The 55099-nt window shown below is 74.3% G+C and carries 56 protein-coding genes, 2 pseudogenes and 1 riboswitch (2 of these 59 running past the window's edge); of the genes and pseudogenes, 21 read left to right on the forward strand and 37 right to left on the reverse strand.

From position 1 onward, the window contains the following. The 4 genes in view from D7M15_RS01020 to ribD are tightly spaced (each overlapping or abutting the next) and all read right to left on the reverse strand, a layout consistent with a single transcriptional unit that may run on beyond the window. Positions 1 to 52, reverse strand: partial view of a bifunctional 3,4-dihydroxy-2-butanone-4-phosphate synthase/GTP cyclohydrolase II gene (locus tag D7M15_RS01020; RefSeq protein WP_121515742.1) — the beginning only. Its footprint begins 1274 nt before the window's first position; only the first 52 of its 1326 coding nucleotides appear in the window; its start codon is at positions 50 to 52; the stop codon falls past the left edge of the window. Continuing rightward, positions 49 to 711, reverse strand: a complete 663-nt coding sequence (locus D7M15_RS01025) for a nicotinamide mononucleotide transporter family protein (RefSeq protein WP_121515743.1) — start codon at positions 709 to 711, stop codon at positions 49 to 51. The genes D7M15_RS01020 and D7M15_RS01025 overlap by 4 nt, the downstream gene beginning before the upstream one ends. Beyond that, positions 708 to 1367, reverse strand: a complete 660-nt coding sequence (locus D7M15_RS01030) for a riboflavin synthase (RefSeq protein ID WP_121515744.1) — start codon at positions 1365 to 1367, stop codon at positions 708 to 710. The genes D7M15_RS01025 and D7M15_RS01030 overlap by 4 nt, the downstream gene beginning before the upstream one ends. After that, the gene (gene ribD, locus D7M15_RS01035; RefSeq protein ID WP_121520075.1) at positions 1367 to 2512 is read right to left on the reverse strand and encodes a bifunctional diaminohydroxyphosphoribosylaminopyrimidine deaminase/5-amino-6-(5-phosphoribosylamino)uracil reductase RibD; all 1146 of its coding nucleotides are present in this window, start codon (positions 2510 to 2512) and stop codon (positions 1367 to 1369) included. Before ribD ends, D7M15_RS01030 begins: the two co-directional genes overlap by 1 nt. 207 nt (positions 2513 to 2719) lie before the next feature. Further along, a riboswitch (FMN riboswitch) is annotated at positions 2720 to 2850 on the reverse strand. Positions 2851 to 2976: 126 nt separating this feature from the next. Between ribD and D7M15_RS01040 the strand changes: the two genes are divergently transcribed. Together D7M15_RS01040 and D7M15_RS28325 are read left to right on the forward strand one after the other, a co-directional pair. Next, positions 2977 to 4368, forward strand: coding sequence for an MFS transporter (locus D7M15_RS01040; protein WP_276314411.1), 1392 nt, complete (start codon positions 2977 to 2979; stop codon positions 4366 to 4368). A 162-nt stretch (positions 4369 to 4530) separates the two neighbouring features. After that, complete coding sequence (locus D7M15_RS28325) at positions 4531 to 5235, forward strand: DUF5995 family protein (protein WP_165906179.1); 705 nt, start codon at positions 4531 to 4533, stop codon at positions 5233 to 5235. A gap of 60 nt (positions 5236 to 5295) precedes the next feature. Here D7M15_RS28325 and D7M15_RS01050 read toward each other — a convergent pair whose 3' ends face one another. Beyond that, entirely contained in the window at positions 5296 to 7032 is a 1737-nt protein-coding gene (locus D7M15_RS01050; protein ID WP_121515745.1) for an NAD(P)/FAD-dependent oxidoreductase, read from the reverse strand. Between the two features lie 68 nt (positions 7033 to 7100). Then, positions 7101 to 7895, reverse strand: coding sequence for a carbon-nitrogen hydrolase family protein (locus tag D7M15_RS01055; RefSeq protein WP_121515746.1), 795 nt, complete (start codon positions 7893 to 7895; stop codon positions 7101 to 7103). 278 nt (positions 7896 to 8173) lie between these two features. Between D7M15_RS01055 and D7M15_RS29325 the strand changes: the two genes are divergently transcribed. After that, on the forward strand, positions 8174 to 8299 hold the full coding sequence (locus tag D7M15_RS29325; RefSeq protein ID WP_276314412.1) for a hypothetical protein: 126 nt from the start codon (positions 8174 to 8176) through the stop codon (positions 8297 to 8299). On the opposite strand, the gene D7M15_RS01060 is transcribed toward D7M15_RS29325, so the two are convergent. The 10 genes from D7M15_RS01060 to fmt form a co-directional block, all read right to left on the reverse strand. After that, positions 8272 to 8724: an Lrp/AsnC family transcriptional regulator gene (locus tag D7M15_RS01060; protein ID WP_121520077.1), complete on the reverse strand. Its 453-nt coding sequence runs from the start codon at positions 8722 to 8724 to the stop codon at positions 8272 to 8274. The genes D7M15_RS29325 and D7M15_RS01060 overlap by 28 nt on opposite strands. 19 nt (positions 8725 to 8743) lie before the next feature. Beyond that, positions 8744 to 10270: an amino acid permease gene (locus D7M15_RS01065; RefSeq protein ID WP_121515747.1), complete on the reverse strand. Its 1527-nt coding sequence runs from the start codon at positions 10268 to 10270 to the stop codon at positions 8744 to 8746. A gap of 273 nt (positions 10271 to 10543) precedes the next feature. After that, positions 10544 to 11980, reverse strand: coding sequence for a GuaB1 family IMP dehydrogenase-related protein (locus D7M15_RS01070; protein ID WP_121515748.1), 1437 nt, complete (start codon positions 11978 to 11980; stop codon positions 10544 to 10546). A 106-nt stretch (positions 11981 to 12086) separates the two neighbouring features. Then, complete coding sequence (locus tag D7M15_RS01075; protein ID WP_121515749.1) at positions 12087 to 13295, reverse strand: cation:proton antiporter; 1209 nt, start codon at positions 13293 to 13295, stop codon at positions 12087 to 12089. A 9-nt stretch (positions 13296 to 13304) separates the two neighbouring features. Further along, entirely contained in the window at positions 13305 to 13787 is a 483-nt protein-coding gene (locus tag D7M15_RS01080) for a TrkA C-terminal domain-containing protein (RefSeq protein WP_121515750.1), read from the reverse strand. Positions 13788 to 13918: 131 nt separating this feature from the next. Next, positions 13919 to 14920: a sugar-binding domain-containing protein gene (locus D7M15_RS01085; protein WP_206337298.1), complete on the reverse strand. Its 1002-nt coding sequence runs from the start codon at positions 14918 to 14920 to the stop codon at positions 13919 to 13921. A gap of 213 nt (positions 14921 to 15133) precedes the next feature. Then, a complete protein-coding gene (gene rpe, locus D7M15_RS01090; protein WP_121515752.1) occupies positions 15134 to 15811 on the reverse strand; it encodes a ribulose-phosphate 3-epimerase in 678 nt (225 codons plus the stop codon). A 56-nt stretch (positions 15812 to 15867) separates the two neighbouring features. Continuing rightward, positions 15868 to 16065 (reverse strand): hypothetical protein, encoded by a 198-nt coding sequence (locus tag D7M15_RS01095; RefSeq protein WP_121515753.1) that lies wholly within the window; start codon positions 16063 to 16065, stop codon positions 15868 to 15870. 205 nt (positions 16066 to 16270) lie between these two features. After that, positions 16271 to 17686, reverse strand: coding sequence for a transcription antitermination factor NusB (locus tag D7M15_RS01100; protein WP_121515754.1), 1416 nt, complete (start codon positions 17684 to 17686; stop codon positions 16271 to 16273). 121 nt (positions 17687 to 17807) lie between these two features. Next, positions 17808 to 18740 (reverse strand): methionyl-tRNA formyltransferase, encoded by a 933-nt coding sequence (gene fmt, locus D7M15_RS01105; RefSeq protein WP_121515755.1) that lies wholly within the window; start codon positions 18738 to 18740, stop codon positions 17808 to 17810. A gap of 276 nt (positions 18741 to 19016) precedes the next feature. Here fmt and D7M15_RS01110 point away from each other — a divergent pair, with 276 nt between their 5' ends. Next, complete coding sequence (locus D7M15_RS01110; protein ID WP_121515756.1) at positions 19017 to 19622, forward strand: hypothetical protein; 606 nt, start codon at positions 19017 to 19019, stop codon at positions 19620 to 19622. Between the two features lie 95 nt (positions 19623 to 19717). Here the strand turns inward: D7M15_RS01110 and D7M15_RS01115 are convergent, their stop codons facing one another. The 6 genes and pseudogenes from D7M15_RS01115 to D7M15_RS01135 form a co-directional block, all read right to left on the reverse strand. After that, the gene (locus D7M15_RS01115) at positions 19718 to 20857 is read right to left on the reverse strand and encodes an SGNH/GDSL hydrolase family protein (RefSeq protein WP_165906180.1); all 1140 of its coding nucleotides are present in this window, start codon (positions 20855 to 20857) and stop codon (positions 19718 to 19720) included. A gap of 487 nt (positions 20858 to 21344) precedes the next feature. Next, entirely contained in the window at positions 21345 to 22649 is a 1305-nt protein-coding gene (locus tag D7M15_RS01120) for an MFS transporter (RefSeq protein ID WP_121520078.1), read from the reverse strand. 65 nt (positions 22650 to 22714) lie between these two features. Further along, positions 22715 to 23266, reverse strand: a complete 552-nt coding sequence (locus tag D7M15_RS01125; protein ID WP_121515758.1) for a hypothetical protein — start codon at positions 23264 to 23266, stop codon at positions 22715 to 22717. Positions 23267 to 23391: 125 nt separating this feature from the next. Then, positions 23392 to 24650, reverse strand: a pseudogene (locus D7M15_RS01130) (hypothetical protein). 125 nt (positions 24651 to 24775) lie between these two features. Further along, the gene (locus tag D7M15_RS28330) at positions 24776 to 24934 is read right to left on the reverse strand and encodes a hypothetical protein (protein WP_165906181.1); all 159 of its coding nucleotides are present in this window, start codon (positions 24932 to 24934) and stop codon (positions 24776 to 24778) included. Positions 24935 to 25045: 111 nt separating this feature from the next. After that, a complete protein-coding gene (locus tag D7M15_RS01135) occupies positions 25046 to 26737 on the reverse strand; it encodes an NAD(P)/FAD-dependent oxidoreductase (RefSeq protein ID WP_240649548.1) in 1692 nt (563 codons plus the stop codon). Positions 26738 to 27001: 264 nt separating this feature from the next. Between D7M15_RS01135 and D7M15_RS01140 the strand changes: the two genes are divergently transcribed. Beyond that, a complete protein-coding gene (locus tag D7M15_RS01140) occupies positions 27002 to 27124 on the forward strand; it encodes an ANTAR domain-containing protein (RefSeq protein ID WP_121520080.1) in 123 nt (40 codons plus the stop codon). 342 nt (positions 27125 to 27466) lie between these two features. Here D7M15_RS01140 and D7M15_RS01145 read toward each other — a convergent pair whose 3' ends face one another. The 3 genes from D7M15_RS01145 to D7M15_RS01155 form a co-directional block, all read right to left on the reverse strand. After that, positions 27467 to 28954, reverse strand: coding sequence for a M28 family peptidase (locus D7M15_RS01145; RefSeq protein WP_127201703.1), 1488 nt, complete (start codon positions 28952 to 28954; stop codon positions 27467 to 27469). A 146-nt stretch (positions 28955 to 29100) separates the two neighbouring features. Continuing rightward, positions 29101 to 29961, reverse strand: coding sequence for an SDR family oxidoreductase (locus tag D7M15_RS01150; RefSeq protein ID WP_121515760.1), 861 nt, complete (start codon positions 29959 to 29961; stop codon positions 29101 to 29103). Positions 29962 to 30063: 102 nt separating this feature from the next. Further along, positions 30064 to 30819 (reverse strand): glucose 1-dehydrogenase, encoded by a 756-nt coding sequence (locus tag D7M15_RS01155; protein WP_121515761.1) that lies wholly within the window; start codon positions 30817 to 30819, stop codon positions 30064 to 30066. Between the two features lie 306 nt (positions 30820 to 31125). Between D7M15_RS01155 and D7M15_RS01160 the strand changes: the two genes are divergently transcribed. Beyond that, positions 31126 to 31980 carry a helix-turn-helix transcriptional regulator gene (locus D7M15_RS01160; protein ID WP_121515762.1) on the forward strand — a complete coding sequence of 285 codons (855 nt, stop codon included), beginning with the start codon at positions 31126 to 31128 and terminating at the stop codon, positions 31978 to 31980. Positions 31981 to 32020: 40 nt separating this feature from the next. Here the strand turns inward: D7M15_RS01160 and D7M15_RS01165 are convergent, their stop codons facing one another. Further along, entirely contained in the window at positions 32021 to 32611 is a 591-nt protein-coding gene (locus D7M15_RS01165; RefSeq protein WP_121515763.1) for a TetR/AcrR family transcriptional regulator, read from the reverse strand. Between the two features lie 108 nt (positions 32612 to 32719). Between D7M15_RS01165 and D7M15_RS01170 the strand changes: the two genes are divergently transcribed. Next, a complete protein-coding gene (locus D7M15_RS01170; protein ID WP_121515764.1) occupies positions 32720 to 33409 on the forward strand; it encodes a nitroreductase in 690 nt (229 codons plus the stop codon). 57 nt (positions 33410 to 33466) lie between these two features. On the opposite strand, the gene D7M15_RS01175 is transcribed toward D7M15_RS01170, so the two are convergent. The 3 genes and pseudogenes from D7M15_RS01175 to D7M15_RS01185 all read right to left on the reverse strand — a co-directional run bounded on the left by D7M15_RS01175 (position 33467) and on the right by D7M15_RS01185 (position 36044). Further along, positions 33467 to 34354, reverse strand: a complete 888-nt coding sequence (locus D7M15_RS01175; RefSeq protein WP_121515765.1) for an aminoglycoside phosphotransferase family protein — start codon at positions 34352 to 34354, stop codon at positions 33467 to 33469. A 47-nt stretch (positions 34355 to 34401) separates the two neighbouring features. Then, positions 34402 to 34862, reverse strand: a pseudogene (locus tag D7M15_RS28700) (IS630 family transposase); the annotation flags it as partial. 171 nt (positions 34863 to 35033) lie between these two features. Further along, positions 35034 to 36044, reverse strand: coding sequence for an NADP-dependent oxidoreductase (locus D7M15_RS01185; RefSeq protein ID WP_206337299.1), 1011 nt, complete (start codon positions 36042 to 36044; stop codon positions 35034 to 35036). 112 nt (positions 36045 to 36156) lie between these two features. Here D7M15_RS01185 and D7M15_RS01190 point away from each other — a divergent pair, with 112 nt between their 5' ends. Continuing rightward, a complete protein-coding gene (locus tag D7M15_RS01190) occupies positions 36157 to 36744 on the forward strand; it encodes a TetR/AcrR family transcriptional regulator (protein WP_121515766.1) in 588 nt (195 codons plus the stop codon). A 46-nt stretch (positions 36745 to 36790) separates the two neighbouring features. Here D7M15_RS01190 and D7M15_RS01195 read toward each other — a convergent pair whose 3' ends face one another. From D7M15_RS01195 to D7M15_RS01220, 6 genes are all read right to left on the reverse strand, one after another. Then, positions 36791 to 37195, reverse strand: a complete 405-nt coding sequence (locus tag D7M15_RS01195; RefSeq protein ID WP_206337300.1) for an SAV_915 family protein — start codon at positions 37193 to 37195, stop codon at positions 36791 to 36793. Positions 37196 to 37327: 132 nt separating this feature from the next. Then, the gene (gene kdpC / locus D7M15_RS01200; protein ID WP_121515767.1) at positions 37328 to 38002 is read right to left on the reverse strand and encodes a K(+)-transporting ATPase subunit C; all 675 of its coding nucleotides are present in this window, start codon (positions 38000 to 38002) and stop codon (positions 37328 to 37330) included. 5 nt (positions 38003 to 38007) lie between these two features. Further along, entirely contained in the window at positions 38008 to 40206 is a 2199-nt protein-coding gene (gene kdpB, locus D7M15_RS01205) for a potassium-transporting ATPase subunit KdpB (RefSeq protein WP_121515768.1), read from the reverse strand. After that, a complete protein-coding gene (gene kdpA, locus D7M15_RS01210) occupies positions 40206 to 41867 on the reverse strand; it encodes a potassium-transporting ATPase subunit KdpA (RefSeq protein ID WP_121520082.1) in 1662 nt (553 codons plus the stop codon). Before kdpA ends, kdpB begins: the two co-directional genes overlap by 1 nt. Positions 41868 to 41875: 8 nt before the next feature. Continuing rightward, positions 41876 to 41959 (reverse strand): K(+)-transporting ATPase subunit F, encoded by an 84-nt coding sequence (kdpF, locus tag D7M15_RS01215; protein ID WP_121515769.1) that lies wholly within the window; start codon positions 41957 to 41959, stop codon positions 41876 to 41878. Continuing rightward, positions 41956 to 42153: a hypothetical protein gene (locus D7M15_RS01220; protein ID WP_121515770.1), complete on the reverse strand. Its 198-nt coding sequence runs from the start codon at positions 42151 to 42153 to the stop codon at positions 41956 to 41958. Before D7M15_RS01220 ends, kdpF begins: the two co-directional genes overlap by 4 nt. Positions 42154 to 42464: 311 nt before the next feature. Here D7M15_RS01220 and D7M15_RS01225 point away from each other — a divergent pair, with 311 nt between their 5' ends. From D7M15_RS01225 to D7M15_RS01245, 5 genes are all read left to right on the forward strand, one after another. Beyond that, a complete protein-coding gene (locus D7M15_RS01225; protein WP_121515771.1) occupies positions 42465 to 43502 on the forward strand; it encodes an amidohydrolase family protein in 1038 nt (345 codons plus the stop codon). Then, entirely contained in the window at positions 43499 to 43849 is a 351-nt protein-coding gene (locus D7M15_RS28340) for an iron-sulfur cluster assembly protein (RefSeq protein ID WP_165906183.1), read from the forward strand. The genes D7M15_RS01225 and D7M15_RS28340 overlap by 4 nt, the downstream gene beginning before the upstream one ends. 25 nt (positions 43850 to 43874) lie before the next feature. Further along, positions 43875 to 44312, forward strand: a complete 438-nt coding sequence (locus D7M15_RS01235; protein WP_121515773.1) for a GNAT family N-acetyltransferase — start codon at positions 43875 to 43877, stop codon at positions 44310 to 44312. Between the two features lie 99 nt (positions 44313 to 44411). Further along, positions 44412 to 44945: a TetR/AcrR family transcriptional regulator gene (locus D7M15_RS01240; RefSeq protein ID WP_121515774.1), complete on the forward strand. Its 534-nt coding sequence runs from the start codon at positions 44412 to 44414 to the stop codon at positions 44943 to 44945. Between the two features lie 124 nt (positions 44946 to 45069). Beyond that, positions 45070 to 45972 carry an SDR family oxidoreductase gene (locus tag D7M15_RS01245; protein WP_121515775.1) on the forward strand — a complete coding sequence of 301 codons (903 nt, stop codon included), beginning with the start codon at positions 45070 to 45072 and terminating at the stop codon, positions 45970 to 45972. 32 nt (positions 45973 to 46004) lie between these two features. Here D7M15_RS01245 and D7M15_RS01250 read toward each other — a convergent pair whose 3' ends face one another. Then, complete coding sequence (locus D7M15_RS01250) at positions 46005 to 46973, reverse strand: NADP-dependent oxidoreductase (protein ID WP_121515776.1); 969 nt, start codon at positions 46971 to 46973, stop codon at positions 46005 to 46007. Between the two features lie 148 nt (positions 46974 to 47121). Between D7M15_RS01250 and D7M15_RS01255 the strand changes: the two genes are divergently transcribed. From D7M15_RS01255 to D7M15_RS01265, 3 genes are all read left to right on the forward strand, one after another. Next, positions 47122 to 47493: a helix-turn-helix domain-containing protein gene (locus D7M15_RS01255; protein WP_121515777.1), complete on the forward strand. Its 372-nt coding sequence runs from the start codon at positions 47122 to 47124 to the stop codon at positions 47491 to 47493. Positions 47494 to 48161: 668 nt separating this feature from the next. Beyond that, on the forward strand, positions 48162 to 48584 hold the full coding sequence (locus tag D7M15_RS01260) for an SgcJ/EcaC family oxidoreductase (RefSeq protein WP_121515778.1): 423 nt from the start codon (positions 48162 to 48164) through the stop codon (positions 48582 to 48584). Between the two features lie 74 nt (positions 48585 to 48658). Further along, positions 48659 to 50008: a sugar ABC transporter substrate-binding protein gene (locus tag D7M15_RS01265; protein WP_121515779.1), complete on the forward strand. Its 1350-nt coding sequence runs from the start codon at positions 48659 to 48661 to the stop codon at positions 50006 to 50008. 96 nt (positions 50009 to 50104) lie between these two features. On the opposite strand, the gene D7M15_RS01270 is transcribed toward D7M15_RS01265, so the two are convergent. Then, entirely contained in the window at positions 50105 to 50755 is a 651-nt protein-coding gene (locus D7M15_RS01270) for a TetR/AcrR family transcriptional regulator (RefSeq protein WP_121515780.1), read from the reverse strand. Positions 50756 to 50980: 225 nt separating this feature from the next. On the opposite strand from D7M15_RS01270, the gene D7M15_RS01275 reads away from it, so the two are divergent. The 5 genes from D7M15_RS01275 to D7M15_RS01295 all read left to right on the forward strand — a co-directional run. After that, entirely contained in the window at positions 50981 to 51613 is a 633-nt protein-coding gene (locus D7M15_RS01275) for an NAD(P)H-dependent oxidoreductase (RefSeq protein WP_121515781.1), read from the forward strand. A 228-nt stretch (positions 51614 to 51841) separates the two neighbouring features. Further along, positions 51842 to 53047, forward strand: a complete 1206-nt coding sequence (locus tag D7M15_RS01280; protein WP_121515782.1) for an alpha/beta hydrolase — start codon at positions 51842 to 51844, stop codon at positions 53045 to 53047. A gap of 80 nt (positions 53048 to 53127) precedes the next feature. After that, positions 53128 to 53934, forward strand: a complete 807-nt coding sequence (locus tag D7M15_RS01285; RefSeq protein WP_240649079.1) for an SGNH/GDSL hydrolase family protein — start codon at positions 53128 to 53130, stop codon at positions 53932 to 53934. Positions 53935 to 54130: 196 nt separating this feature from the next. Next, on the forward strand, positions 54131 to 54454 hold the full coding sequence (locus tag D7M15_RS01290; protein WP_127201704.1) for a hypothetical protein: 324 nt from the start codon (positions 54131 to 54133) through the stop codon (positions 54452 to 54454). A gap of 16 nt (positions 54455 to 54470) precedes the next feature. Beyond that, positions 54471 to 55099: the start of a hypothetical protein gene (locus tag D7M15_RS01295; protein ID WP_121515784.1), read on the forward strand. Its footprint extends 3355 nt past the window's final position; 629 of the gene's 3984 nt are visible here — the first part of the coding sequence; it begins with the start codon at positions 54471 to 54473; its stop codon lies beyond the right edge, outside the window.

Genomic DNA, 55099 nt, shown 5'->3' on the forward strand with positions numbered 1-55099 from the left:
GGCCGGGCGCGGGGGCGGGGACTGCTGCGGGCGTGCCGTGCGGTGCGGTCATGCGGCCGCTCCTTCCAGGACGGGCTGCTGCGGTGCCGGGTGCCGACGCGTCCGGAGCCACCAGGCGCGCAGGCCCCACAGGACGAGGCCGAGGTAGACGACGTAGACGAGCCCGGAGAAGGCCAGTCCGCTGCTGAACGCAAGCGGCACGCCGACGACGTCCACCAGCAGCCACGCGAACCAGAACTCGACGAGCCCGCGCGCCTGCGCGGCCATCGCCGCGAGGGTGCCGACGAAGATGTACGCGTCCGGCCACGGGTTCCAGGACAGCGACGGCACCAGCGTGAACAGGGTGCCGACGGCGAGCGTGCCCACCGCCGTGCCGGCGGCCAGCAGGCCGCGTTCGCGCGGGGTGGCGAAGCGGACGGCGACGGCGCCGTCCGCGTCCTGGCGGGCGCCGCGCCGCCACTGCTGCCAGCCCCAGACGGATACGGCGACGACGAGCAGCTGCTTGCCGACGCCGCCGGACAGCTGCGCGGAGGCGTACGCGGTGACGAGGACCAGGCCGGACAGCAGCTGCGCGGGCCAGGTCAGCAGGGAGCGGCGCCAGCCGAGCGCGAGGGCGAGCAGGCCGATGACGTTGCCGAGCATGTCGGACCAGATGACGTGCTGCCCGAACGCGGTGAACGCCTCGCCGTTGAGCCAGTCGAAGGCGCTCATCGGGCACCCTCCCCGGCGGGCGTGACGGTGGCGGTGGCGGTGGGGGCGGCGGGCGCACCGGCGGTGGCGTTCGCGCCGAGCAGCCGTTCCACGTACTTGGCGAGCACGTCGACCTCCAGGTTGACCGGGTCGCCGACCCGCTTGACGCCGAGGGTCGTCAGGTCGAGCGTCGTGGGGATCAGGCTGACGGTGAACGAGTCGTCGCCCGCCTCGACGACCGTGAGGGAGACGCCGTCGACGGTGATGGAGCCCTTCTCCACGACGTAGCGGGCGAGGCCGTCCGGCAGGGCGACCCGTACCAGCTCCCAGTGGTCGCCGGGCACCCGCTCGGTGAGGGTGCCGGTGCCGTCGACATGGCCCTGTACGAGGTGGCCGCCGAGCCTGCCGCCGAGCGCCATGGGGCGTTCGAGGTTGACGCGGTCGCCGGTGCGCAGGGCGCCGAGGCAGGAACGGTGCAGGGTCTCGGCCATGACGTCGGCGGTGAACGCGCCGTCGTCCGCCGTGACCACGGTCAGGCAGACGCCGTTGACGGCGATCGAGTCGCCGTGCCGCGCGCCCTCGGTGACGAGGGGGCCGCGCAGCCGGAAGCGGGAGGAGTCGCCACGGTTCTCCACGGCGACGACCTCGCCCAGCTCTTCGACGATTCCGGTGAACATCAGGGTCGGTTCTCCTCGCGGGCGTCGGGGACGGCGGGGTCGGGGACGGCGGCGACCGCGGGCGTGGTCGGGCCGGGGTTCGGGGCGGGGGCGTCGAGTACGGCGGTGATCCGCAGGTCGGGTCCCAGCCGGGCGGTGTCGGTCACGCTCAGCCGCAACGCCGCGCCGATCGTGGGGATTCCGGCGTCCCCGAGCGCGGCCGGTCCGGCGCCGAGCAGCACGGGCGCCAGATAGCCCACGACCCGGTCGACGGCCCCGGCCGCCAGGAACGCCCCGGCCAGCACCGGACCGCCCTCCAGCAGCACGGAACGTACGTCCCGCGCGTACAGCTCGCGCAGCAGCGCGGTCAGCGACAGCCCCGGCCCGTCGGCGTTCCGCGGCAGCCGTACGACCTCGACGGCCGCCGCCAGCCGCGTCGCGTCGGCGTCCGCCGCGACGGCGACCAGCGTCGGCGCGGCGCCGTCCAGGACGCGGGCGGTGGGCGCCGTACGGGCCTCGGTGTCCAGGACGACGCGCAGCGGCTGGTCGGCGCCCTCGACGCCGCGCACCGCGAGGTGCGGGTCGTCGGCGCGCTGGGTGCCGGAGCCGACGAGCACCGCGTCGCAGGCGGCGCGCAGCCGGTGCACGTCGGCGCGGGACTCCTCGGAGGTGATCCAGCGGCTGGTGCCGTCGGCGGCGGCGCTGCGGCCGTCGAGGGTGGCGGCGTACTTCCAGGTGACGTACGGGAGTCCGCGGCGTACGGCGGTCAGCCAGGCGGCGTTCCCGGCGGCGGCCTCGGCGGCGAGCAGCCCGACGGCGGTGTCGACCCCGGCGTCCGCGAGGACGGCGGCGCCGCCGCGCGCCTCGGGGGCGGGGTCGGGCACGGCGTACACGACGCGGGCGATCCCGGCGTCGAGGAGCGCCCGGGTGCAGGGGCCGGTGCGGCCGGTGTGGCGGCACGGCTCCAGGGTGACGACGGCGGTGCCGCCGCGGGCGTCGTCCCCGGCCTCGGCCAGCGCGTGCACCTCGGCGTGCGGGCCGCCCGCGCGCTGGTGCCAGCCCTCGCCCACGACGGCGCCGTGCCGGTCGAGGACGACGCAGCCGACGACGGGGTTGGGGCTGGTGGAGCCGAGTCCGCGGGCGGCCAGCTCGACGGCACGGCGCATGGCGGCCGTCTCGGCGGCGGACGCCGACGTGTCGGGTGCGGCTTCGGGGGCCACCGGGTCTCCTGCCTCTTCGGGCACGGACTCCGGGGCGCAGACGGACGGCTGCGGTGGACGGGCGCGCGAACGCGGACACCGCCCGAACGGGCAGGGGCCCGCCCCTCAACGGGGAAGGGCCGCCGACGGAGGCGGTGTACCGGTCTCGGCCCGCCGCGCACTGCCTCCCATCCGGACTTTCACCGTCGGTCCAGGAATCTCACCTGGTCAACCGGCCGCTGGCTGCGGACGGGTCGCGGACTGTAACCGCCGGTTCGGACTTTCACCGACCCCGGAGTGCGCTTGCGTCACTGGTACGCCCTCCAGTCTGCCACGCCCGTACGTGCCCGCGCCGCCCGGTGTGGGCTCTCTCACAGCGGGCCGCCGACGAGCCCGTACGGCGGCCCCCGTACGTACGTGCCGGGGCCCGCGTGCGTACGCCGACCCGCGCGGAGGCGTGTGCCCCCGCGCGAGCGGGCACGGTCCCGACCATGGATCAGACCGGCGGCCTGCGGGCCACTCGAAGGGCGCGGATCGCCGTCGCCGTCGTCTTCGCCGCGCACGGCGCGGCGAGCGGCACGTTCGCCACCCGCATCCCGTGGATTCGCGAGCATCTCGACCTGGGGCCGGGGGCGTTGGGGCTGGCGCTGGTGTGCATGACGGCGGGTGCCTCGGCGGCGATGCCGCTGGCGGCGCCCCTCGCGCACCGCCACGGGCCGCGCGCCGCGCTGCGCTGGCTGTCGGTGCTGTGCTGCGCGGGCCTGCTGTTGCCGCCGTTGATGCCCGCGCTGGGCTGGCTGTGCCTGGGGCTGTTCCTGTACGGCTGCGGGCTGGGCCTGATGGACGTCGCGATGAACGCGCAGGGGGTTCAGGTCGAGGAGCGGTACGGACGCTCGGTGATGTCCGGGCTGCACGGCATGTGGAGCGTGGGCACGCTCGCGGGCGGCGCCGTGGGCGCGCTCGCGGCGCACGCCGGGCTGGACGCGCGGGTCCATGTGGCGCTGGCCGCGCCGGTGCTGGCCGTGGTCGCGGTGACGGCGTGCCGTTGGACGCTGGACATCCGCGCGCCCGGCGCCGGTACGCGGGAGGGGACGGACGGCGGGAGCGGGGGCGACGAGGTGGAGCCGCCGCGCTTCGCGCTGCCGAGCCGCGGGGTGCTCGCGATCGGCGCCGTCGGCTTCTTCGCGGTCTTCGCGGAGGGCGCGTCCATGGACTGGTCGGGCATCTACCTCAGCGACGTGACCGACGCGGGCCCCGGCCTCTCGGCCGCCGCGTACACGGCGTTCGCCTGCACGATGGCCGTGGCCCGGCTCGTGGGCGACGCCGTGGTGAGCCGCTTCGGGGCGGTCCGTACGGTGCGGGCGGGCGGTGTCCTCGCGACGGCCGGCGGGCTGCTGGTCGTGGTGGCGCGGGTCCCGGTGGCGGCCGTCGCGGGCTTCGCGCTGATCGGCGTGGGCATCGCGGTGGTCGTGCCGCTGTGCTTCGCGGCGGCGGGCCGTACGGCGACCGCCGCGCCCGGCCAGGCGATCGCGGGCGTGGCGACGCTGGCGTACGCGTCGGGGCTCGCGGCTCCGGCGGCGGTCGGCTGGATCGCGGAACTCACCTCGCTGTCCGTGTCGTTCGGGCTGGTGACCGTGCTCGCGTCGGGCCTGGTGGTGTGCGCCGGGGTGCTCGGGCGGGAGCCGGGCACGGAGCCGGACGGCGGGGGCGCGCGTACGCACGCCGGTGGCACCGGCCCGGCGCGCGAGGCGCGGGACCCCGCCGGGGGCGGCGCCCCGGACCGGCTCGGCAAGGACCCGCGCAGCGGCGCGGACCTGGGCTGACACCGCACGCGCGGGCGGGGCTCCCGCGCGGCACGTACGGGCGGCGGCGCACGCCCGGCGGCGCCCGGCGCGTCACACGGCGTACGGTTCCGGGTCCCCCGTCCGGGGGCACTGCGGAGCGGTGACGCCCCCCGGGCGGGCACAGCTGGGAGCCTGCACGCCATGACGTCAGCAGAGCAACTTCCCGTACGCGGTGCGGTGGACGCGGACTGGGTGGTCCGCCGCATGCGCGGCCTCGGCGCGGCCCTTCCCCCGGACGACGGGGTGGCGGTCTTCAACCAGGTGTACCTCGACGTGGCCGAGGAGCTGCGGCAGCGTCTGGAACGGGGCCACTTCGAGGACCGGGCGGCGGCCGTCGCGGGCGAGTTGGGCGTGCGGTTCGCGGAGCGGTACCTGGCGGCGGTCGACGCCGCGGCGGCGGGACGGCGGGCGCCCGCGTGCTGGCGTCCGCTGTTCCAGCTGCGGCACCATCCCGCCGTACGGCCCGCGCAGTTCGCGCTGGCCGGGATCAACGCGCACGTCGGGCACGACCTTCCGCTGGCGCTGTTGGACGTGTGCGCCGAGCGCGGTGTCGAACCGGTGCTGCTGGAGGGCGCGTTCGAGCAGCTCGGTGAGCTGCTGGCGGAGCTGGAGGAGCGGATCAGGGACGAACTCCTGCCGGAACCGGACGTCCTGGACGTGGCGGACCCGCTGGCGCACCTGGCGGGGGCGTGGAGCCTGGAGCGGGCCCGGGACGGCGCGTGGGCGGCGTTCCGCGCGCTGTGGGAGCTGCGCGGCGACCCGGAGCTGGCGGGCGAGCTGGCCGAACGGCTGGGCGCGGGCGCGGGGTTGGCGGGCCGCCTCCTGCTCACCCCGCTGCGGGGGTGACCGTACGGCGCGGCGGGGCGTACGGGCGGGGGCCGCGCCCGTACGCCCCACCGGGCGCCGTCAGTCGTCCGGCAGCTCGACCGGCGCGATCCGGTCGTACACGTCGCCGGGCCCCGGGTTGCCCGGGTCGGTGGCGCCCCCGAGGTGGTGCATGACGCCCCAGACCGCGTTCAGCGCGGTCTGCACGGCGCCCTCGGCCCAGCCCGCCGTCCACGACACGTCGTCGCCCGCGAGGAACAGCCCGCGTCGCCCCTCGGGCAGCCGGTCCTGCATGAAGTGGGTGAACAGGCGCCGCTGGTAGCGGTAGTGGCCGGGCAGGTTGGCCTTGAACGCGCCCATGAAGTACGGCTCGTTCTCCCACGACACGGTGACGGGGTCACCGATGACGTGCTTGCGGATGTCGACACGTGGATAGATCTCCCGCAGCGACTTGAGCATGACCTCCAGCCGCTCGTTCGGCTTCAGCGGCAGCCACTTCAGGCTGTCGTCGCACCAGGTGTACGAGAGGCACATGACGGCGGGCCGGTCGGGACCGTTCTCCAGCAGGTACGTGCCGCGGGTCATCCGGTCGGTGAGCGTCATGCTCATGGTGTCGCGGCCGGTGGGCGTGCCGTCGTCGGCGACGGCCTCGTCCCGCCAGAACGGCCGGTCGACCGGCACGAACAGCTTGGACGACTCCATGTAGTGGGTGCGTTCGACGGCCGTCCAGTGGTCGATGGGCAGCAGCGCGTCATCGCAGTCGATCTTGCTCAGCAGCATCCAGGACTGCGCCGTGAAGACCGCCGCCCGGTAGGTGCGCACCGCCCCGCTCGCGTCGGTCACCGTGACCCGGTCGCCCGCCGTGCGGTGCAGCCGCGTGACCGCGCCGCGCGGGCGGCCCTCCGGGTGCAGGTCCGCGAGGGAGGTGCCGTGCGGCCAGTACGTGAGCTTGCCGGGCCGCCGTTCCCACAGCCGCAGCGGGAGCTGCTGGCTGCCGCCGACGATGCCGCGGTGGTCGTCGTCGGCGCCGGTGTAGACGACGCGGAGGATCTCCAGGATGGAGTGGGGGAAGTCGGTGTCCCAGCCGCCGGTGCCGAAGCCGACCTGCCCGAAGATCTCGCGGTGCCGGAAGGACGCGAAGGCCGGGGAGTCGCAGAGGAAGCCGTAGAACGTCTGGTTGTCGAGCCGTTCGACCAGACCGGACCAGATCTCGCGGACGCGCGGCACGTCGCGCGCGCGGATCGCGCGCTGCATGGCGGAGAAGTCGGCGCCCTCCTCCAGGCAGGTCTGCCAGGCGCGCATCACGTCGTGGTAGACCTCCGGCAGGTCGTCGAGGGTACGGGCGTAGTGCGAGCGGCCCTTCAGGTCGACGACCGTGGACGGGGTGTCCGGCGCCAGCGGGTTGGGGAACGGCTCGGTCTCCAGCTCCGCCAGGTCGACGTAGTGCCGGAAGGCGGTCGAGGACGGCGGGAAGCGCATCGCGCCCAGCTCCGCGGTGAGTTCCGGGTCGCAGCCCTCGAAGGATGCGGTGCGCAGGCGGCCGCCGAGCTGGTCGGCCTCGTACACGACGGGCTTGAGGCCCATCTTCATCAGCTCGTACGCGGTGACGAGCCCGGACAGCCCGCCGCCGACGACGGCGACCTCCGTGCCGTGCGCGGCGGCGGGGACGGCGCCGATCCCGGCGGGGTGCGCGAGGAAGTCGTCGTAGGCGAACGGGAAGTCGGGGCCGAACATCGTCAGCGGACGCTCCCCGTCCCCGGCGGCCCGCGCGCCGGGCCCCTCCTCCTCGTGGACTGCGGTGGGCACCATGGAAGTCATCGGCGCGGCTCTCCTTGCGGCGGTACGTGCGGGTGTGCGGGCGGGGTGCGGGTGCGGTACGGCGTGGGCTACGCGCCGTACAACTCCGGGCGCCGGTCGGCGAGATACGTGTTCTCCGCGCGGGACGCGGCCAGCAGCCCGAGGTCGACGTCGGCGACGAGCAGGTCCGCGCCGTCGCCCGCGCGGGCGGGCACGGTGCCGTCCGGCGCGGCCAGGCAGCTCAGCCCGGTGAAGGCGAACTCCCCTTCCGTACCGCACCTGTTGGCGTACGCGACGTACAGCTGGCTCTCCCACGCGCGCGTGGGCACGACGGTGCGCGCCACCCGCTCGTACGGACGCATCAGCGCGGTCGGCACCAGCAGCACCTGGGTGCCCGCGAGGGCGTGGGCGCGGACGGGTTCGGGGAACTCCACGTCGTAGCAGACGAGCAGGCCAAGGCGGACGCCGTCGAGGTCGGCCTGGACGACGAGGGTGTCGCCCGGGGTGAAGTGGGCGGTCTCCCAGCCGCCGTAGAGGTGCGTCTTGCGGTAGTCCGCGAGCGGGGCGCCGTCCGGGCCGACGAGCCGTACGGAGTTGTGGAGGCGGTCCCCGGCGCGCTCGGGGTAGCCGTAGGCGACGGCGACGCCGTGCGCGGCGGCGACGCGGGCGACGGCCTGGGCGGACGGGCCGTCGGCGGGCTCGGCACGTTCGGCCGGGCGGTCGCCCAACGCGTAGCCGGTCAGGGACAGTTCGGGGGTGACGAGCAGCCGGGCGCCCGCGGCGGCGGCGCGGCGGGCGGCGCGGTCGAGGGCGTCGAGTCCGGCGTCGACGGTGGCGGGTACGCCGACGGGTCCCTGGGACAGCGCGATACGCAGCGGCGGCATGGGACCTCGGGGCTGGGGTGCGGGTACGGGGCGGGGGTGTGCCCGTACCGGGGTGCGGCGGGACGTCTCGACGCTACGTGCGGGGCGCGGGCGGCGACAAGCGGCGTCCGTTGCGCATCCGGCGGCCTTCCGTTGCGTACGGAGCGGGGTCCGCGGCGAATCGTTGCGCGCCGGACACCCCGACATCGCGGTACCGGCGGGGGTGCCCGCTCGCTGGGCTGAGCGCCCGTACCGGGGCGGGCACGGGCGGAGGGCACGCGAGGGGGACGGACGTGGCCATGACGGACGGAACGGCGGCGGCCGAGCCGGAACGCTGGTCGGCGATCGCCTGGCAGCGGCGGCACGCGCCCGCCCTCGCCCAGCCCGGCCCGGCGCGTCAGCCGGGCGGTGAGCCCGCCGAGTAGCGGCGCAGCAGCGGGGACAGCACCAGCACGGACTTCGTGCGTTCCACGAAGGGCTCCCCCGCGATCCGTTCCAGCACCCGTTCGAAGTGCCGCATGTCGGACGCGAAGACCTGCACGATGGCGTCCGCGTCGCCGGTGACGGTGGACGCGGACGCCACCTCCGGGTAGCGCGACAGGGCGCGGCGGATGTCGGCGGGGGCGGTCTTGGAGCGGCAGTACATCTCGATGTAGCCCTCCGTCTCCCAGCCGAGCGCGGCCGGGTCCACCCGTACGGTGAACCCGGTGATCGCGCCTTCCTCCCGCAGCCGGTCCACGCGCCGCTTCACCGCGGGCGCGGACAGGCCGACCTCGGCGCCGATGTCGGCGTAGCTGCGGCGGGCGTCCAGGGCGAGGACGTGGACGATGCGTTCGTCGAGTTCGTTCAGGTGGCGCACGGCGGGCGGGTCACTTCTCTGCGGTGTCGGTGTCGGCCGCCACGGCGGTGGCGCCGGTGGCGAGTCGGGAGCGGCGGATGCCGTACGCGAAGTACAGCACAAGGCCCGCCGCCATCCAGACCCCGAAGACGACCCAGGTCACGGTGTCCAGGCTGGTCATCATCCAGAGGCAGAGCAGGAAGCCGACCGCCGGGAAGACCGGCGCGAGGGGCACCCGGAACGTACGCGGCAGCCCGGGGCTGGTGCGGCGCAGCACGATCACCGCGATGTTCACCAGGGCGAACGCGAAGAGGGTGCCGATGCTGGTGGCGTCGGCCAGCCTGCCCAGCGGTACGGCGGCCGCGAGCCCGCCGCAGAAGACGGAGACGAGCACGGTGTTGGCGCGCGGCGTGCCCGTACGCGGGTGGACCTCCGACAGCACGCGGGGCATCAGGCCGTCGCGGGACATGGCGAAGAGGATGCGCGTCTGACCATAGAGGACGGTGAGGACGACGCTGGCGATGGCGACGACCGCGCCGAACGCCAGCACCGTGGCCCACAGGTCCTGGCCGGTCACGTCGCGCATGATGCCCGCGAGCGCGGCCTCCGAGCCGTCGAACTCCCGCCACGGCAGCGCCCCGACGGCCGCCGCCGCGACCAGGCAGTACAGCGCGGTGACCAGCACCAGCGACAGCATGATGGCGCGCGGCAGGTCGCGCTGCGCGTCCCGCGCCTCCTCGCCCGCCGTGGAGGCCGCGTCGAAGCCGATGTACGAGAAGAACAGCGTCGCTCCGGCGGCGCTCACCCCCGCCATGCCGAGCGGCATGAACGGCGTGTAGTTGCCCGCCCGTACGCCGCTGAAGGCGACCGCGCAGAACAGCAGCAGCGCCGCGACCTTCACCGCGACCATGATGGTGTTGGCGCGGGCGCTCTCGCGGGCGCCGCCGAGGAGGAACGCCATCGCGAGGAGCACGACGAGCAGCGCGGGCAGGTTGAACACGCCGCCCTCCCCCGGCGGACCCGCCACCACCTCGGGGATGGTCACGCCGAGGGTGCCGTCGAGGAGTTCGTTGAGGTAGTCGCCCCAGCCGACGGCGACGGCGGCCACCGACACCCCGTACTCCAGGATCAGGCACCAGCCGCACACCCAGGCGACGACCTCGCCGAGGGTGGCGTAGGCGTACGAGTACGAGGAGCCGGCGACCGGGATGGTGCCGGCCAGTTCGGCGTACGAGAGGGCGGAGAACAGCGCCGTCAGCCCGGCGATCACGAACGACACCACGACGGCGGGACCCGCCTCCGGCACCGCCTCGCCGAGCACGACGAAGATGCCGGTGCCGAGGGTGGCGCCGACGCTGATCATCGTCAGCTGCCAGAGCCCGAGGGTGCGGCGCAGCGAGCCGCCCGCGCCCTGGCCGCCCTCCGCGACGAGCAGGTCGACGGGCTTGCGCCGGGCCAGCCGGGCGCGGAGCGGGACGGGCGCGCCGGGCCCGGGGCGCGGTCCGGTTCCGCCGGGGGTGGACGGGGGTTCGGCGGGGGCGGCGCCCTGGTCGAGCACGGCTGGCTCCTCGGGTTCGGCTGCGGTCGGACCGGTGGGCGCCCGACGACGGGCGTGCCCGCCCGTCCGGCGGTCCCGCCGTTCCACGTACGGCGTCGAACCCTACGAGGCGCCCGCGACCCGCCGTGACGCGGCACCGTCAAGCGTCCGATTCGGCCCGTCCGGCCGCCGGGAGCGCGCGCAGCCGGGTGCGATCCGCGGTGAGCCACCTGCCGAAGGCGTACTCCATGGCGATCCGCCCGGCCCGCCCGCCGTCCCCGTCGGGCCCGGCCGTCACCAGCTGTGGTGGAGCGGCTTGCCCTCCGCGTAGCCCGCCGCGCTCTGCACGCCGACGACCGCCCGTTCCGCGAACTCCGCCAGGTTCCCCGCGCCCGCGTACGTGCACGCCGAGCGCACGCCCGCGACGATCGAGTCGATGACGTCCTCCACGCCGGGCCGCGCCGGGTCGACGAACATCCGCGAGGTGGAGATCCCCTCCTCGAACAGTCCCTTGCGGGCCCGGTCGTACGCGGACTCGTCGGCGGTGCGGTTCCGTACGGCGCGGGCCGAGGCCATGCCGTACGACTCCTTGTAGAGCCGCCCGTCCGCCGCCTGCTGGAGGTCGCCGGGCGACTCGAAGGTGCCCGCGAACCAGGAGCCGACCATCACGTTCGACGCGCCCGCCGCGAGCGCCATCGCGACGTCGCGCGGGTGCCGTACGCCGCCGTCGGCCCACACGTGCCTGCCGTACTTCCGCGCCTCCGCCGCGCACTCCAGGACGGCGGAGAACTGCGGGCGGCCGACGCCCGTCATCATGCGGGTCGTGCACATGGCGCCGGGACCGACACCGACCTTCACGATGTCGGCGCCCGCCTGCACCAGGTCGCGTACCCCGGCGGCGGCCACGACGTTGCCCGCGACGACGGGGACCCGCGGGTCGAGGGCGCGTACGGCGCGGAGCGCCTCCAGCATCCGTTCCTGGTGGCCGTGCGCGGTGTCCACGACGAGCGTGTCCACCCCGGCCTCCAGCAGGGCGGCGGCGCGGCCCGCCACGTCGCCGTTGATCCCGACGGTGGCGGCGATCCGCAGCCGCCCGTCGGCGTCGGTCGCCGGGGTGTAGAGCGTGGCGCGCAGGGCGCCCTTGCGGGTGAGGATGCCGACGAGGGCGCCGTCCGCGTCCACGACGGGCGCGAGCTTGCGGTGGGCGGCGTCCAGCTGGTTGAACGCGTCGCGCGGGTCGGTGTCCTCGCGGATGAGGAGCAGGTCGCGGGACATCACCTCGGACAGCTGCGTGAACCGGTCCACGCCGGTCAGGTCGGACTCGGTGACGACACCCGCGGGCCGCCCGTCGGTGACGACGACGCCCGCGCCGTGCGCCCGCTTCGACAGCAGCGCCAGGGCGTCGGCGGCGGTCTGCCGGGGGTCGAGGGTGATGGGGGTGTCGAAGACGAGGTGCCGCCGCTTGACCCAGTCCACGACCTCGGCCACGACCTCGACCGGGATGTCCTGCGGGATGGCGACGAGCCCGCCGCGCCGGGCGACCGTCTCGGCCATCCTGCGGCCCGCGACCGCGGTCATGTTCGCGACGACGAGCGGGATGGTGGTGCCCGTGCCGTCGGGCGCGGACAGGTCCACGCCCTGCCGGGACCCCACCGCGGAACGGCTGGGGACCATGAAGACGTCGTCGTAGGTCAGGTCGTACGGGGGCCGCTGATCGTTGAGAAAACGCACGTGCCCGAGTCTCCCACGCCCGTACGCCCGTACGGGATCGGACGATCCCCCACCGCGCCGGACGCGCGCCTGTCGGATCGCACCAGGTGGCGCGCCGCGCCGCCGCTCAGCCCGCCGACGGGGCGTCCGCGCGCGGCGGCGGGGAGCCGGGCGGCGTACGCCCCCGGCGGCGGCGCACCGCCGACGCGGCGGGCTCGACCCAGCGCGCGGCCAGCGGGCCGAGGACGACGAGCAGCAGCACGTACGCGGTGGCCAGCGGCCCTATCCGCGGTTCCGTCCCGGCGGCCAGCCCGGCGATCACGATGGAGAACTCGCCGCGCGCGACGAGCGCCCCGCCCGCCCGCCAGCGGCCCTTCGAGGCGATGCCCGCGCGCCGGGCCGCGTACCAGCCGGTGGCGATCTTCGTGGCGGTGGTGACGGCCGCGAGCAGCGCGGCGAGCGGCAGGACCGGCGGGATCTCGGCGGGCACCGTGGACAGCCCGAAGAAGACGAAGAACAGCGCGGCGAACAGGTCGCGCAGCGGCGTCATCAGGTTCCGCGCGTTCTCGGCGGTCTCCCCCGATAGGGCGATGCCGACGAGGAACGCGCCGACCGCCGCCGACACCTGGAGCCGTTCCGCCACCCCGGCCACCAGCAGCGTCAGTCCGAGGACGACGAGCAGCAGCATCTCGGGGTTGTCGGTGCCGACGGCGCGGCTGACGAGGCGGCCGTGCCGCAGCGCCACGTACAGCACCAGTCCGACCGTGCCGAGCGCGACCAGCAGCGTGACGCTGCCGCCCGCGAGCCCGGCCCCGCCGAGTACGGCGGTGAGCAGCGGCAGGTACACCGCCATCGACAGGTCCTCCAGCACCAGCACGCCCAGCACGACGGGCGTCTCCCGGTTGCCGAGCCGCCCCAGGTCGGTGAGGACCTTCGCGACGACCCCGGACGACGAGATCCACGTGACCCCGGCCAGCGCCAGCGCCGCGGCCGGGCCCCAGCCGAGCAGCAGCGCGACGAGGGCGCCGGGGGTGGCGTTGAGGAGGAAGTCGACGGCGCCGGTGGGGTACTGGGCGCGGAGGCTGCCGAACAGCTCGGTGGCGGTGTACTCCAGACCGAGCAGGAGCAGCAGCAGGATCACCCCGATCTCCGCGCCGACCTCGAAGAACTCCTCGCTCGTGGAGAGCGGGAAGACGCCGCCGTTGCCGAAGGCCAGCCCGCCCGCCAGATAGAGCGGGATGGGCGACATCCCGATCCGGCCCGCGAACCGGCCGACGACGCCCAGGCCGAGGATGACCGCGCCCAACTCCATGAGCATGACGGTCATGTCGTGCACGCGGCCGCCTCAGGTTCCGGCGATGAGCTGCGTCAGGTCGTCGACGCCCTCGCGGGTGCCGACCGCCACCAGCGTGTCCCCCGCCTCCAGCCGGAAGTCGGGCGCGGGCGAGGGGAACGCGCCGGTGCGGCGCAGCACCGCGACGATCGACGCCCCCGTACGCCTGCGGGCCTGGGTGTCCCCCAGCAGACGGCAGCGGTACGGGGAGCGGGCGCTGACCGGGATGCGCTCCGTGACCAGGTCCAGGTCGATCTCGTCGCCGCTCCAGCGGGGCGCGGCGGCGGGCGCGACCAGCTCGGCGAGGGACGCCGCCTCGTCGGGGTCGAGCGCCACGGTGGCCTGGCAGGCGTCGGGGTCCTCGGGGTCGTAGAAGCCGAGGAAGCGGCGGCCGTCCTGGTGGACGACCACCGAGATGTGGCGGTGCTCGTCGGCGCGGGTGGCAATGTCGTACTGCACGCCCACGCCCGGCAGCGCGGTCCTACGGGTGGTCATGGCTCTCTCCTCGCGCACACGGCGGCCTGCGGGCAGGCCCGGATTCCCGGGCCTGGAACGCCCGCCGAACTCCGGCGGTCCGGGAACGCCCCGGCGCCGCCGGGCATTCCCGGCCGACTGCGAGGAACAGGCTAACGCCCGTCGGGGTCGCGGCGTTCGAGGGCCGGGTGCGGCCCGGCCGGGACCTCCAGCAGCTGGTCGGCGGCGGCCGTGTCGGTGACGAGGCTCGTCACCAGACCGGAGCGGAGGACCGCGTCGATCGCGGCGGCCTTGCGCTGGCCGCCCGCGATGGCGACGACCTCCGGCACCCGCCGCAGCCGCTCGGCCTCCACCGTGATGCACCGCTCCCCGAGGTCCCGGCCGATCCGGCGGCCCTCGGCGTCGAAGAGGTGCGCGGACATCTCGGCGGCGACGCCCAGCGAGGAGTAGTGGTCCCGTTCCTCGTCGCTGAGCATGTCGTGGACGGTGGAGATGCCCGGCTCCCAGGAGCCGATGGACACGGCGGCGACGGTGACCTTGTCGAAGTACTCGAAGGCGCGCGCGATGCCCGTCTGGCTGCGCAGCGCCGACGCGGTGGCGGTGTCCGGCAGCAGCATCGGCGCGTAGATGGGGTGCGCCTCTCCCCCGGCGACCTCGGCGGCGCGCCGTACGGCCTCCACGGAGCCGCGGTCGGCGGTGCCCGCGTCGTACACACCGGTGAGCTGGACGACGGTGCAGGGCGGGAGTTGGCGCAGCGCGGCGGCCATGTGGATGGTGGAACGGCCCCAGGCGAGGCCCAGCACGTCGCCGTCGGTGACGAGTTCGCCCAGGAGGTCGGCGGCGACCTCGCCCAGGTTCTCCGGGTCGGCCGCCGCGTCGTCGGCGTCGGCGGTCCCGGCCTCGGTCGGGGACTCGACGACCACGACGTGGCGCAGGCCGTAGTGGGCGCGCAGGGCGTCGGAGCGGTCGGCGTCCAGCTCGGCCGGTACGCGGATCTCGATCCGTACGAGGTCGCGCTCCAGCGCGGTCTCCAGGACGCGGGCCACCTTGAAGCGGCTGACCCCGAACTCGTCCGCGATCTGGATCTTCGACTTGCCCTCGAGGTAGAACCGGCGGGCCATCGCCGCGGCCTGCATCAGCTCGGCGGGTCCCATTCTCGTGGCTCGACCCGTCGACACCGCATTCACCTCACTGTTCAACCCCGCGGACGCTTGTGCGCCGCGGGTTCATCCTCGCAGATCCGGGGCGGCCGGACCGGTCCGATGCACAGTGGATTCAAGGGGGTTCCCCAGGTGTCGCGCCCGAAGGGGCCCGCCCGGCGCCCGTACGGTGCCCGATCGGCGGGCCGCGGGCGGTCGGCGGCGCGCTCAGCCCGCCGACGTACGGCGCGCGGCCTCCTCCGCCTGGGTGCGCAGGGCGCGTACGGCGGCGGCGGGGTCGTCCGCGCCGTACACGGCGGAGCCCGCCACGAACACGTTTGCCCCGGCCTCGGCGCACCGCTCGACGGTGTCGGCGGAGACGCCGCCGTCGACCTGGAGCCACATCTCCAGGCCGTGCTTGTCGATGAGCTGCCGGGTACGGCGGATCTTCGGGAGCATGATGTCGAGGAACGCCTGCCCGCCGAAGCCCGGTTCGACGGTCATCACCAGCAGCATGTCCAGCTCGGGCAGCAGGTCCTCGTACGGCTCGACGGGTGTGCCCGGCTTCAGCGCCATCGAGGCGCGGGCGCCCTTGGCGCGGATCTCGCGGGCGAGGCGTACGGGCGCGGCGGCGGCCTCGACGTGGAAGGTGACGGAACCGGCCCCGGCCTCCACGTACTGCGGGGCCCAGCGGTCCGGGTCCTCGATCATCAGATGGCAGTCCAGCGGGGTGCCGGTGGCGCGGGACAGCGCCTCGACGACCGGGGTGCCCAGGGTCAGGTTGGGCACGAAGTGGTTGTCCATGACGTCGACGTGCAGCCAGTCGGCGCCGTCCACGGCGCGGGCCTCGTCGGCGAGCCGGGCGAAGTCGGCGGCCAGAATGCTGGGGCTGATCTGGGCGGGCATGGTCCCAGTATGTCGCCCGCGCCACGACGACGACGCCCGGGGTGGGGAGTGGACGGTCACCGGTTCCCCGGGTCGCGGCCCGGGGGGATCTCGACGGCGATCTGTCGGAGTTTCGCCGTCATCGACACCGTGCCGAAGAGGCGGTCCCCGTCGAGGGCGCCCTCGCGTTCCGCCTCCGCGAGGAACGCCTTCAGGTCGCCCACCGTGAGCGCGTTCCCGCGTACCGCCTTGCGTTCGACACGCCACAACGACATCGGCTTCCTCCAAGTGCGGCCCGGGCGGCGGCGGTTGCGGGCCGTCACGGGCGCGCCGGGCGGTGCCGCTCCCGCGCGGGGCGGGGAGGCGGCGGGACGGGTCGAGTACACCCCGGGGCGGGTTGTTCAGCAGCCCGCGCCGCCGCGGCGAACAACGCGCCCCGTACGGGGGGCCGTTGACGCCGTACGGGTCGGGCGGCGGAAGTCACGCCGTACGGCGCAGCAGCGCCAGGTACATCGCGTCGGTGCCGTGCAGGTGCGGCCACAACTGCACGTCGGGGCCGTCACCGAGGGCCGCGACGCCCTCGAACAGGGGCCGCGCGTCGAGGAGTTCGGTACCCGGGTGGCGCCGCCGCACGTCGTCCACGACGGCGCGGGTCTCGGCCAGGTGCGGGGAGCAGGTCGCGTAGCCGACGACGCCGCCGACCCGTACCGCCTCCAACGCCCGTTCCAGCAGCCCGCGTTGGAGCGGCGCGAACCGTTCCAGGTCCTCGGGGCGGCGGCGCCAGCGCGCCTCCGGGCGGCGCCGCAGCGCGCCCAGGCCGGTGCACGGCACGTCGGCCAGCACCCGGTCGAAGGTGCCGGGGCGCCAGGCGGGGCGGGTGCCGTCGGCGGCGACGACCTGGTACGGGCCGGGGTTGCCCGCCAGGGCGCGGTCCACCAGCCGGGCGCGGTGCGGCTGCTTCTCGGCGGCGGTCAGGGCGGCGCCGCGACCGGCGGCGACGGCGCCGAGCAGCGCCGCCTTCCCGCCGGGCCCGGCGCAGACGTCGAGCCAGCGGCGGTCTGGGCCGCCGTCCAGCGGCGCGGCCGCGAGGGCCAGCGCGACCAGTTGGCTGCCCTCGTCCTGCACCCCCGCGCGGCCTTCCCGTACGGCCTCCACCGCGCCGGGCTCGCCGCCCTCGGTGAGGCGTACGGCGTACGGGGACCAGCGGCCGGGTACGCCGCCCGCGGCGAGGAGTTCGGCGGGTTCGGACCGGCCGGGGCGGGCGACGAGGGTGACCTCGGGGCGCTCGTTGTCGGCGGTCAGCAGCTCCTCCATGCCCGCGCGCCCGCCGCCGAGCGCGTCCCACAGCGCGGAGACGATCCAGCGCGGGTGCCCGTGGCGTACGGCGAGGTGCTCCTCGGCGTCCTCGTCGTACGGCGGCGCGACCCGGTCCAGCCAGCCGTCGAGGTCGAGGCCGTCGGCGGTGATGCGGCGCAGCACGGCGTTGACGAACTTGGCGCGCCCGTCCCCGAGCACCACCCGGGCCAGCTCGACGCTGGCGCTCACGGCGGCGTGCGTGGGGATGCGGGTGCCGAGCAACTGGTGCGCGCCGAGCGCCAGTACGTCCAGCACGGGCGGGTCGACCTCGCGCAGCGGCCGGTCCACGCAGGCGGCGATGATCGCGTCGTACGTGCCCTGCCAGCGCAGCGTGCCGTAGACCAGCTCGGTGGCGAGGGCGGCGTCGCGGGAGTCGAAGTCGCCCTGCTCGCGGGCCTTGGCGAGGAGGGGCGGCAGCACGAGGTTGGCGTACGCGTCGCGCTCGTCGACGGCCCGCAGCGCCTCGAACGCGAGGATGCGCACGGGGTCCTTGCGGGGGCGGCGGTAGGGCTTGGCGGGGCGGCGCGGCCGAGTGCTCACGGGGAAGGTGCTCCGGTCTGCGGTGTCGTGCGGTCGTGGGGCGCGGGTGATGCCGGTGGCGCGGGGGTACGGCGTACGGGCGGGGCGGTCTGCGGGCGTGCGGGGCCGGGGCCCCGCCAGGTCACTCCCCGAGCCGCTCGCCGTCCTCGATCCGCGCGCCGCGCGCCCAGTCGGCCGCCTTCATCGGCTTCTTGCCCTGCGGCTGCACCCACAGCAGCTCGACGGCGTGCGAACCGGTGCCCGCGTGCACGGAGTTCTTCCCCGTACGCAGCTCACCGGGCGCCTGCCCCGTACGGTCCGGGGCGAGCGCCACCGTGCGCACCTTGAGGCGTTCGCCGCGGAAGACCGTCCAGGCGCCGGGCGCGGGCGAGCAGCCCCGGACGACCCGGTCGACGCGGAGCGCCGGTTCGGTCCAGACGAGGGCCGCGTCCTCCACCGTGATCTTCGGGGCGCGGCTGACGCCCTCGGCGGGCTGCGGCACGGCCTCCAGGCTGCCGTCCTCGATGCCGTCCATGGTCGCGGCGAGCAGCCCGGCACCCGCGAAGGCGAGCCGGGTCAGCAGGTCGCCGCTGGTGTCGGTGGGGCGTACGCGTTCGGTGAGGACGCCGTAGACCGGTCCGGAGTCCATGCCCTCCTCGATCAGGAAGGTGGTGGCGCCGGTCATCTCGTCGCCCGCGAGCAGCGCGTGCTGCACGGGGGCCGCGCCGCGCCAGGCGGGCAGCAGCGAGAAGTGCAGGTTGACCCAGCCGCGCGCGGGGACGTCCAGGGCCGTACGGGGCAGCAGCGCGCCGTAGGCGACGACCGGGCAGCAGTCGGGGGCGATCTCGCGGAGCCGCGCGAGGAAGTCGGGGTCGCGCGGCCTGTCCGGGCGCAGCACCTCGATGCCCGCCTCCTCCGCGCGCTGCGCCACCGGGCTGGCCACCAGGTGCCTGCCGCGTCCGGCGGGGGCGTCGGGCCGGGTGACGACGGCCGCGACCTCGTGCCGGTCCGAGGCGAGCAGGGCGTCCAGGGACGGTACGGCGACCTCGGGGGTCCCGGCGAAGACGAGCCTCATCGGTGGGCGGTTACCTCTCGTAGGGCGGCGGCGGACGGCCGCTCAGTCTACGTTCCGTCCGCGCGTCGGCCGCCCGAAGGGGGCGTACGCACCTCCGCCCCTCGGCCGCGCACGCCCCGCGCGGGTGGTGCGCGCCCCTCGGGCGTGACCCGAGTGGGCGTTCCGCCGTTGGTCAAGAGGGATTGACCGAACGGGACACGACGGGCCGCCCAGCGGCCCACCTCGCGCCCCGGTCCTCGACCTTGTCCATTCCATGCCGGTTCGAGAGGCTCGCTCATGGCCGACCACGCAACCAACGACGCCCAGGCGAGGGCCAGCCTGCATCTGCTGGTGCGGGACATCGAACGCGTCCGCAGGCAGGTGGACGCCCTGCGCACGCTCACCTCGCAGCTCGGCAACGTGTACCGGCCGCGGCGCACCGGCCCCTCGGCCGGTTTCGTCGTGTACGGGCGGGCGCCCGCGCCGACCGTACGGCTGGCGCAGGAGCTGCGGGACAGCGTGGAGACGCTGGTCACCGCCGCGGTGGACTTCGACCGGTCGCTGGGCTTCTCGTGGGACGCGGTGGGCTCCGCCCTCGGCGTCACCAAGCAGGCGGTGCACCGCCGTTACGGCACGCGGCGCGGCGCCACCGCGCACGGCGGCCAGTCGGCGCCGGGCCAGAACGCCGCCGGGCCGCACCCGTCCGGGCCGCTCGCCACCGGCCCGCACGCCGCGGCGCCGCGCGCCTCCACCCCCGGCGCCGGTGGCGAGCAGGCCGTACGCCACGACGAGACCGTGCCCGCGCCGACCGTCCCGGCGGCCCGCTCCGGCCCGGGGCGGCCGACCGCCACGGGCGCGCAGGAACCACGGTCCGGGGTCTTCCCGGGCCCTCGCAACGGCTGACCCCTCCGCAGCCGTCGCCGTCCGCCCGGCGTCCGCCGTCCCCGTCACGGGACCGACCGGACGCCGGGCGGAGGTGCGTCCGGGCCGGGCGGGGGTCACTCGCGGGTGGTCGGCGGCGCGAGGTCAGCCGCGCGCGCGGCGAGCGGCCTGCCGGGTCCCTTGCGGATCTGCCGCTCGACGAGCTCGCCGAGCGCCCGGTGGCCGCCCTCCGTGGGGTGGAAGCTGCGCGTCTCGGCGGAGAGCGCGCGGAGGTCGAGCTTCAGGCCGTTGACGTACGGGTCCGCGGTGCCGGTCTCGTGCCCGTCGAAGGCGTCGTACGCCTCCACGTACTCGACGCTCCCCCGCTTGCCCGCCTCCACCAGTCCGCGGTCGGCGGCGCGGGCGCTGCGCGCGATGATGTCGTCCAGCTCGCGGGTCCGCTCGTTCAGCCAGCGCTGGTCGTCCTTGCCGATGGTCGCCTCACCCCGTTGGGGCTCCGCCGCGAACATCCGCGGGTAGCCCACGACGAGCACGCGGGCGGACGGGGCGCGGGAGGTGAGGTCGGTGAGGACACGGGGCAGGGTCCGGGTCAGGGTGTCCAGCCGTTCCGCGACCTGATCGTCCTGACCACGGCAGTCGCCGAGCAACACCTCCGCGAGGCAGCGGGTGAGGACCTTGGTGAACCCGGCGTCGTTCCCGCCGATGCTGATCGTCACGAGGCTGGTGTCCGCGTCGACCCGGTCGGTCTGGGGCTCCCGCCCGTACCGGCCGTCGAGGACCTCGGCGGTCGTCGCGCCGCTGCACGCCCAGAAGGCGGAGCCGCGCGCGAAGCGGAACGTCCGTACGACGTCGTGGTAGTAGGCGGCGGAGTGGCGCAGGCACACGCCGTCGGTGCGCTTCGCCTCGGCGCCCGCCTTGCCGTCGTCCCCGTCGCCGTCGGCCTGGCTCTTGTCGCGCTCGCCGCCCTCGCCCTCGTCGGCCTCGCTCTTGTCGTCGGAGCCGGTCTGTACGCCGACACCCGCGGAGTACGAGTCGCCCAGCGCGACGTACCCGCCTCTGGTGGCGGCCTCCTGGGGGCTGACCGTACGGTCGTCCGGCCGCTCCGGGCTGCCGCTCCCGCCGGAGTCCTTTGCGCACCCGGTCAGCTCGCAGCGCCAGGACGGCACCGCGAACACCCCCGCGACCAGCAGGACCAGGACGGCCAGTACGGCACCCACGGTGACCTGACGCCGCGTCACCTGTCCGTCGCCGCTCAACGGCGCTCCCCTCGAGTCACGCACCCGCCCCGCCCACCAGTTGATCACACCGGCGGAGACACCGGTACCACCCACGGGAGGCTCGGCCGCCGAGCGGAAGCACGCCGCGCGCGGAGGGGGCGCGCGGGCGGCGGCCGTTGACCTTTCGGAGCGGCCGGGGGTGTGCTGAGCACGGTGCTGGGCGTCGTCCTGACCGAGCGCGTCCCCGACCGGCTGCGGGGCAGGGTGACCGGGACGCAGAACGCCGTGCTGACGGCCGCGCCGTCGGCCGGGGTGCCGGGCGCGGGCGAGCTGGTGGAGTACGCGTCACCGGCGGCGGACGGAGTCGTCGTGACGGGCGTGTGGTGCACGGCCGTCGTGTCCGCCCCCCTCGCACCGGCGCTACGGGACCTGGGGCCCGTACGGGAGGAGTGCGGAGCGCGACCGGTGCCCACCGGCACCGGCTGCGCGGGCGCGCGGACAGCGGACGTCCGCGCCGCCCCCTGGACTACGGCTGCCCGGAGGCGCGGCGCAGGACGACGGTCGGGATCACGCCGACGGCCAGCACCCCGCTCGCCACGGCGAGCAGCGGATACCCGGCGCTCGCCGTCGTCAGGCCGGAGACCATGCCGCCGGTGGCGCCTGCGAGGGCCATGCCCACGTCCACCTGCCCTTGGACGGCGGCGGCCCTCCCCGGTGGCGCCGCCTCGGTGACCATGGCCGAACCACTCACGAGGGCGAGGTTCCAGCCGACCCCGAGCAGCGTGAGCGCGACGGCCGGACCGATCGTGTTCTGCGGTGGCAGCAGTCCGGCCAGCACCCCGGCCACCAGCAGGACCGCTCCGGAGGCCGCCGCGACAGGAGCCGCCCCCAGCCGGTCGACGAGAGATCCGCTCAGCCGCGAGGGCAGGAACATCGCCCCGACGTGCAGCGCGATCACCGTCCCGGCCGCCTGGGCGCTGTGACCGTGCGCGGTCATGTGTACGGGCGTCATGGTCATCACGGCGATCATCACCAGCTGCGCGGAGATCGTCACGGTGGCGCCGGTCATCACCCCGGAGGGCCACCGGTGGGTCGTCCGCCCCGGCACCGACGTGCCCGCTTCCGGCGCGGCGGGTTCGTCCGGAGCCGCCTTCCGTACGCCCCCCGTGCCCGTACGCCCCGGGGGACGTACGGCGGCGGACTTCCCGGCCGGGGCGCCCTCGCCCGGCGGCGCCGGGAGCGGGGCGTCGGCGTGGGCGCGGGCCACCGTCATCGGGTCGGGCCGGAGCCACAGCAGCAGGACCAGGCAGGCCGCCGTGCAGGCGGCAGCGGCGAGCAGGAACGGTCCGGTCAGCCGGGGCAGACCGCAGGCGGTCGCCACCGCGCCGGTGGGTCCGACCATGTTGGGCCCGGCCACGGCACCCAGCGTGGTGGCCAACAGCACCGTGCCGGTGGCTCGGCCGCGACGTTCCGGTGGGGCCAGGTCCGCCCCCGCGTACCGGGCGAGCAGTCCGGTGACGGAGCCGGCTCCGTAGACGAACAGGGAGGCGAGCAGCAGCACGGTCCAGGAGGCTGCGGCCCCGGCCACCACTCCGACGCTGCCGAGTGCGGCGGCTCCATGGCCCAGGACGAGCCCCGGTCTGCGTCCCCGGTGCTGGGAGAGCCGTCCGATCGCCATCGCCCCCACCGCGGCGCCGCCGGTGTAGAGCGTGGCGGGCAGCCCCGCCAGACTCGTCGAACCGAGCAGGTCCTCGGCGAGGAGCGCGCCGACCGTGATGCCGGCCGCCATGCCCGCGCCGCCGAGCGCCTGCGAGACGAGCAGCACGGTCATCAGACGACGCTCCGCCGCGGCGGGCGCCACGGCGTGGAGCCGGCTGGGGGCCTGGTCCGCCGCGGTCACGTCGCGGTCGCGCCGCCGAGGTCGGAGATCTCCGCCAGGGAGAGACCGAGCTGGGCGTGCAGGAAGGCGACGACGGTCCAGTGCGGCAGCGCGTCCTCGTCGAACGGGCCGAACGCCCCGACGTACAGCGGCACCCAGCGCAGGGCCTCCTCCGCCGCCGTTTCCCGGCCCGGTTCCTGCTGGTAGTCGCCGTACGCGACGCTGCGGTGGTGGATGAAGCGGCCACCGGGCAGCCGTTCCTCGCACAGCGTGCGGTACTCGCGTGTCTGGAGGATCAGGTAGTGCCAGATCTCGTCGATGTCCTGTTCGACGGGGAGGAAGAGGCCCGCGAGCTCGTCCGGGTGCCGCGACACCAGGTAGAGGTACCGCAGACACTCGCGGACCTGGTGGACCACCACGTCCTCGGCCGGTGCGCCGGGGCGTCCGAGCACGTACCGCACGACCTCGTCGTGCAGCGCGGGCCCGAGCAGCTCCCGGGCGTCGGGTGCGGTGGAGGCGGGAACCGCCGTTCCGATCTCACGGGGGACGGAGGGAGGAGGAGCAGTCATACCGGTCCTGTCCTGGGGGCGGCGCGGGGCCGCGAAGCGGGCCGGAAGCGGGTCTGCTCCCGCGTGACCGGCGAGGGATGTGCCGCTCGGCGCCGACGCGCCGGGACGGCGGCTCGGGGGACCCGTCAGTCGGCCGGGGACGGGTCGGTTGCCGGGGCGGCAAGCCACGCGTACTTGCCGGAGCGGCCGACCGCGATGCTCCGCCGGTGCGCGGTGCGGCACCGCATGCCGGTCAACTCGCCTACGGCGACGGCGAGTTCGGCCTCCTCGGAGGCCCCGAGCGCGGCTCCCCGAAGGTGGTGTAGCGCAGTTCGCACGAGCCGGCCCCGGCGGACTCCCCCGCGGCGTCGGGGACGAGCTGGTGCAGGAAGACCTTCGCGGAGGCTCCGGCGATCCGCACGTCCACGTCGGCCTGGGCGACCGGGCCGCCGGGTGTGGGCAGCAGTTCCTTCTCCCGTCCGCAGAAGGAGGTGATGGCCGTCGGGTCCGCGTCACCGTCGCGGGTACGGACGCAGTCCCCCGAGCGGTAGCGCACCAGGGGCATGTGCGGGTTGCGGATGCTGGTGACGATCAGACTGTGTATGCCGCTGCCGGGCGCCACCGGGTGCAGTTCCAGGCTCATGCCGTCGAGATACGGGTGGTAGCGGCCGTCCGCGTCGCTGTAGAAGAGGTAGCCCAGCTCGGTGCTGCCGAAGAGGTCGATCACCGGGCAGCCGAAGTACCGGCGCAGGAAGGCCCGGACGTTCGCCGGAGCGTACTCGTAGGCGTGCACGATGCCCGCGGGCCGCGGGAAGGCCTCCTCCAGGCCCCAGGCGCGGACCTTCTCCACCAGATGCGCGAGATGGTAGGCGGAGCAGTCCAGCAGATAGGCGCCGTCCGGGTGCGCGGACGCCACCTCCCGCAGGTCGGCGAGCATGGCGGTGACGTCGGCGAGGTCCCAGTCGGCCGGTTCCAGTCGGCGGTTGAGATACAGGGTGCGGTCGTCCAGCCAGCGTTCCCCCGGCGTGGCCCCGGGGCGGGAGGCGTTCACCCGGGCGACGTGCTCGGTGGCGAGCACCGTGGTCAAGGAGGCGCGTCGGGCCCCCGAGTGCCAGAGCGGGCCCAGCTCCGGGTGCTCGCTCCACAGCCGGTAGTAGGAGTGCAGCAGGAACAACGGAGGTCGGATCAGCTGCATACGCGCGTGGTTCGTGCCGGTCGACAGCACGTACTCGGCCTCTCCCGCCTCCAACGCCCTCGCCAGGGCCGGAGTCATCCAGTTGGCCGGGAAACCCTGGGCGATCCGCGACTTCTCCAGGATCGGGAAGCCGCCACCGGCCACGGAGTCGCGGTAGAGCGGGATGTCCTTCACGCGGTCGAGGACGTCGGGGCTCGGCCAGGTGTTCACGGGTCCTCCGGTGGGAGAGCGGTCGAAGCCCGTACGCCACGGGCGGGGCGCGGGGCGGGGTGGCGGCTCGCGGTGGTGCGCCCCGGGACCCCGCACCGGTCGGCGGACCGGTGCGGGGAGACGCGTCAGCTGATGCAGCCCGTCTTGGGCGTCGCGCTGATGCAGCCGCTCTTGGGAGCGGAGCTGATGCAGCCGTCCTTCGCACCGGCGCCCTGCGCCGAGTTGGCAGCGACCCACTTCTGCCAGACGGACTCTTCGGTCATCCGCTTGATGAGCTGCTCCATGCCGGACCTCCATAGGACGAAGAGATAGTGGTGCAAAGTGGTAAAAAAACCACCCAGGTAAAAGTAAAGCGAGAGTCAAGGAAAAGTCAATGGATGGTCATGTCGGATGGTTCACGGGGATGTCGCCCCGGGCACCGGATCCGCGTGGGGGGCGACGGCACGGGCCAGGGCGAAACCGGCGTAGCCGTCCCGGGCTGCGGCGTCGCAGCGCGCCCGGTACTCGACCATGCCGCCGGTGTACGCGAGGAACGTCCTCGGTTTGCCGGCCACGTTCGCGCCCGTGTACCAGGAGTCGACGGACGGGTAGAGCGTCCGCTCCGCGAGCGCCGCCACGTGCGCGCACCACTCCCGCTCCGCCTGCGGGGTCGCGTCGATCTCGGTGAACCCGTGGCGCCGGAGGTGGACGAGGCAGTCGGCGATCCACTCGACGTGCTGCTCCGCAGCGGTCACCGCGTTGCTGAGCACGGACGGACTGAGCGGGCCGAGCACGGTGAAGAGGTTGGGGAAGCCGGACGCGACCAGGCCCAGGTGGTTGGCCGCGCCGTCCGACCACTTCTCCCGCAGCGTGGCGCCACCGCGCCCCCGTACGTCGATGGCCGTCTGCGAACCGGTCAACGCGTCGAAGCCGGTGGCGAGAACCAACGTGTCCAACGGGTGTTCCCGCTCGGTCGTGCGCACCCCGCGTGGGGTGACCTCCACCAGCGGCGTACGGCGCAGATCCACCAGCCGCACGTGCGGCTCGTTGAAGGCCGCGTAGTAACCGGACTCCAGGCAGGGGCGCTTGGTGCCGAACGGAAAGGTGCGGGGGGACAGCGCGTCCGCCGTGTCGGGGTCCGCGACCGAGTCCCGGATCTTCCCGCGCACGAACGAGGCGACGGTCTCGTTGGCCGCCTCGTCGGTGAGCAGGTCCGTGTACGTGCGCAACAGCCCGCTGAGTACGCCGGAGCGCCAGCCCTCCTCGTAGGCGTCGGTACGCTCCCCGGCCCCCACCGACAGCGCCGAGCGGGTCGGAGGAGTGAAGAGCGTGCCGCCGCGGGACGCCCGCTGGGCGCGCCGGTAGCGGGGGTAGTCCGCCTTCGTCGCGGCGATCTCGTCGGCGGGGAGCGGCCGGTTGTGCGCGGGCAGCGCGTAGACGGGTGTGCGTTGGAAGACGGTGAGCGCGGCGGCTCGGGCGGCGACCTGCGGGACCACCTGCACGCCGGAGCATCCCGTACCGAGCACCCCCACCCGTTCCCCGGCGAGCACCGGCTCGTCCCGGGGCCAGCGGGCCGTGTGCAGGGTCCGACCGGCGAACGACTCGATCCCCGGAACGTCCACGTCCTTCACGGCGGACGTGCACCCCGTGGCCAGCACGACGAAACGCGTGGTCACCGTCCACGCGGCGGACGTCGTCACGGTCCACAGGTGGCTGTCCTCGTCGTAGACGGCGCGCTCGACCCGCGTGTTGAGCATGATGTGCGGCCGCAAGTCGAACCGGTCGGCCACGTGGCCCAGGTAGCGGAGGATCTCCGGCTGCGCGGCGTAGCGCTCGCTCCACTCCCACTCCTGGTCCAGCTCCGGCGAGAAGGAGTAGGAGTACGCGGTGCTCTCGATGTCGCAGCGAGCCCCCGGGTAGCGGTTCCGGTACCAGGTCCCGCCGACGTCCTCGCACGCCTCGACCAGCCGTGCGGAGAAGCCCCGTTCACGGAGCAGGTGCAGCTGGTACAAGCCGGCGAATCCGGCTCCCACCACCAGCGCGTCCAGCTCCGGACCCTCGTCGCCACCCCTGCGGACCACGCCCACGTCGACCCCCTCCATGATCACTGCACGCAAGCGCAAAAGTAAAATGCAAGTCACGTAAAGTCAATGGAAGGTCAAATCCTGTGGAGGGCGCCCGCCCGTACGGTCCGCCGCCGCTGGCCGACGTGCCTGTGCGCTTCGGTGCCCCCGATGCCGGGTGCGGCCCTCACGAACCGCGACCGGCGGTAGGTGTCCGCGTTGCGCCCGACCGGGCGGCTGGCCTTGGCGGAAGTGGACACGAGCCCCCGCGCGAGGCGGACTCCGGCCCGGGGCGTACCGGTCTTCCGGATGGAGCGCGGGCGGTTGAGCGAGGACCAGGCGGGCGAGGTCCTGCGCCGCCATTCGCCGCATAACGACATCAGGCTTCGCGAGGTCGCCCGGCAGCTGTGCGCGCTCGGCCGCCTGCCCTGATCCCACGAGCGGTGCGGCGCCCCCGGCTCCCGGCTCGAACCGGGGGGCCTAGACCGCGCCGAGCCCATGGAACCCGGAACGTCATGTTCTCCCGGGTACCCCCCGGACCGCGTCGCACTCATCCCAGGTCACTGCCGAGGCACGCCGCCTCACCCGACCGTTCCCGCGCTTCGCCGACACCATGGCCCGCCGGACACCACGAGTATCACGCGTCACCCACGACATGGGGGGGCGGCAGCCCGGGGCTCCGGGCGGTGGGTCCGGCGCTGCCCCGGGGGCCTTCCGCGACGGGTCGAGCCCGCCGACCGGGGTGGTTGACCGGTCGACGCGGCGGAGAGCCGGTCAGCCGGTCACCGATCGGAGGACGGCGTGGCTTGCCGCGGCGCAGACCGCCAGTCCGGCGCGGCCCGTGTTGTCGAGGGTGTCGCCCGCGGCGTGGTACCGCGGGTCGTAGGGCAGACCGGCGGTGCCGCCGAACCGCCGGGCCTCCTCCTCGGTCTTCAGCGCCGCGGGCCTGCTGCGCACGGTGTCGATACCCGCGACGGGTACCCCGGCGAACAGGAACGGCACCTGGTCCGACATCCCGTCGACCGGGCCTTCCAGCCAGGGCTGACCGGCGGCGGCGAGGTGCTCGGTGTAGTGGCGCTCCGGGCCGTTGCCGTAGACGCCGACGACGTGGTTGGGGGCGGCGACCATGTCCATGTTGAAGTAGCCACGTACGGGCTCCAGCGGCTCGGTGTCCACGAAGTGCTGCGAACCGCGCATCCCGTCCTCCTCCCCGCCCCACCAGCAGAACTGCGCCGGGGCCCGCCGCGCCGCGGACCGCGCCAGGTCGAGCAGCAGCGCGGAGCCGGAGGCGTTGTCGTCGATACCCGGGCCCGCGGGCACGCTGTCCAGGTGGGCGCCGAAGAGGTGCCGGGGGGCGTCGGGGTCCGCGGGTACGGTCAGCACGTCGAACGTGTCGACCTTGCGGTCCCGCAGCTCCAGGTCGACGTGCAGCCGGGCCCCGCCGGCTGCCAGGTCGGCCCGCAGTGAGGCGGCCACCTCGGAGAACACGGTGGCCGCCGGGGGCAGCGCCGGGTCCTCGGGGGCGTCGAACCGCAGCAGCAGGCCGAAGTCCATGCCGTCCAGGAAGAACAGCACGGAGACGACACCCGCCGCGTGGGCGTTGCGCAGGGCTGTGCGGGCGGCCTCCGTCTGGTCGTCGGCCGTACGCCGCAGGGCGGCCCGCCGCGTGCCGTGGCAGCCGCCGGTGCGTGTCTCGGGCAGTGCCCGCACCCCCTCCGGGGCTTTCGGCGGACGCAGTTCCAGCAGCGCGACGCGCCCGCGCGCGTCCACGCCGTCCCAGCTGTCCGGCGCGTCGCCGAACCGGTCGGCGGGGGTGACGAGCGCGCCGGTGGCACCGCCCGGTGGGGATGCCGCGACGCCCTCGACCGCCACGTGGTCGAGGACGCGCTCGCGCGGGCCGGTCTGGCGCACCGTGTCGCGCAGGAGATCGGTGCGGGTGTAGCTAAACGGAAGCCGACGGGTCCGGTGCCCGTACGCACGCAGCCGCCGTTCGACGTAGCGGGCGGAGTGCTCGTAACCGCTGTACCCCGCGGCCCGGTTGCCGCCGTGCCGCGCGGCGATCCCGTCCAGTTCCCGCATGTGCCGCACTATCCGCCCGATCGCCGGGTCGCCCGCGCCCCGGGCCGGGTCCGGCCGATCCGCCGCGCGTGCTCCGTGCGCCGTGCCGGTCAGCAGCGGGCCGACCGCCGCCCCGGCCAGCGCCGCCACCACGGCGCGCCGGGGGGATCCGCCCGCCGTCCGCTGTCCACTTCCCGCTGTCATGGTCCACTCCGTTCCGTCGGGGTACTCCTGTACCGCGCGGCCAGTGAAACCGGGTACGCGGTTTCGTTTCCCTAAGCACGCCACCGACGGTCCGGGGCCCTCCGGACCCGCTCTCCGTCCGGGGGCCACGGTCGCGCACCACACGTCTAGACCGCGGTGAAACCGCCGTCGGCGGCGACCACCGCGCCGGTGACGAAACCGGCGCGCGGGGAGACGAGGAAGCACAGCACCTCGGCGATCTCCTCGGGTCGCGCCACCCGGCCCAGCGGCTGCGCGTCGGCGAAGGACGCCAAGTAGGCGCGGCTGTCGGGGCGGAACGAGTCGAGGAAGTCGGTCTCGACGACGCCCGCCGCCACGACGTTGGCGCGGATGCCCAGCGGCCCGCCCTCGACGGCGAGCACCTTCGTCAGCTGGGCGAGCGCGCCCTTCGAGGCGCTGTAGGCGGCACCTTCGGGCAGCCCCACGGTGCAGGTGTACGAGCCGGTGCTGACGATGGCGCCGCCGCCGCGCGCCGCCATCACGCGGAACGCCTCGCGGGCGCAGAGGAAGGCGCCGCGGGCGTTGACCGCCAGGACGGTGTCCCAGTCCTCGGCGGTGGTCTCGGTGACGGGCTTGTTCAGGGCGCGTCCGGCGTTGTTGACGAGTACGTCGAGCCCGCCGAAGGTGTCGACGGCCGCCCGTACGGCGCCGGTCGCCGTGCTCTCCACGGCGATGTCTCCGAGGAACGGCAGGACGCCGGGGAAGTCGTCGGACAGCGCCTCGACGTCGTCGCGTCGGTCGACGGCGACGACGCGGGCGCCGCGGGCGGTGAGCAGCGCCACCGTCTCCCGGCCCACGCCGCGCGCGGCGCCGGTCACGAGGGCGACCTTCCCGGCGAACTCGGCGTCCGGGGCGGCGGATCGGGCGGCGGGGCCGGGAAGTGCCCCGGCGGGCGCGGTGGTTGCGGTGACTGCGGTGGTTGCGGTGGTTGCGGTGGGCAGGTTGGTCGGGCCGGTCGCGGTGGTCATGTGTGTTCCCTCAAGAGGTGCGTGTGGAAGGCGGGTTCGGCCGTACGTCCACGGGGGCGGACCCCCGCCCCGGCCCCCGTGGACGCCGTACGGACCGGCCGGTCAGTGCGCGGTGAGCCCGCCGTCGACGACCAGTTCCGAGCCGGTGACGAACGAGGACTCGTCGGCGGCCAGGAAGAGGATCGCGGGGGCGACCTCGTCGGCGCGGCCCGCGCGGCGCATGGGCGTGCGTAGGACGTCCGCCTGCTGGTCGCCCTCGGCATCGAGGAGTTCCCGGGTCATCGGGGTGGCGATCACCCCGGGGTGCACGGAGTTGACGCGTACGCCCTGCTGCGCGTACTCGACGGCGGCGGTCTTCGTCAGCAGCCGTACGGCGCCCTTGGACGCCTGGTACGCGGCCGCCCCGCCGCTGCCGACCATGCCGAGCACGGACGAGGTGTTGACGACCGACCCGTTGCCGCTCGCGCGCAGGAGCGGCATCGCGGCGCGCATGCCGAGCCACGTGCCCTTCTGGTTGACGTCCGTGACGCGGTCCCAGGATTCCTCGCGCGTCTCCTCGACGCCCCGCCAGTCCAGGATTCCGGCGATGTTCACGAGCACGTGCAGCGCGCCGAACCGTTCGCGCAGGAAGGCGATCGTCTCGTCCCACTCCCGCGCGGACGAGACGTCGAGCGGTACGGAGGCCACGTCCGCGCCGTCCGCCGCGAGCCGTTCGGCCAGTTCGCGCAGTGGTTTGTCGGCGACGTCGGTGAGGAGCAGCCGGGCGCCCTCGCGGGCGAAGAGTTCCGCGGTCGCCGTACCGAGGCCGCCGGTCGCGCCCGTGATCAGCGCGACCTTGCCGTCGAGTCGTCTTGTCATGTGAGGGTCCTTACCTCGTCGGTGATGAACGCCCTTGCCCTGGGAAGGACGTGGGCTACGGGTCGGACGCGGGCGCGTCGGCGGGGAATGTCGGCCGTACCTGGCCGTGGGTGGGCAGCGGGTGCCCCGGGCACGGCTGCGCGCATGGCGGACTCCTCCCCCGTCGGCCCGCCGGCCCCCGTCAGCCGCTGCGGTCCGTTCCGCTGAGGAAGAGTCTCTGCCGGAGCGCCTCCCTCCACCAGGACCCGTACTGCCTGGGTGTGACACACCCAGGCGGAGCGCCGGGCCGCCGCCTAGCCTGAGCCGATGGACGACAACCAGCTGGGGGACTTCCTGCGCGGTCGGCGTGCCGGGGTGCGGCCGGAGGACGTGGGCACCGTCAGCCACGGCGCGCGCAGGGTCAGCGGCCTGCGGCGGGAGGAGGTCGCCGTACGGGCCGGGGTGAACGCCGACTACTACACCCGCCTGGAACAGGGCCGCGAGCGCCGCCCCTCCCCGCAGGTCGTCGACGCCCTCAGCCACGCGCTGCGTCTCGACGCGGACGCGCGGGCGCACCTGTACCGGCTGGCCGGTGCCGCGCCGGGTGAACGACCGCCGTACGGGCCGGAGTCGGCGCGGGTCGGCGCGGAACTGCGTCGGCTGGTGGACGGCTTCGGGGACGCACCGGCCTTCGTGCTGAACCGTTCCCTGGACCTGCTCGCGCTCAACTCCCTGGCGGATGCGTTGTACTCACCGTTCGCCCCGGCGGACAACCTGGCGCGGATGACGTTCCTCGACCCGGCGGGCCGCCGCTTCCACGGGGACTGGGACCGCGCCGCGCGGGCCGCCGTCGCGAACCTGCGCGAGGCGAGCGGCTTCGCCCCGGACGACCCGCGTCTGCGGGCGCTCGTCGGCACGCTCACCGAGGGCAGCGCGGACTTCGCCCGCCTCTGGAACGCGCACGCGGTGCGCGGCAAGACGCGGGACGCGAAGCGCTTCCTGCACCCGGACGTCGGGCCGCTCACGCTCACGTACCAGTCCTTCGACGTACGCGAGGCGCCCGGCCAGCAGCTCGTCGTCTACCAGGCGGAGCCGGGGAGTCCCAGCGCCACGTCCCTCGGCCTGCTCGGCTCCGTCCACGCGACCCGGCGCGGCGCCGGGGCGGGACCCGGGGCGCGGTAGGGGCCGTCCCGGTGGCGGGCGTCGGCCGCCGGGCGGGGGTTCACTCCGGCAGGGCGTGGGTGAGCAGCACCTCGGCCGCCGCGCGTGCGTGGCGGCCGTAGTCCGCGTCGTCCAGCACCATGGCGCGGCTGGCCGCTCCGTCGGCGAGGGTGACCAGTTGCTCCGCCAGCGCGAGGGGCTCGCGGCAGCCCAACTCCGTCACCAGTGTGGTGACGAGGTCGCGCATGTGGAGCTTCTGTTCGCGGGCGTGGACGTGGACCGGGTCGTCCGGGGAGGGGAACTCCACGGCGGCGTCGATGAACGGGCAGCCGCGCACCGGGGCGTCGTCCCGTACGGGCATGTCGAACATCCGGAGCACGCGTTCGCGCGGCGGGATGTCGTCGCGGGTCAGCACGCTCCCCAGGGTTTCCCCCGACGAGGCGAGGCTCCGGAGGTGGGCGATCACGAGGTCGCTCTTGGTGGGGAAGTGCGCGTAGAGGGTGCGTTTGGAGACGGGCGCCGCCCCGGCGATCTGTTCCATGCCGGTCGCGTTGATGCCCTCGGTCGCGAAGAGCCGTGCGGCGGCGAGCAGGACGCGTTCCCGGCCGCCACGTCCCGGGCGCTTCCGCGGTGTCGCGGTGGCTTCGTTCATGGCGCCAAGTGTACGCCTGCGTTTACTTGGCGGGGAGCGGCGTGGTAGCTTCACCACTCGCCAGGTAAACGCACACGTTTACTTCAGTTTCTCCGTCGAGGAGTTCCGATGACCCTGCTCACCCCCACCGACCTGCGCGACCACGCCGAGGAGCTGATCCGGGGGCGCCGCGCGACCCGCGCGTTCCGCCCGGACCCCGTACCCGAGGAGACGATGCGCGCGATCTTCTCGCTGGCCGGCGCCGCCCCGTCCAACTCCAACGCGCAGCCGTGGCAGGTCGAGGTCGTCAGCGGCGCGGCACGCGAACGCCTGGCCGCCGCCCTCCGATCGGCCCACGCCGCGGACGCCGTGACGGCCGACTACACGTACTCCGACGAGATGTACGCGCGGGCGCACCAGACGCGCCGCGCGGCGTTCGGCGCCGAGGTGTACGGGGCGCTGGACATCGCCCCCGACGACCACGAGGCGCAGCGGGCGTACCACGCGCGGAGCCTGCGCTTCTACGACGCGCCGCACGTCGCGTTCCTGTTCGTCGGCGGGGACGCCCGCACCCGGCTGGCCGCCGACGTGGGGGCCTACATGCAGACGCTGCTCCTGGCCATGACCGCCTACGGCGTGGCGAGCTGCCCGCAGGGGCTGCTGAGCTTCTACGCCGACACCGTCCGGGCCGAACTGGGCGTCACGGAGGGGCGGTTGCTGGTGGGCATCTCGTTCGGATACCCCGACGAGACGGCGCCGGTGAACCACGTCCGGACCGGGCGGGCGACGTTCGAGGAGGTCACGACGTTCCACGCCTAGAGCTGTGACCGCACAGGTTCGCCGGGTTGGTCGTCGTGACGGATGGATGTGTGGTGACTACGCCGTGAGGCGGTCTGCTTCGGCCAGCAGCAGATCGCCGAAGGGCTGGAAGTCGATGCTGCAGGCGTAGACGCCGCTGAAGACCCGGTGGACAGTTCCCCATTCCCAGATGGCGGTGGCATCCACGCCCGTGCGAGAAGCCAGTTGCTCGGTGCGCGCCCAGAGGTCGTCGCCGAGGTCCGGGTTGCCACGCACGATGGTGCCGAGATCGCACGCCGGTTCCGCCCGCAGCCCGGCTGGATCGATGAGCTTGTAGCTGCCGTCGCTCGCCTGCAGGGCGTTCATCTCGTGGATATCACCGTGGACCAGAACCGCGGACCGATCGTCGTGGGCAAGGCGACGACGCTTCATGCAATCCAGCGCATCCGCCACAGTGGCTGGCGAACACGGTCGCCCCGCCCGCTCCCATAGTCTCGGCAGCCGATCGGCGTACTGCTCAGCCAACTTCGCGCCCGTTGGAAGGTCAATGTCGGGACCGATCGGACGCCACAGGCGCACCGCCACTTCGCACAGCAAGTCGTGGCGGCTTGCGGGGTCGGCGACGATGTCGTACATCGGAGCCCCGAGGCGCTCCAGCAGAAGGGCTTGTCGACCCACGTCTTCGCCCAACAGCTTGGCGCATCCCCCTCCGTTCGCCAGGCGCAACACCATGGCCTCCTGCCCGACGTCCCGACCTGGCACACCGATCTTGAGGACCGCCGGAGTCCCGTCAACGAGCGTCACCTCGACGACCAGGGCGGCGTGGCCGCCCGCGAAGCTGGACCCGATCCTCAGAGACCACTCCTGGGCCAGCGAGTCGAGCACGCCTGGCAACTCGTCCAGCCAGGATTCGTTCCCGTCGGCTATCACCGTCTTGCGGACCTGGTCAGGAATGTCGAGGCTCATACCGCCAACCTAGGGCCGTGACCGCCGCACTGGTTCGTCTGATTGGTTCAGACTGCTGTCGTGAGGGGGCGCCTGCCCCAGCGAATGCCTTTCTCGCTGCGGATGCGGGCGCGTTCCTTGCGTTCGGCGGCCAGGACGTCGCGGTGGCGGGCGTTGGCGTTGCGCCAGCGCAGGTAGGCGTGCAGGGCCCGGGTCTGCACCGTCTGGTTGGGATGGTGGGAGTTGGCGATGGTGAACTGCCGCAACGGCCCGAGGTGCGCCTCGACCCGGTCCAGCTTCGCCTCCCGCTCCGGGGCCGGGGCCTTCCAGGTCTTGGTGCGCTGGAAGGTGACGCCGCGGCGGGCGAGCAGACGGCGTAACGCCTCGCGGCCGATGCGGATGACCCGCCCATGGACTTCCGCAGGTGGGCCAGCAGTTCGCGGATGGACCAGCGGGTGAAGGGCTGGCCGAGCCCGGTCGGGCGGGTGGTGGCCGTCTGGACAACGAAGTCCTCGTCGTCAGGACTGAGCAGGCGCACGCGGACAGGCCCAGCCACCACACCCCCAGCACCCGGATCGGACGATCACACGACATCCAACCGCCCCGACCACCAACCCGGCGAACCAATGTGTCAGAGCACTGGACGCGGGCGGGAAGTGGTCGACGCCCGCCGTCCGCCGGCCGGTTCACGCCCCCGGGTTCAGTCGACGGTGAGGACGAGCTTGCCGCGGAGGTGCCCGCGGGCGGCGCGCTCGTGCGCGGCGCGGGCGTCGGCGAGCGGGTACGTGCCGTCGAGGGCGACGCGTACGGTTCCGGCGTCCACCAGGCGGGCCAGCGCGGCGAGTTGGGAGCCGTCGGCGCGGACCTGGGTGGCGGTGACGGTGACGCCCAGCGCGGCGTTCTCCGCGTCGTCGAACTCCCCGAAGTACACCGGGTAGAGGGAGCCGCCGCGCCGGAGGGTGCGCAGGAAGCGCCTGCTGGCGGGGCCGCCCACGGTGTCGAGTACGAGGTCGGCGCCGCGTACCGCGTCCTCGGGCCGCTCCTTGGTGTAGTCGACGAACTCGTCGGCGCCGAGGCCCCGCAGGAACTCCTCGTGGCCGCCGGACGCGATGGCGGTGACGTGCGCCCCCTGCCACTTGGCCAGTTGGAGCGCGAGGTGCCCCACGCCGCCCGCCGCTCCGTTGACGACGACGGCGGCGCCGTCGAGCGAGGCCGGGCGGTGCCGGGCCTCCTGGAACGGCGAGGGGTGGTCGTGCCCGAGGGCGATGAGGAACTGCCACGCGGTCAGCCCCGACATGGGCAGCCCCGCGGCGTGCGCGTGGTCGACCGCGGCGGGCTTGTGGGCGAGGTCGGTGGCGGGCGCGGTGGCGTACTCGGCGTACGCGCCGCTCTGGAGCACGGCGGGGAAGCGCAGCATGCCGTACACCTCGTCGCCCGGCGCGAAGCCCTCGGCGCCGGGGCCGAGCGCCGCCACGACACCCGACACGTCGGTGCCCGGGACGAGCGGCAGCGGGAACGGGGGCCGCAGCTCGGGCGGTACGTCGGGCATCCCCCTACGGGCGTACCAGTCGGGCGGGTTGAGCCCCGCGGCACGGACGCGGACGAGGACCTCGCCAGGGCCGGGCTCGGGCACCGGCACGCGCTCGTGGCGCAGCACCTCGGGGCCGCCGAAGCCGTGCAGCCGGACGGCGTTCATCGTGCGTAGCGGCATCTCTCTCTCCTGCCTGTGCGGGGGGGGTACGCTGATCCGGACCGGTGATCCAGTTCAAGTGGACCACTGATCCGAATATATGGATCAGTGGTCCGGAAAGCAAGAGGGGCAGATGCGGGCCGACGCCAAGAAGAACCGCGACCACCTGCTCGCCGTGGCGGGCTCCGCCGTCGCGGAGCGGGGCGCGGACGTGTCGCTGCGCGACATCGCCCGCCGGGCCGAGGTCGGGCTCGCGACCCTGCTGCGGCACTTCCCGACCCGCGAGGCGCTGCTCGACGCCCTCCTGCGGACGAGCTTCGACGAACTGACCGCGCGGGCGGGCGCGTTCGAGGAGTCGGAACCACCCGCGGACGCCCTCGTCACATGGGTACGGGAGTGCGTCGCGTGGACCACCGAGTACCGGGGCGTGACCGTGCTCATGGCGGCCGCCATCGAGGACCCGGAGTCCGCCCTGCACGCCTCCTGCGTCACGCTGCGCGCGGCGGGCGCGCGGCTGCTGACCCGCGCGCAGGACGCGGGCGCGGCCCGCCGCGACCTCGACGGCGACGACCTCTTCGCGCTGATCGCCATGCTCGCCTGGCTCGGTGACCAACCCGCGCTCGCGCCGCGCGCCCCGCGCCTCTTCGACGTGGTCGCGGGCGCGCTCCTCACCGGTGCGGAGACCGCCCCGGCGGCCGTACGGGAGGGACGACGGGACTGACCGGTCGGCCTCCCGGGCGCGGGCCGGGCGCGTCAGCCCGTACGGCTCACGGCCGTTCCGCCACCGCCGACCGGCACCCCGGCAGGTCCCGACCCGGCACGTCCCGACCCGGCACGTCCCGGCCCGGCACGCGCCGCGTCGGCGGCACCTCGCCGCACCGCTCCGGCGCGGGCGCGGTCAGTTGCGGGTCCAGCGTCACGGCGGCGACCCCCAGCGGCCGGATGAGCGCGCGCAGCGCGGGCCCGGCGAGCCGCACCCACGCCTGGTCCGCGCCCAGCGCGGAGGTGAGCCGGGCCACGGAGGTGAAGGCGACGGCGGTACGCGCGCCCGTCGCCGTACGGAACAGCCGCGTCACGTCGCCGTGGGGGCCCCGCCGGACCGGTACGTACAGCGGACCGGGCGGGAGGGCGTCCCGGGACGCGGGGTCCCCGTCCTGGAGCGGTGCTGCCACGGGGCCCTCCTTCCCGGTCCGCGCCGCGGTGGCGCGTCTGCCGACGTCACGCCTGCTCACGGGCCCGCCACGGGCGCGTACGCGTGCACCTGACGACGGAAGCACGGACCGTACGGGCGGGGCTCCGGCGTCTCATCCCCTGGACTCCGCCGTCAGCTCCCGGAGGGCGGAGTTGAGCGCGAGGACGTTGACGCGGGGCTCCCCGATGAAGCCGAGGGTGCGGCCCTCGGTGTGCGCGGTGACGAGCCGCGCGACGGGCGCGGCCGTCAGCCCGTTCTCCCGGGCGACGCGGCGCACCTGCAACCGCGCGTAGCGCGGGGAGATGTGCGGGTCGAGGCCGGAGGCGGAGGAGGTGACCGCGTCGGCGGGTACGTCCGCGGGGTCGACGGGGTGGCCGGGTACGGAGTTGTCCCGGACGACGGCGGCCTTCGCCTCCGCCACCCGCCGGACGAGCACGGGGTTGTCGGCCGCCAGGTTGGTGGCGCCGGAGAGCAGCAGCTCGTGGCGCGGGTCGCGGGTGTCGGTGCCCAGGCCGTGGGCGGGCCTGCCCTGGAACCACCGCGGGTCCGGCGCCGCCGTACCGCCCGTCCCGTCCGGCGGCAGGGTGTAGCCCTGCCCGATCAGCGCGGACCCCACCTCCCGGCCGCCCGCCGAGACCTTCGAGCCGTCGGCCTGCGCCGGGAACAGCGCCTGCGCGGCGCCGGTGACGACCAGCGGGTACAGCACGCCCGTCACGAGCGTGAGCAGGAGGAGGGCGCGCAGCGAGGCCCCGAGGAGCCGCGCCGTGTGCGTTGCCGTGTGAGCCATGGTGATCAGCCGATTCCGGGGAGGAGGGAGAGGAGCAGGTCGACGGCCTTGATGCCGACGAAGGGCACGACGAGACCGCCGAGCCCGTACACCGCGAGGTTGCGGCGGAGCATCCGGTCGGCGCTCGCCGGGCGGTAGCGGACGCCGCGCAGGGCGAGGGGGACGAGCACGACGATGACCAGCGCGTTGAAGACCACCGCCGAGAGGATCGCGGAGTCCGGCGACGTCAGCCGCATGACGTTCAGCCGGTCCAGGCCGGGATGCACGGTCGCGAAGAGCGCCGGGATGATCGCGAAGAACTTCGCGACGTCGTTGGCGAGGGAGAACGTGGTGAGCGCGCCGCGCGTGATGAGCAGCTGCTTCCCGATCGCCACGATCTCGATCAGCTTGGTCGGGTCCGAGTCGAGGTCCACCATGTTCCCGGCCTCCTTGGCGGCCGAGGTGCCGGTGTTCATGGCCACGCCGACGTCCGCCTGGGCGAGGGCGGGGGCGTCGTTCGTACCGTCGCCGGTCATCGCGACGAGCCTGCCGCCCTCCTGCTCGCGCCGGATCAGCGCCAGCTTGTCCTCGGGCGTGGCCTCGGCCAGGAAGTCGTCCACCCCGGCGTCGGCGGCGACGGCGGCCGCCGTACGCGGGTTGTCACCGGTGATCATCACCGTCCGGATGCCCATGCGGCGCAGCTCGTCGAAGCGCTCGCGCATGCCCGGCTTGACGACGTCCTTCAGCTGGACCACGCCGAGCACGCGCGCGCCCGCCGCGTCCTCGACGGCGACCAGCAGCGGCGTGCCGCCCGCCCCGGCGACACCTCCGGCGACGTCGTCGGTGTCCGGCGGCACCGTGCCGCCGCGCTCCTCGACCCACGCGGCGACCGAGCCGACGGCCCCCTTGCGCACCTTCCGGCCGTCCACGTCCACGCCGGACATCCGGGTGCGCGCGGTGAACGCGACCCACTGCGCGCCCGCGACCTCGTCCCGGCGCCGTTCCGGCAGCCCGTACGCCTCCTCCGCGAGGGCGACGACGGAGCGGCCCTCCGGGGTGCCGTCCGCGAGGGACGAGAGCTGGGCCGCGGCCGCCAACTCGGCCTGGTCCGCGCCCCGTACGGGGGTGAACGCGGCGGCCCGCCGGTTGCCGTACGTGATGGTGCCGGTCTTGTCGAGCAGCAGCGTGGACACGTCGCCCGCGGCCTCGACGGCGCGGCCGGACACGGCCAGCACGTTCCGCTGCACCAGCCGGTCCATGCCCGCGATGCCGATCGCGGACAGCAACGCGCCGATGGTGGTGGGGATCAGGCAGACCAGCAGCGCGACGAGGACGACCAGCGACAGGTCGGTGCCCGCGTGCGCGGCGAACGCGGGCAGCGTCACGCACGCCAGCAGGAACACCAGGGTCAGCGACGCCAGCAGGATGTTCAACGCGATCTCGTTCGGCGTCCGCTGCCGCGCCGCGCCCTCGACGAGGCCGATCATCCGGTCGAGGAACGTCTCCCCCGGCTTCGCCGTGATCCGTACGACGATCCGGTCGGACAGCACGCGCGTACCGCCGGTCACCGCGCAGCGGTCGCCGCCGGACTCGCGGACGACCGGCGCCGACTCCCCGGTGATCGCGGACTCGTCGACGGACGCGACGCCCTCGACGACGTCGCCGTCACCGGGGACGGTGTCACCGGCCTCGCAGACCACGAGATCACCGACCGCGAGCCCGGCGCCCGGCACGCGCTCCTCCACGCCCCCGTACCCGCCGCCCGCACCGCTCCCGGCCCCGGTCAGCCGCCGGGCCACCGAGTCCGTCTTGGCCCTGCGCAACGTGTCCGCCTGCGCCTTCCCGCGCCCCTCGGCCACCGCCTCCGCCAGGTTCGCGAAGAGCACGGTCAGCCAGAGCCAGCCGGCGACGGTCCAGCCGAACCAGTCCCCCGGCTCCGCGACGGCGCAGCCCGTGGTCAGCACCGCGCCGACCCACACGACGCACATCACCGGGGTCGCGACCATCACCCGCGGGTCGAGCTTGCGGCACGCCCGCGGCAGCGAACGCACCAGCTGCGCGGGGGCGAAGAGGCCCGCCCCGACCCGTACCCCTGGTGCGGGGCGCCCGGCGGGCGGGTCGTCGGTCCGGGCCGGTTCCGGGGCCGGTACGGGCGGGGTCGTCGAGGAGGGGGGCGGGGAGGTCGGGGGCATGGGGTCCTCGTGCTTGCGGGTACGGGTGGTCATCACGCCAGCCCTTCGGCCAGCGGGCCCAGGGCGAGCGCCGGGAAGTAGGTGAGACCGCTGACGATCACGACGGCGCCTACCAGCAGCCCGGCGAAGAGGGGTTGGCCGGTACGGAGGGTCCCGGCGGTGGCCGGTACGGTGCGCTGCCCGGCCAGCGAACCGGCCAGCGCGAGCACGAACACCATGGGCAGGAAACGGCCGAGCAGCATCGCGAGTCCCGTCGTGGTGTGGAACCAGTCGGTGTCCGCGTTCAGCCCGGCGAAGGCGGAGCCGTTGTTGTTCGCCGCCGAGGTGAACGCGTACAGCACCTCGGTGAAGCCGTGCGCGCCCGGGTTGAGCGTCGAACGCGGGGGCGTCGGCAGCGCCACGGACAGGGCGGTGAACGTGAGCACCAGCGCCGGGGTGACGAGGAGGAAGAGGGCCGCGAGCTTGATCTCGCGGGGGCCGATCCGCTTCCCCAGGTACTCGGGCGTACGGCCGACCATCAGCCCGGCCAGGAACACCGCGAGCACCGCCATGACCAGCATGGCGTAGAGGCCGGAGCCGACGCCGCCGGGCGCGACCTCCCCGAGCATCATGCCGAGCAGCGCGAGCCCGCCGCCCAGCCCGGTGAGCGAGGAGTGCGCGGAGTCCACCGCCCCGGTCGAGGTCAGCGTCGTCGACACCGCGAAGAGCGACGACCCGCCGATCCCGAACCGGAGTTCCTTGCCCTCCATCGCCCCGCCCGCCGCCTGCGGCGCGGGGCCGTGGTGGGCGAACTCGGTCCACATCATCAGCGCCGTGAACGCGCACCAGAGGACCGCCATCGCACCGAGCACCGCGTAGCCCTGCCGTACGGAGCCGACGAGCACGCCGAAGGTACGGGTGAGGGCGACGGGCACGAGCAGGATCAGGAAGACCTCGAAGAGGTTGGAGAACGGGGTGGGGTTCTCGAACGGGTGGGCGCTGTTGGCGTTGAAGTAGCCGCCGCCGTTCGTGCCCAGCAGCTTGACGGCCTCCTGCGAGGCCACCGCGCCGCCGTTCCACTGCTGGGAGCCGCCCGTGAACTGGCCCACCTCGTGCACACCGGCGAAGTTCTGCACCACCCCGCAGGCGGCCAGGACCAGCGCGGCCACGGCGGCGAGCGGCAGCAGGACACGTACGACACCGCGGACGAGGTCGGCCCAGAAGTTGCCCAACGTGCCGGTGCTCGACCGGGCGAAGCCGCGTACGAGCGCGACGGCGACGGCCATGCCGACGGCGGCGGAGACGAAGTTCTGCACGGCGAGACCGGCGGTCTGCACGACGTGGCCCATCGTCTGCTCGCCGTAGTACGCCTGCCAGTTGGTGTTCGACACGAACGAGACGGCCGTGTTGAACGCCCCCGGCGCCGGTACGGAACCGCGGCCGGACGAGCCCGGCAGGGCGCCCTGCGCGCGCTGGAGCGCGTACAGCAGGAGCACCCCGACGGCGGAGAGGGCGAGGACGCCGCGGAGGTAGGCGGGCCAGCGCATCTCCGCGTCCGGGTCGGCGCCGACGGCACGGTAGATCCACCGTTCGACGCGCAGGTGCCGGTCGGCGGAGTAGACCCGGGCCATGTGGTCGCCCAGTGGTACGTAGAGGAGCGCCAACGCGCCGACGAGGGCGAGGAGTTGGAGCACTCCGGAGGTCACGGGGCCCATGGCGGCGCTCACTCGGGCCGGACCAGGGCGCGGACGAGGTAGCCCAGCAGGGCCACCGCCACGACCAGGCCGACGACGTGTTCGGCGGTCACAGCTTCGTCACCCCCCGGGCGACGAGTGCCACCAGCGCGAACACCGCGACCGTGACGATGACGAAGGCCAGGTCGGCCATCGCGTACTCCTCGGGGCTTCGGGAACATCCGCGCGGGAGGCCCCGCGAACGGATCGGACCCTGCGAGGAGAACCCCTCCGGGGGACACGCGCGGGGCGCGTTGACGGTCCCCATACGCGCCGCCGCGGTCTCTTGACGGCTCCCTGACGGGTACGGAGTCGCAGGTCACACGCGGCGGCGGGGCGGTGCGTGACGGGGCCGTGCGGTGCGGGTGGCTCGTCGCCGTCCCACCGGAATCCGCGCGGCGCTCCGGCGCCGTACGCGGAACCGACACATCGGACCGAAAGGAGAATTCCGGTCGCATTTCCGGAGAACGTTTCCGGTGAACGCGCGGAAGCCGCCCGGTGATCAACGTCCCGCACCCGCGTGATATACGTGTGACCCGCCGGGCGCGCCGACGCGCCCCGCGCAGAGGGAGGCCGTGGATGATCGAGGACGTTCCCGTGGTGGATGCCGTGGTGCACGGCTACAACTCACCACCCGAGACCTGGAAACACCCCCTCGCCGGAGTCGTGGTCGATTCCCTCTACAACCGCTACCACCGGATATTCTCCCCGCGCGACGATCCGAAATGGATACTCGACCGGCACCGCTTCGAACGCGTCGGCCCCGAACTCCTGGAACACGCGCTGTTCGCGGAGAGCCGTACGGATTTCGCCGTCTACCACGACATCCCGCTCTACGGCATGTACGAGCAGGGGGCGTCGCCCCTCTGGATCGGCCGCGAGATGCGCGAGCGCAACCCGGACCGCGTCGCGGTCTTCGGCGGCATCTGGCCCGGCCACCCCGACCCGGTCGGGGAGGTGGACCGGCTCGTCGACGAGGAGAAGGTCGTCGGCCTCAAGTTCTACCCGTACGACATCTACGACGGCCGCGGCGAGACCGTGCGCATGGACGACGTGGACACCGTGTTCCCCATCCTGGAACACGCCCAGCGACGCGGTATCCGTTCCGTCGCCGTGCACAAGGCCATCGCCATGGTCGGCTGCCCGGTGGGGCCTTTCGCTCCGGGTGACCTGGACAACGCCTTCCTGGCCTTTCCGGAACTCAACTTCCAGATCGTGCACGGCGGTTTCGCCTTTCTAGAGGACACCGCCCTCCAGCTCTCGTACTATCCCAACGCCTCGGTCGTCCTGGAAGGCGCCAGCGCCTATCTGGTGAATTCGCCGCTACGTTTCGCCGAGATCCTCAGCGCTTTCGTACGGGCCGGCGCCGCGGACCGCATCATCTGGGGGACGGGGTGCACCGCGCTGCATCCGCAGCCCCTGCTCGACGCGTTCTGGGAATTCCAGTTCCCGGACTGGATGATCGAGGGATACGGGCTGCCGCCGTTGACGAAGGAACTGAAGCGGAAGATCCTCGGCGGCAACATCGCGCGCATTTTGGACCTGAAGGTCACCCCCGACCCGGCCGAACGGGAACTGGCGGAGCCGTGGACCGGCGGCGCGGCGGTGCCCGCGTGACCGAGGAGGAGATCCGCGCCGAACTCGACCGCATCGTCGACCCCTGTTCGGCGGCGGCCGGGGCGCCCGCCGGGCTGGTGGAGATGGGCCTGGTACGGGAGTTGGAGCTGACCCCGGGTCCGGACGGCGCGCGCGTACGGCTGCGGATCGCGGTGACCGAGCCCGGTTGCATGATGGGGGCGGCGTTCGCCGCGCAGGCGGAGGAGCGGGTCGGCGCGCTGGCCGGGATCGGCGAGGTGCGCGTGGAGATCGACCACGACGCGGACTGGCTGCCCTCGGACCTCGCACCGTCGTACCGGCTGCGCCTCGCCGAGGTACGCGCGGCGCGGCGGCAGGCGGGGCCGTGAGCGGCGGGGACGCGCGGCGGCGGCCGTGCTGATCCGGTACGAGTGGCGGGGCGCCGTCGACGACGCCGCCCTCGACGCGCTCCACGCGGAGGGTTTCGGCCGTCCCGCCACTCCCGCTCGTACCACCGGCCCGGCCCGTACCGGCGACCCCGCCCGTACCGGCTGGCGGGAGCGGCTGGAGCGGCACAGCCTGGGCTGGGTGTGCGCCCGCGCGGACGGTTCCCTGGCGGGCTTCGTGAACGTCGCCTGGGGCGGCGGCGAGCACGCCTTCCTCCTGGACACCGTGGTGGCGCGGCGCAACCGCCACGAGGGCGTGGGCGCCCGGCTGGTGGCGGTCGCCGCGGAGGAGGCGCGCGGAGCGGGGTGCGCCTGGCTCCACGTGGACTTCGAGGAGCGGCTGCGGCCGTTCTACCTCGACGCCTGCGGCTTCCGGGAGACGTCGGCCGGACTGCTCGCCCTGTAGCGGCCGGGCACCCGACGCGTTCGCCGTACGGCCGCGCCGGAGGGCCGGAACGTGCCGGGAGGACGTACGGCCCGCTTGGTGAGTGGTAGGTTACTCACCATGTCACGGACGCTCTCCACCTCCGACGCCCGACGCCAGGAGGTCGACGCCGTCGCCGTCGAGGTCTTCTCCCGGCGCGGCTTCTACGCGACCACGACGACCGAGATCGCCCGCGCGGCGGGGATCTCGCAGGCGTACCTCTACAAGCTCTACCCCGACAAGACGTCGCTGTTCGTCGCCGCGCTGAAGCACTGCGGCGCCCGACTCGCCGCGCTCGTCGAGGAGTTGCTCGCGCGGGACGAGGACGGCGAACGGGCCCTGCGCTCCGCCGCCGGGGACATCGCGGGCGACCGCGACCTCGTCCGTTTCCTCGCCCACGCGGCGTGCGCGGCGCACGAGCCGGAGATCCGCGCCGCCGTCGCGGAGTGCTACGCCACGCAGTACGCCGTGATCCGCGCCCACTCCGCGCTTCCCGACGAGGCGATCCGCCGGTACTTCGCGGAGAGCCTGCTCGACAACCAGATGCGGGTGATCGGCGCCGACCGCACGGACGCCCCGTGGGCGCGCGCGCTCACCGGGACCACCCCGGCCTGAGCGCCCCGACGGCCCGCGCGGCGCCCGGAGTCGGGCGCCGCGCCGGCCCGAGCGGCGCACCGCGCCGAGGAACACCTCCGGACCGCGACCGCGGCCGGACCCACAGATCCGGGAGACCTCCAGAATGCGACTCTTCGTCACCGGCGGATCGGGCTGGATCGGCTCGGCCGTCGTCCCCGAACTCCTCGACGCCGGACACTCGGTGCTCGCCCTCGCCCGTTCCGAGGCGGCCGCCGCGAAGGTCGCGGGTCTCGGCGCCGAGGTGCTGCGCGGCGACGTCCAGGACCTCGACGTACTGCGGTCCGGCGCCGAACGGACCGACGGCGTCGTCCACCTGGCGTTCCGTCACGACCTGGCATTCGCCGGGGACTTCGACACCGCCGTGCGCACCGACCGGGCCGTCATCGGCGCGATCGGCGCCCAACTCGCCGGTACGGACAGGCCGTTCGCCGTCTCCTCGGGTCTGGCCGCGGTACACCCCGGAGGGCTCGCCACGGAGTCGGACCGGCCCGAGCCGTTCCCGGGCGCGGGCGGCCGGTTCGCCAACGAGCGCGCCGCGCTCGCCCTGGCCGACCGCGGGGTGCGCGCGATGTGCGTACGTTTCGCGCCGACCGTGCACGGGGCGGGCGACGGCGGGTTCGTCGCCCGGCTCGTCGAGGCCGCCCGCGCGCACGGCGTCTCCGCGTACCCGGGCGAGGGCGCCGCCCGCTGGCCCGCCGTGCACGTCGGGGACGCCGCGCGGGCCGTACGCCTCGCCGTCGAGCACGCCCCGGCGGGGTCGGTGCTGCACGCGGCGGCCGAGGAGGGCGTACGGGTACGCGCCCTGGCGGAGGCCATCGCCGGGCGGCTGGGCGTGGAGGCCCGGTCGCTGGACACCGCGGAGGCGGAGGCCCGCTTCGGCGTCCTCGGCACCTTCCTCGGCCTGGACAGCCCGGCGTCCAGCGCGGTGACCCGCGAACTGCTCGGCTGGGAGCCGTCCGGGCCGACCCTGCTCCAGGACGTCGAGGCGGGCGCGTACACGGACTGAGTTGCCTCCCGTCAGACCGAGGGTTCTCTCCGTCAGGGGGCGACGCGCAGGACCAGCTTGCCGCGGGTGCGGCCCGTCTCGCCGCGGGTGTGTGCGTCGGCGGCCCGGTCCAGCGGGAAGACGTCCTCGACGGCCACCCGTACGTCGCCCGCGTCGATCAGCTCCGCGACGCGGGTCAGCGCGGGCGCGTCCGGCTCCACCAGGAACGGGCTCGTACGGACGCCCGACTCGTCGGCCGCCGCCCGCAGTTCGGGGGAGACACCGGCGGGAACGGCGACCAACAGGCCGCCGGGGCGCAGCACTCCGAGCGAGCGGGTGGCGGTGCGGTCGTGGTCGTCGCCGACGAGGTCGAGGACGACGTCCACCTTCCCCGCCTCGTCCTCGAACCGGGCGGTGGTGTGGTCGATGACCTGTTCGGCGCCCAACTCCGTGAGCCAGGCGTGCCGTTCGGCGCGCGCCGTACCCACGACGGTGGCGCCCAGGTGCCGCGCGAACTGCACGGCGAGGTGGCCGACGCCTCCGGCGGCGGCGTGGACGAGCACGCGCTGACCGGCCTGGAGCCCGGCGGTGTCGACCAGCGCCTGCCAGGCGGTCAGCGCGGCGAGCGGTACGGCGGCCGCCTCCTCGTGGTCGAGACGCGCGGGCTTCCGCGCGAACTGCCGGGCGGGGGCGGTGACGTACTCGGCGTAGCCGCCCGCCTGGCGGGGGAACCACGGCATCCCGTACACCTCGTCGCCGGGCCGGAGCGTGGTCACGCCGAAGCCGACCTCCTCGACGACGCCGGACACGTCCCAGCCGAGGACGAACGGCGGCGCGCCGAGGACGCCCGCCATGCCGGAGCCCGAACGGGTCTTCCAGTCAACGGGGTTGACCCCGGCGGCACGCACCCGTACGAGCACCTCGGTCGGCAGCGGTTCGGGGCGCGGCACGTCGGCGACGCGCAGGACCTCGGGGCCGCCGAAGGCGTCCTGGACGACCGCGCGCATGGTGGGTGTGGACATGAGGGACCAACTCCTGTGGAGCAGACGGGAAGGGTGCCGGGCGGGGGGCCGTGGGCGCCGCCCGGCGATGTCGGGAACGTATGCCCCGGCATACGGTTACCCGCAAGGGCGGGAACTTCCCATAGGAAAGCATGGAGGTCAGGGCGGTATGACGACGACATGCGCCACGGGCGTACACAGCGATCACGACGTGTACGCGGCACAGTGCCCGTGCCGCGCGATGCTGAACCTGCTGGCCAACAAGTGGTCCGCGCTCGCCATCGGCGCCATGGAGGACGGCCCGCAGCGCTTCAGCCGCCTCCAGGACCGGCTCCAGGGGGTGAGCGCGAAGGTGCTCACGCAGACGCTGCGCCGCCTGGAGGACGCCGGGCTGGTGGAGCGGACGGTCTACCCGGAGATCCCGCCGCACGTGGAGTACGCCCTGACGCCGCTCGGGAGCGGCGCGGCGGTGCCGCTGCGGGCGCTGCGCGCGTGGGTGGAGGACAACCTGGACCGTACGGCCGCGGGGTGCGCGGACTGAGCCGGGGCGGCGGCGGGTGCGGGACGAGAAACGCGGCGGGGACGGCGGCGGCCGGACGGGCTTGAGGGAATCTTTTCCTTTCCCTCTCGGTGCGTCCGCCGGTAACCCCCTCACGCGCACGAGAACACCCGATGCAACGTGGAAACGGCGTTTAAAACGATCCAGTCCACGCATACGGTCACGGGAGCCATGATTTTTTAGTTTGCGCTTCAAGCATTCCAAGGGGGCATTGCGCGGTATCCCCCAGAAGGGCACATAACGAACCCGGCCTCGAAGCATGACACTTCGGGCACGGCGGACCGCGGCCGTATTGCCTCCCGCGAATGTTCCGTGCAATGCTTCCCTGCCGCCGACTCGGCGCCATCCTTGCTCATTCTTGTTCCTGGGGGCCTCGCATGCCCGCTCCATGTTTACGCGTTTCCGTTTTCGAGGAAGCTCCCATGCCCCTCGCCGCCACGGAACCGCCCGACACGGCGCACGGACTCCCCGCCGCTCCCCTCACGGCCGTACGCGCCCCCCTCGGGCGCGCCACCGGCCGTACACGCCACGCCCTTTCCGTACGGCCCTCGCCCCGGGAAGGCGGCACCGTCGCGCGGCACGAGGAATTCCCGTCTCACATACGCGTACACGTGCGCATACGCCTCCACACCGCAGCCGGAGTGTGAACCGTGTCCCTTTCCGACGACAAGGAAATCCGCGCCCTCTGGGACGCGATGGCCCACGCATGGGAATCGGGCGACGCGGAGGCGTTCGCGGCCGTCTTCGAATCCGACTGCGATTTCACGACCGTACGTGGCGAGAAACCGCCCGGCCGCGCCGGTGTCGCCGCCGGGCACGCCCACCTTTTCCGTACGGCATTCCGCGGCACCCGCCTTTCGGTGCGCGTCCGCGCGGTCCGCGCGCTGACCCCGGAGCTGGCCACGGTGGACGTCGAGTCGGACGTCGTCGGCGCCGACGGTACGGCGCTGGTGACCACGCACGCGCTCGCCGTGGCCCGGAAGGGGACGGACGGGGCCTGGCTGATCGCCGCGTTCCACAACATGGTCCCGGCACCCCGCCCGCCCGACGCGCCGGACCCCTCAGGGGAGTAGCGCGCGGCGCGCTCGCCGGGACAGCCGCAGGTACACGGGGGCCGTGTTCATTCGAGAAGGAATCGGAGCAGGACATGCTCAGGCAGAACAGCACCCCGTTGCGCGTGGTCGTCGCCCTGGCGGTGGCGGGCGGTCTCCTCACCGCCTGCGGCGACGAGGGTGACGAGGGGTCGGAGAACTCCCTCAGCGTGCTCATGGTCGACAACCCGCAGATGATCGACCTCCAGAAGCTGACGGCCGAGCACTTCACGAAGGACACCGGCGTCAAGGTCGACTTCACGGTGATGCCGGAGAACGAGGTCCGCGAGGAGATCCGGAAGGACTTCTCGAACCAGTCCGGGAAGTACGACGTCGCCACCGTCAGCAACTACGAGGTCCCGATCTACGCCAAGAACCGCTGGCTGCACGCCCTCGACCCGTTCGTCTACCAGGACAAGGGCTTCGCCCCCGAGGACATCCTGACGCCGATGCAGGTGTCCCTGAGCGGCGAGGACGGCAAGACGTACGGCACGCCCTTCTACGGCGAGTCGTCCATCCTCATGTACCGCAAGGACATCTTCGCCAAGGCCGGTCTGAAGATGCCCGCGAACCCCACCTGGGACGAGGTCGCGGAGCTTGCGGCGGAGGTGGAGGGCGCGGAGAAGGGCATGGCGGGCATCTGCCTGCGCGGGCTGCCCGGTTGGGGCGAGGTCATCGCGCCACTGACCACGGTGGTCAACACGATGGGCGGCACCTGGTTCGACGAGGACTGGCAAGCGCGCCTGGACTCGCCGGAGTTCGAGAAGGCGACGAAGTTCTACGTGGACCTCGTCCGCGAGCACGGCGAGCCGGACGCGGCCCGGTCCGGGTACGCGGAGTGCCTGAACAACATGACGCAGGGCAAGGCCGCCATGTGGTACGACGCGACGGCGGGCGCGGGGTCGCTGGAGGCGGACCGTTCGCCGGTGAAGGACCGGATCGGCTACGTCCCGGCGCCGGTCGAGAAGACCAGGAGCTCCGGCTGGCTGTACACCTGGGCCTGGGCCATGCAGAAGGTGTCGGGGAACGCGGAGAACGCGTGGAAGTTCATCTCGTGGGCCTCCGGCAAGGAGTACGAGGAACTGGTCGGCAAGGAGGTCGGCTGGGCGAACGTACCGGCGGGCAAGCGCGCCTCCACGTACGAGATCCCCGAGTACCAGCAGGACGCCAAGGAGTTCTACGAGGTCACGCACGACGCCATCGACAAGGCCGACCCTCGTAACCCTGGCGTCCAGCAACGTCCCGCGCCCGGCATCCAGTTCGTCGGAATCCCCGAGTTCACCGACCTCGGCACCAAGGTCTCGCACGAGATCAGCGCCGCGATCGCCGGGAAGCAGTCCGTCGACGACGCCCTCACGAAGTCGCAGAAGCTGGCCGAGAAGGTGGGCCGCAAGTACCAGCGTTGAGCCAGGGCTCACGGGCCCCGGAGTCGCGGCGTGGTCAACCGCCGCGACTCCGGGGCCCGTTCGGCTTTCCGGGACCGAACGGGCCCCCTGGAGAGGTCAGTCGCCCGTACCGGTACGGGTGGCCGCGTGACCCGGTCGGTCGCGCACGAGGCGTTCGACGAGCACCTGCCAGCCGTCGCCCAAGGCGCCGTCCGCCTCCGGGGGCGGGTCGGGCGAGCCGCCCATCGACAGGTACAGCAGCAGCGGCCCCTCCAGCGCGGCGGAGAGCTGGAGGGTGAGGACGTCGAGGTCGGGCACGTCCGGCACGGCCCGGCCCAGCAGCATGCGCAGGTGCAGCTGCGAGAGGCTGGCGTCGCCCACCGGGACCGGCTGGCCACGGTCGAGGGCGGCCCGTGACACGGCGAAGTGCCGGTGCAGGAACGTGATCCGGGCGCGGCCGTAGGCGATCAGCCGCGCGACCGGGTCCGCGCCCGGCCCGAGGGGCGGCGGGCCGGAGAGGACCTGTTCCTGGAAGGCGCGCTCGTCGGCGTCGAGCAGCGCGCGGAAGATCCCGGCCCGGGTGCCGAAGCGGCGGAAGACCGTGCCCTTGCCCAGCCCGGCGCGTTCGGCCAGTCCGTCCATGGTGACCTGTTCGGCGCCCAGTTCGGTGAGCATCTCCCGCGCGACCCCGAGGAGTCGCTCGCGGTTGCGCGCCGCGTCGGCGCGCTCCGCGCGGGGCTTCCCGAAGGGGACCAATGACCGTTCCACCCGCCCAATCTAACGTCGGGAATAGAAGCGGGGTGAAGTCCGGTTATGCTGGCGAGCAAGCGACGCGCCGGGGCGGTGGGCGGCGTCCGGCCGCCCCGGCCTACCCGGACGCCGCCCGCCACCCACCGCTCCCATCCGGCCGGTGCGCCCCCGCCACCACCGGGCCGAGGCGCACCGCCACCGCCGTGACCACCCGTACCGACGCACCCCTCCGAGGAGTCCGTGATGAACCTCTTCCGTCTCGACGCGAGCATCCTTCCCCGCACCTCCGGCAGCGCCGAGCTGGCCGACCTGGCCGAGGCCGAGTGGACCGGCGCGCACCCCGACGGCACCGTCGTACGCCGTCACCTGGGCACCGACCCGCTGCCCGCGGACGCGTGGGCGACGGCCACCCTCGCCGCGTTCACGCCGAAGGCGGACCGCACCCCGGAGCAGCGCGCGGCGGGCGCGCTGGGCGCCCGGCTCGCGGCGGAGCTCCAGGACGCCGACGCGGCGATCCTGGCCGTGCCCCTCTACAACTTCGGCGTCTCCCAGCACTTCAAGACCTGGGCCGACCTGGTGATCGCGGGCGCCGGACCCACCACCCCGCTGCTGAAGGGCACCCCCACCGTGCTCGTCACGACGCTCGGCGGCGGTTACGGGCCGGGCACGCCGAAGGAGGGCTGGGACCACTCCACGCCGTACCTGGAGCGGGTGCTCGCGGACGTCTGGCAGGCCGAACTGACCGTCGTACGGCGCGAACTCACCCTCGCCGCCGCCACCCCCGGCATGGAGGCCCTGCGCGGCATGGCCGAGGAGCAGCACGGCCGGGCGCGTACGGAGGCCCGCGACGCCGGGCAGGCCCTGGCCGGTCGCTGAGACCCCCGGCACGCGCCCCGCACCGCCCGCGGTGCCCGCACGGCGGGAGGTACGGCCCGTACGGCTGGACCGGAGCGTACGGGCGGGACGGGCCGTACGGGCGGGGCGGGGGCGTACGGGCCGGCGCCGGGGCGCGGTGTGACGGCGGCGCGCGCCCCGGCGTACCGTGGGGCGGCGGTGGCGCCGGACGTGCCGCGACACCTCGCGCGACCGCCCCCTGGAGACACCGTGCCCGTCGGCTACCTGCTCACCGTGGTCTTCCTCGCCACCGGCACGCTGTGCGCGCTGAAACCCCTCCGGCGCCCTCTCGCCCTCGCCCGCCCCGGCTTCCTGCTCGGCGTCGTCTTCGTCGAACTCCCCTTCCTCTTCCTCGCGTTGCTGGCGCTCGCGTCGGCCGTCGCCGCCGCGGGCGGCGACCTCGACGGCTTCCCCGGTACGGCGCTCGCCGTGGCCGCCGGGGCGACCGCCGCCGGTCTCGCGGTCGTCGCCGTACGCGGCCTGCGCGACCGGGGCCGGATCAGGCGGGCCGTGGCGGAGGGCCTGGGCGCGCGCTGGCAGGCCGCCGCGGAGACCCGCCCGGGACGGCGGCTGCGCGGCCGCACCCCGGCACGGGCCCTGCTCGGCCCGTTCTTCCGGCGCCACCGGCACGTACGGCACGTGGCGGACCTCCCGTACGGCGACGCGGGGCCCCGGCAGCTCCTCGACGTCTACCACCACCGCGCGCTCCCCACCGGCGCGCCCGTCCTCGTCCATCTGCACGGCGGGAGCTTCCTGCGGGGCCGCAAGGACACCCAGTCGCTGCCGCTGCTCCACCGCCTCGCGGCCGACGGCTGGCTGTGCGTCAGCGCCAACTACCGGCTGCGCCCGACCGCCCGGCACCCCGACGAGCTGGTCGACGCGAAACGGATTCTGGCCTGGGTACGCGCGCACGCGCACGAGTACGGCGGCGACCCCGCGACCCTCGTCGTGTCGGGCAGTTCGGCGGGCGGCCACATCGCGGCGATGGCCGCGCTCACGGCGGGCGACCGGGAGTTCCAGCCCGGTTTCGAGGACGCCGACACCTCGGTCAGCGCCGCCGTCTGCCTCGGCGCGTACTACGGCACGCACCCCGACGGCGGCCCCCGTTCGGCGCCCCCGGCCAGGATCACCGCGGACGCGCCACCGTTCCTGGTGGCCCACGGCGACCAGGACACGCTGGTCCCCGTGGAGAGCGCCCGCGCGTTCGCCGCGCGGCTGCGCGCCACCAGCGCCTCCCCCGTCGTCCTGGCCGAACTGCGCGGCGGGCACCACGCGTTCGACCTGTTCCACTCGCCGCGCTTCGAGGCGCTGATCGACGGGATCGCGGCGTTCGCCGCGGCGCTCCCCGGCGCCCGGGACACGAACACCGACGGGGAGCGGGACCGGGAACGGACCCCCGGCGGGGACTGCGCGTAGCGCCACGTGCGCGGGGCGGCGTCGACAGCCCGTAGGGCCTCCGCTTAGGGTCCGGTAGCGGATCGACAAGGAGGCCGAACGTGACCGTGCCGCACGCCGAGCACCAGGACCGGAGCGGTGGACACCACCCGTACCTGCGCTACGTCGCCCTGGGCGACAGCACCACCGAGGGACTCGGTGACGGGGACGAGGAGTCCGGATACCGCGGTGTCGCCGACCGGTTCGCCGAACGGCTCGCGGCCACGTCCCCGGACCTGCGCTACGCCAACCTCGCCGTGCGCGGCTGCGGCACCGAGCACGTCCGTACGGTGCAGCTGCCCGCCGCCCTCGCCCTCGGCCCGGACCTGGCCACGGTGGTGGCGGGGGTGAACGACTTCCTCAAGCCGCGGTACGACGTGGAGCGCGTCGTGGGGCACCTGGACGCGACGTTCGCGGCGCTGACCGGCGCCGGTACGCACGTCGTCACGCTCACCTTCCCCGACATCGGGCGGGTCGCGCCCGTGGCGCGGCCGATCGCGTCGCGCGCCCGCGCCCTCAACGCGGGCATCCGCGACTCCGCCACCCGGCACGGCGTCACCGTCGTGGACACCGGCGCGCACCCCGTGACCGTGGACCCGCGCATGTGGAGCCCGGACCGGCTGCACCTGTCGCCGCAGGGCCACGAGCGCATGGCGGCGGCCTTCGCGCAGGCGCTCGCCCTGCCCGGGGCCGACGACTCCTGGACGCTGCCGCTGCCCGAGCTGCCCACGCCCAAGCCGTGGGAGGCGGCGCGGGTGGAGGCCCAGTGGATCGGTACGTTCCTCGCCCCGTGGCTGCTGGGCCGCGTGGGCGGCCGCTCCTCGGGCAGCGGGCGTACGGGCAAGCGCCCGCTGCTCGCGCGGCTCTGAACGCGCCCGTGGCGTACGGGAGTCGGGCCCACGGGTGCGTCAACGCGCGCTCCGGCACGGGGACTTCGCGCGTGTCGCAGGTACCGGACGTCCCAACAGCCCCTGTGTGCACCGGCGTCACACGCGGAGGCTCCATCGCGCCGTGACCCGGACGTACCGACTTGTGGGGGTCACGGCGGCGCACCATGCTGTGGGGATGACACTTACCCCGCGCGCCAAGTGGTGGGTCGCCTCCGCCGTGTTCGGGCTGCTGCTGGTGGGACTGGGCGGGTACTTCGCGGTGGTCGGACTCGACCGGGCCGACCAGCTCTCCGGTATCGGCGGCCTGTTCGTCGGGCTGATCGGGCTGGCGCTGGCGGCGTACGGCACGTACGCCGCGCGGAGCACCGGCCCGCCGCCCGCACCGGCACCCGCGCCCGCCCCGACGGCGCCCGGCGGCGTGCAGGGGAACACCTTCCACGGCCCGGCCTTCGTCCAGAGCGGTGAGAACAACCGCCAGGAGAACCACCACCGCCCCTGAACGAGGACTGACGAGAGTGCGCGGCAGAAAGCCAGACGGCGGCCAGGACCGGAACGGCGCGGCCGGGAGCAACGGCGCGGCCGACGGCGGGGTGGGCGGGAACGACTTCCGCGGCCCCGCCGCCGTACAGCAGGGAACGGCCAACGACCAGCAGTTCGGGGACCGTTACTACACCAGCTACCACCTGTACCCCGCCCCGGCGGACCCGCCCGCGCCCGCCCCGGCGCCACCCGCCGCCGACCCGTGGGTGAGCCTGGTCGCGGACTCGGCGGCGTGGCGGTACGTCGAGCCCGGCGCGGACCACGAGCCGCTGCGGCGGCAGGCCATGGCGGCCGCGCTGGCGCTCGCGCGCGCCCGTGACGAGGCGTGCGGGACGCTGCGCCGCGACGCCTGGTACGAGCCGCGCTTCGCGGAACGGGTCGCCTACCGCGTCGACTGGCTCTTCGACAACCTCTGGAGCGGCCAGGACACCCGCCCGCTGCTCTCCCCCGCCGAAGCCGCCCTGCTCAGCCTGCTGCCGGTGCTTCACCACACCCGTCCCCTGCTGCGCGCGGCGCGGCATCTGGCGGTGCGGCCCGAGTCGCTCGTCCCCGTGAGTCCGGCGGACGGACCGCCGGACGGGGCGCGCGTCGCGTACGAGCGCTT

Origin of the sequence: Streptomyces sp. Z26, assembly GCF_003665095.1 — a bacterium.
Taxonomy (GTDB): domain Bacteria; phylum Actinomycetota; class Actinomycetes; order Streptomycetales; family Streptomycetaceae; genus Streptomyces; species Streptomyces phytohabitans.

Bases quoted from the DNA above. Each gene is read 5' to 3' on its own strand.
- D7M15_RS01025 (WP_121515743.1), bottom strand. From the start codon at position 711: ATGAGCGCCTTCGACTGGCTCAACGGCGAGGCGTTCACCGCGTTCGGG.
- D7M15_RS01030 (WP_121515744.1), bottom strand. From the start codon at position 1,367: ATGTTCACCGGAATCGTCGAAGAGCTGGGCGAGGTCGTCGCCGTGGAG.
- ribD (WP_121520075.1), bottom strand. From the start codon at position 2,512: ATGCGCCGTGCCGTCGAGCTGGCCGCCCGCGGACTCGGCTCCACCAGC.
- D7M15_RS28325 (WP_165906179.1), top strand. From the start codon at position 4,531: ATGACGTCAGCAGAGCAACTTCCCGTACGCGGTGCGGTGGACGCGGAC.
- D7M15_RS01050 (WP_121515745.1), bottom strand. From the start codon at position 7,032: ATGACTTCCATGGTGCCCACCGCAGTCCACGAGGAGGAGGGGCCCGGC.
- D7M15_RS01055 (WP_121515746.1), bottom strand. From the start codon at position 7,895: ATGCCGCCGCTGCGTATCGCGCTGTCCCAGGGACCCGTCGGCGTACCC.
- D7M15_RS29325 (WP_276314412.1), top strand. From the start codon at position 8,174: ATGACGGACGGAACGGCGGCGGCCGAGCCGGAACGCTGGTCGGCGATC.
- D7M15_RS01080 (WP_121515750.1), bottom strand. From the start codon at position 13,787: ATGACCACCCGTAGGACCGCGCTGCCGGGCGTGGGCGTGCAGTACGAC.
- D7M15_RS01085 (WP_206337298.1), bottom strand. From the start codon at position 14,920: ATGGGACCCGCCGAGCTGATGCAGGCCGCGGCGATGGCCCGCCGGTTC.
- rpe (WP_121515752.1), bottom strand. From the start codon at position 15,811: ATGCCCGCCCAGATCAGCCCCAGCATTCTGGCCGCCGACTTCGCCCGG.
- D7M15_RS01095 (WP_121515753.1), bottom strand. From the start codon at position 16,065: ATGTCGTTGTGGCGTGTCGAACGCAAGGCGGTACGCGGGAACGCGCTC.
- fmt (WP_121515755.1), bottom strand. From the start codon at position 18,740: ATGAGGCTCGTCTTCGCCGGGACCCCCGAGGTCGCCGTACCGTCCCTG.
- D7M15_RS01110 (WP_121515756.1), top strand. From the start codon at position 19,017: ATGGCCGACCACGCAACCAACGACGCCCAGGCGAGGGCCAGCCTGCAT.
- D7M15_RS01120 (WP_121520078.1), bottom strand. From the start codon at position 22,649: ATGACCGTGCTGCTCGTCTCGCAGGCGCTCGGCGGCGCGGGCATGGCG.
- D7M15_RS01125 (WP_121515758.1), bottom strand. From the start codon at position 23,266: ATGACTGCTCCTCCTCCCTCCGTCCCCCGTGAGATCGGAACGGCGGTT.
- D7M15_RS28330 (WP_165906181.1), bottom strand. From the start codon at position 24,934: ATGGAGCAGCTCATCAAGCGGATGACCGAAGAGTCCGTCTGGCAGAAG.
- D7M15_RS01140 (WP_121520080.1), top strand. From the start codon at position 27,002: ATGGAGCGCGGGCGGTTGAGCGAGGACCAGGCGGGCGAGGTCCTGCGC.
- D7M15_RS01145 (WP_127201703.1), bottom strand. From the start codon at position 28,954: ATGACAGCGGGAAGTGGACAGCGGACGGCGGGCGGATCCCCCCGGCGC.
- D7M15_RS01150 (WP_121515760.1), bottom strand. From the start codon at position 29,961: ATGACCACCGCGACCGGCCCGACCAACCTGCCCACCGCAACCACCGCA.
- D7M15_RS01155 (WP_121515761.1), bottom strand. From the start codon at position 30,819: ATGACAAGACGACTCGACGGCAAGGTCGCGCTGATCACGGGCGCGACC.
- D7M15_RS01160 (WP_121515762.1), top strand. From the start codon at position 31,126: ATGGACGACAACCAGCTGGGGGACTTCCTGCGCGGTCGGCGTGCCGGG.
- D7M15_RS01165 (WP_121515763.1), bottom strand. From the start codon at position 32,611: ATGAACGAAGCCACCGCGACACCGCGGAAGCGCCCGGGACGTGGCGGC.
- D7M15_RS01170 (WP_121515764.1), top strand. From the start codon at position 32,720: ATGACCCTGCTCACCCCCACCGACCTGCGCGACCACGCCGAGGAGCTG.
- D7M15_RS01175 (WP_121515765.1), bottom strand. From the start codon at position 34,354: ATGAGCCTCGACATTCCTGACCAGGTCCGCAAGACGGTGATAGCCGAC.
- D7M15_RS01185 (WP_206337299.1), bottom strand. From the start codon at position 36,044: ATGCCGCTACGCACGATGAACGCCGTCCGGCTGCACGGCTTCGGCGGC.
- D7M15_RS01190 (WP_121515766.1), top strand. From the start codon at position 36,157: ATGCGGGCCGACGCCAAGAAGAACCGCGACCACCTGCTCGCCGTGGCG.
- kdpC (WP_121515767.1), bottom strand. From the start codon at position 38,002: ATGGCTCACACGGCAACGCACACGGCGCGGCTCCTCGGGGCCTCGCTG.
- kdpB (WP_121515768.1), bottom strand. From the start codon at position 40,206: ATGACCACCCGTACCCGCAAGCACGAGGACCCCATGCCCCCGACCTCC.
- kdpA (WP_121520082.1), bottom strand. From the start codon at position 41,867: ATGGGCCCCGTGACCTCCGGAGTGCTCCAACTCCTCGCCCTCGTCGGC.
- D7M15_RS01220 (WP_121515770.1), bottom strand. From the start codon at position 42,153: ATGGGGACCGTCAACGCGCCCCGCGCGTGTCCCCCGGAGGGGTTCTCC.
- D7M15_RS01225 (WP_121515771.1), top strand. From the start codon at position 42,465: ATGATCGAGGACGTTCCCGTGGTGGATGCCGTGGTGCACGGCTACAAC.
- D7M15_RS01240 (WP_121515774.1), top strand. From the start codon at position 44,412: ATGTCACGGACGCTCTCCACCTCCGACGCCCGACGCCAGGAGGTCGAC.
- D7M15_RS01245 (WP_121515775.1), top strand. From the start codon at position 45,070: ATGCGACTCTTCGTCACCGGCGGATCGGGCTGGATCGGCTCGGCCGTC.
- D7M15_RS01250 (WP_121515776.1), bottom strand. From the start codon at position 46,973: ATGTCCACACCCACCATGCGCGCGGTCGTCCAGGACGCCTTCGGCGGC.
- D7M15_RS01255 (WP_121515777.1), top strand. From the start codon at position 47,122: ATGACGACGACATGCGCCACGGGCGTACACAGCGATCACGACGTGTAC.
- D7M15_RS01265 (WP_121515779.1), top strand. From the start codon at position 48,659: ATGCTCAGGCAGAACAGCACCCCGTTGCGCGTGGTCGTCGCCCTGGCG.
- D7M15_RS01275 (WP_121515781.1), top strand. From the start codon at position 50,981: ATGAACCTCTTCCGTCTCGACGCGAGCATCCTTCCCCGCACCTCCGGC.
- D7M15_RS01290 (WP_127201704.1), top strand. From the start codon at position 54,131: ATGACACTTACCCCGCGCGCCAAGTGGTGGGTCGCCTCCGCCGTGTTC.